This window comes from Acidovorax sp. 22279 (genome assembly GCF_052045435.1).
Classification (GTDB): domain Bacteria; phylum Pseudomonadota; class Gammaproteobacteria; order Burkholderiales; family Burkholderiaceae_C; genus Acidovorax; species Acidovorax delafieldii.
Window position 1 is genome coordinate 166,904 of sequence record NZ_JBQEOV010000006.1, and the last position, 55,058, is coordinate 221,961.

Here is a 55,058-nt window from a genome sequence, read left to right on the forward strand (position 1 = left end):
GCTGTTTGTGAAGCGCGGGCGTGGCATCGTGCCCACCGCCCGGGCCGAGGCCCTGGCCCAGCCCGCGCGTGACATGCTGCACCAGATGCAGCGGTTTGCCCAAGGGGCCGAGTTTGACCCGAGCGCCTGGCAGACCGAGCTGACCATCGCCGCCAACGACTTTCAGCGCGACCTGCTTTTGCCCGCGCTGGCTGCGCGCCTGCGCCGCGCCGCACCGGGCGTCACGCTGCGTATCGTGCCCAGCGGCGCGCCCAGCGCCGAGCTGCTGCGGTCTGACGCGTGCCAACTGGTCATCAGCCCCCGCCCGCCCGAGGGCACCGACATCGTGCAGAAGCGTCTGTTTGAAGACCAATACCGCGTGTTCTATGACCCGGCCGTGCGCAACGCTCCGGCCTCAGAGGCGGAGTACCTGGCGGCGGACCACGCCACGGTGGCTTACGAGGCGCACCGGGGGCTGGAACTGGACCGGCAACTGGAAGCACGTGGCGTGCGCCGCCGCCTGGTGGTGCGCGTGCCGGGCTTTGCCGCGCTGCCCGCGTTTGTGCGGGGTACCTCGCTGCTCACTACAGCGCCGTCGCTGATGGGGCGCACCGCGTTGGCCGCGCTGGCGGGTGTGCCGGTGCCCGTGGCCTGCCCCAGTCTGCCCATGTACCTGATCTGGCATGTGCGCTACCAGCAAGACGCGGCACACCGCTGGCTGCGGGCGCAGCTGCAAGATGTCTTGGCCGCTGTGTTGCCTGTGGAAGGAGCCTGACCCGCAGGGTCAGTCGCGCTGCCGTGACAGCGCCTTTCGCAGCCGCCGCGCCGCCCGTTCCCGCAACGAAGGCGCGGGGCGCAGCACCGGCCGTGGGTGGGCCTTGGCCTGTTCGCACGCCGCCAGAAAGTCATTCAGGATGGCCGTGTCGTCCAGCGTGTCTGAACCCTGCTTGTGGAACTCCGGGTGCCATTGCGTGGCGGCGATGTAGCCGCGCCCTGGCGCGGGCTTGAGGCGAATCGCCTCGGGCACGCCGTCGGGCTCGCTCAGGGCCTCGACCACAAACTCGGGCGCCACGCGTTTGATGCCCTGGTGGTGGATGCTGTTGACCCGCGCGCGCGGCATGTTGGGGTACAGCTTGGCCAGGTGCGAGTCAGGCAGGATGTGGATGTCGTGAAAGTGCTGGTCGTAGGTGCTGGCGTTGCGGTGCTGCTGCGCACCGGGGTGCTGGGTCTCGATGTCCTGGTACAGCGCGCCGCCAAAGGCCACGTTGATGAGCTGCAGGCCCCTGCACACGCCAAAGATGGGCTTGCCGACCTGGGCAAAGGCTTTGACCACGGCCAGGTCGTACAGGTCGCGCACGCGGTCGCCCACCCACTCTTCGCGCAGGGGCTCCTCGCCATAGTTGCCCGGCCACACATCGGCGCCGCCGTGCATCACGATGCCGTCCAGCCATTCGGCGTAGTGGTCCAGCGTCACGTCACCACGCGCGGTCTCGCCCGTGGGGCAGGGCACCATCACCACCATGGCACCGGCCGACATCAGCCAGTGGGCGATGGACTGCTCGACGTACTGCAGCGTCTTGCCCGTGAACAGCGGGCGTGCAGGGTCGGCGTGTTGAAAGCAGGCGGACAGGCCAATCTTGAGGCGGGGGGCAGCAGGCATGGGGGGAAAGCTCCGGGCAGCGCTTGTGCGCGTGATTCCTGCAGTTGTAGCACCGCACCCCCTGTGGCGTCTGTAGGAAAGGGCCGTGCGGAGCGGCGCGTCGCCTCCATGGGTTGGTGGGGCGCGCAAAGCGCCACAACCTGCAACGAAATGTGGCTTTCTTCATGAAATGTGTCCGCATGTCGACGGGACGCGGGCGAAATCTGGGGGGCTGATCGCCATAATTTCGGCTCACCCGGTGCCAGGGAGGGGCGCCCGGTGGCGCGATGCACGCCTTCCCCGAAAGCAGAAAAAATGTCCCATCCAAAATTCCGTTTGTCCGCCCTGGCTGCGCTGGTGGCCGCGACTGCTGCCGCCTGTCCGCTGGTGGCACAGGCCACTGTGCCCGCCGGTGCGGCGGCAGAGATCATCAGCCTGCAAGGCGCAGGTGACCAGCGTGCCGCCTCCGCAGCCGACTGGGGCCCTGCCCGACTGGCCCAGGCGCTGGCCCAGGGCGACTTTGTGCGCACACGCCAGGCCGCCAAGATGGCACTGCTGTTTGCAGACGATACCCAGCTGCGCCTGCACCAGAACACGGTGCTGCAGGTCAAGGGCGTGGCCACCCCGGCACAGCCCGTGACCACCTTGCTGCTCAACGCCGGCCGTGCGTGGACGCAGACCAAACGCGCCGACGGCAGCCGCCTGAACCTGGAGACACCGGCCGCGACCGCTGCGATCCGTGGCACCGACTGGGACATCAGTGTGGAGGACGATGGCCGCACGCTGATCACCGTGCTCTCGGGCACGGTGGAGTTTTCCAACGCGCAGGGCTCGGTGTCGGTGGGCGCCAACGAAGCGGCGCTGGCCGAAGTGGGCAAGGCCCCGGTCAAGCTGGTGCTGAGCCAGCCGCGAGACCGCATCCAGTGGGTCAACGCGCTGCGGGCCGACCCGGTGCCCCACCTGTCGGCAGAGCCCGTGCCTGCAGCGCTGGCGCCCGTGCGGGATGCCCTGGCGGCGCGCGACCTCGCGGCGGCCCGTGCCGCGCTGGCGCAGGCGCGCACTACTGCAGCGCCTGTATGGGTGGATGTGCTTGATGCGGCCGTGGCCCTGCAGGCGGGCGACCTGCTGGCCGCAAGCGGGTCGCTGGCGCGGCAGGTGGCTGCGGTGGACGCCGCGCCGCTGCCCGCGTGGCTCATGCAGTCCGACGTGCAGCTGATGGAGGGCGAAGGGGCTGCAGCGGCCGGGACGCTGCGCACGGCGCTCCAGCGCTGGCCCGCCCACCCGGCGCTGGTGGCGCAGCTGGCGCGGGTGCAGATATTGAGCGACCGGGTGGACGAAGCGGCTGCCACCCTGGCCCCCGCGCAAGGCACGGCCCATGCTGACCTGGCGCTGGTGCGCGCCGAACTGGCCCGGCGCCGGGGCGATGCGCCCGGCACGCTGGCGGCCTATGCCGAGGCGCAGACGCTGGCACCGGGCGATGCACGCGCCTGGCAAGGCCTGGGCAGTGCACACGCCGAGCGCGAGGACCCGCGCCCCGCCCGCGAGAACCTACGGCGCGCGCTGCAGCTGTCCCCACAATCGCCCGGTGGCTGGGGCGAGCTGGGCACCCTGGAAACTTTTGTGAATCAGTTCACCGAGGCGGGCCAGGCCTTTGCCACCGCGCTGGGTGACAACCCGGCGGACTACGTTGCGCTCACCGGCCAGGGCTTGCTGCACCTCAAACAAGGGCAGCCGGACGCCGCGCTGGATGCGTTCTTGCGAGCGGGCGTGATGGAGCCGCGCTATGCCCGCGCCAAGACCTGGACCGCTGTGGCCTACTACCAGCTGGGCCGCCACCAGGATGCGCTGACCACCTTGCAACAGGCGACCGTGCTGGACGACAAGGACCCTGTGCCCTACATGCTGCTGGCACAGATCCACACCGATCTGTTCCAGCCCGGCGAAGCGGTGGAGGCTGCGCGCGCGGCCGTAGCGCGCATGCCATATCTCAAGTCGCTCAACCAAGTGGCCAACGACCAGAAGGGCAGTGCGAACCTGGGGTCATCGCTGGCGTTCTTTGGCATGGAAGACTGGGCGCTGGAGATGGCGCAGCAGAGCTTCTACCCCTACTGGGGCGGCAGCCACCTGTTCATGGCAGACCGCTATGCGGGCGAATTCAACAAGAACTCGGCGCTGTTCCAGGGCTTTCTGACCGACCCCATGGCGTTTGGGGGCAGCCAGCGTTATTCGCCGCTGCTGCAGCAGCCCGGCAGCCACGGATCGGTGGGTGTGACGCTGGACCGCGAGTTCTACCGGATGCGTGCGCCAGCGGTCACGCTCAATGGCCTGGACAACAGCCATGTGCCGGTGTCCTGGTTCTTCAAGGCGCAGACGGCGGATGTGAGTGCCTATCCGTTCGACCTGCAGGTCAACCGACTTCCTGCCATGCGTGCGGGCGAGGGAGACCTGCGTGCCCATGCCATCACCGCTGGGGTGGGCATGCAGCCCACCGAGCGCATCAACCTGTTTGCCTACGCCAACCAGTTCAGCATGCGCCTGCGCGGCCAGAACGCGCAGGAGACTTCGCTGGACGACACCGTCACCCAGGGCGCCCTGGGCATGGCCTACCGGTGGGGGCCGACGGAGCAGACCTGGATCAAGCTGGGCCGCAGCGTGGACAACCTGCAATTGCTGCGCTACCCCACGGCCTACATCGAGCCACCGTTCCTGACCGTCATGGGCGTGAGCAGTGCCCCGCGCAAGGACTTCAGCGACATTCAGCTGCGCCACACCGTGGACACCACCCCCGGCAGCCGCTGGAGCGTGACGCTGGAGCATGTGCGCGAGCGCCAGAACAACCTGCTGGCGGGCGAGGCCGCCGTGGTGGCTGACATCCCAGGCGTGGGCCTGTACCGCGACTACCTCGTCCTGGCAGGCTACAACCGCATTGACCGTCGTTACACCGGCCTCACCCTGGCCACCACGCAACGCCTGGACCCGGCGCTGAGCCTGGACGCAGCCCTGGGGCTGCAGCAAATCCGCCACCGCGTGGACGGCCTCACGCAGAGCTACCTGGTGGGGCTGGATGCCCTGAGCGAAGACCAGGCCCGCCGCGCGGACACCGAGCGCGTGGTCACGCCGCGCCTGGGCGCGGTGTGGCAGCCTGCTGCGGGCACCACGCTGCGCGTGGCCTATCAGGACTGGCTGCGGCCTCTCAGCGTCTCCACCCTCGCCAGCGTGGAGACCGCAGGCATTCCTGTCGAGGACCGACTGGTGGAGGCCGGAGGGCGCCACAAACGCACAGTGGCACAGCTGGGCATGGAGGTGGGTGCCAACACCTTTGTGGGCCTGCGGGCCGACCATCTGCGGGTGAACAACCCCGGCACCGTCGGCGTGGACCTGCGCACGCCCAGCCTGCCGTTCCTCGAAGAGATGCGCAACGCGCAACTGGTCAACCTGTCCACCAGTGATCTGCTGGAGGACACGCCGAGTTTTGAGCGCGGCACGCTGCAGACTTTGGGTGGCACGGTCAACCACATGTTCAGCCGCCGCTGGTCGGGCTACGCCAAGTACTTGTACCAGCACAGCGAAAGCCGCATGCTTGACGGTGGTGCTGAGGTGGTGGGGCGCATTCCCTACATTCCGCGCCACACCGTCGCGCTGGGCGCCACCTGGGCCAGCGCGCAGCGCCTGTACCTGAGCGCGCGCGCGGTGTACCGCTCGGAGCGGTTTGAGGACAAGGAGAACCTCACGCGCCGAGCGCCGGGCTGGGGCGTGGACCTGATGGGCTTCTGGGAAACGCAGGACAAACGCTGGGTGGTGGGCGTTGCGGCCATGAACCTGTGGGCGCCCAAGTCCGACCGGCAAAAGACCCGCTATGTCCTGGATGCGCGCTATCGCTTCTGATCGGGCGGCGGTGCCGCAGGCTCGGCAGCGCCAGCGGTGGCTCTCGCTCGCGGCGGGGGTGCTGGCGTTGCTGCTGGTAGGGGCCGCCACGCTCAGCCGCACATGGCATGCGCTGGAGTTCAAGACCTTTGACGTGCTGACGGCGCTGGCGGCCCCCCACCGCACGACCGTGCCGGTGGTGATTCTTGCGATCGACGAGCCGACGTTTCAGGAGCTGCAGCAGACCTGGCCATTTCCGCGCAGCGTGCATGCGGCGCTGCTGGAGCGGCTGCGCGCAGACGGCGCCCTGGCCGTGGGGCTGGACATTGTTTTTGCCGACCCCACCACCGAGGCCGAAGACGCCGCTCTGGACCGCACGATGGCCCAGGTGGGGCAGGGCGTGCCCGTGGTGCTGGCCTCCACCCGCGAGAAGATCGACAGCGCCAATGCCGCGCTGTGGATGGACATCCAGCCGCTGCAGCGGTTTCTGGACGCTGGCGCTGATGCGGGCGATGCCGGGGTCGAGCCGGACGACGACTTCGTGGTGCGCCGCGCCCCCGTCGCGCGCGAAGGCTTTGCGCTGCGGCTGGCCCAGCGCGTGACCGAGGCGCGCGGCCAGACCCCGGCGCTGCACCATTTCGACTGGATCGGCTACCGGGGCCCGCGTGGCACGTTTGACACGCGCTCGTACTACCAGGCGCTGGAGCCGGGGCTGCTGCCTGCAGGTTTCTTCAAGGGCAAGATCGTGCTAGTGGGGCGCTCGGCGCGCACCGCCACCGAGCTGGCGCACTCGCAGGCCGACCTGTTCAACTCGCCGTTTGGCACGGCGGGCGGTGAGCGGCTTTTCCCGGGGGTGGAGCTGCAGGCCACGCTGCTGGACAACTACCTCACCGGCGGCGGGCTGCGCAGCGTGTCGGACGCGTGGACCCTGGTGATCACCGTGCTGCTGCTGCCTGTGCTGTTGGGGGCGAGCCGGCGGCTGCACCCGGCGGGCGCGGCGGCGCTGACGGCGGCGCTGGTGGTGGCCATGGGCGCCGTGTCGTGGGGGCTGTTTGCCGGCCCGCGCCTGTGGTGGCCGCCGCTGTTGCCTGCGGCGGCGGCAGTCGCCATTTATGGGGCGGCTGCGCTGGTGGGCTATGCCGTGGTGCGCCAGCGCGCGCGCCAGACGCGGGCGATGTTTGCGCAGTACGTGCCGCCCGCCGTGGTCTCGCGCCTCATTGCGCAGCCCGAGCTGATGCGCCTGGGTGGCGAGGCACGCGAGGTCACGCTCATGTTCACCGACCTGGCCAACTTCACCACGCTGTCCGAGCAGCTCAGTGCCGAACAGACGGTGGAGGTGCTCACCGGCTACTTCAACGCCATGACGCCGATCGTGCACGCCACGGGCGGCACCGTGGACAAGTTCATTGGCGACGCGGTGATGGCCTTCTGGGGTGCGCCGCTGGACGACCCGCGGCATGCCGAACACGCCGTGGCCGCCGCCATCGCCATGCAGCAGGCCATGCAGGCGCTGGTGGCCGACCTGCGCGCGCGCGGACTGCCGCCCATCCACATGCGGATCGGGCTGCACACGGGGCGTGTGGTGGTGGGCAATGTGGGCTCGGACCAGCGCTTTTCGTACACGGCCATTGGCGACGCGGTGAACCTGGCCGCGCGGCTGGAGGGCGCCAACAAGGCGTTTGGCACCGGCATCCTGCTGTCGGCCGCCACCGCAGCGCAGCTGCCGCCGACAGCGGCGTTGCGCGCGCTGGACGATGTGATCGTCAAGGGCAAGACCGAGCCCGTGCGCGTATTCACGCCATGCGAGGATGCGGCGGTGCGCGATGCCAGCCTGGCCGCGTTGAACGCCTTCCATGCGCGTGACTGGGCCGGCGCCGAGGTGCAGCTGGCAACGGTCCTGGAGCGGCTGCCCGGAGACCCGGCCGCTACCCGCCTGCTGGCGCGTGTGAATGAAGCGCGGGGGTTGCCTGCCGATGCGCCCTGGCAGGCCGCCGTGGCGCTCGACAAACTTTAAGAGCCTGTGGACCATCCCCCGCGACATCGTCACCAGGCTCTCTACATCCTTTGACATGTATTCACCGGGGATATGGATGCAGGTGCCATGATGGGGACTTCGCAACTTCATCAGGAAGGACCCTCTCCATGCAAGTACAAGTCAACACCGACGACCACATCCACGGCGGCGATTCGCTGGCGCGCTGGATCACGGACGAGTGCAAGAGCCGGCTGTCCCGCTTTCAGGACCATGTGACGCGGCTGGAGGTGTTCCTCACCGACCTGGATGCGGGCAAGTCCGGTGCCAATGACAAGCGCTGCCGCATCGAAGCGCGCGTCACGGGCCGCCAGCCCATCACCGTGACTGATGAGGCCGACAAGATGGCCAACGCCTTCATCGGCGCGGCCGACAAACTGGCCCGCGCCCTCGACACTGACCTGGGCCGTGTGAAGGACCGCAATGGCCGTGACACCATCCGTGTGGCCGCCGACGAACGGGATTGAAGTGAATTCGAAGTGAAATGGGCTTCTAGCGCATGATTTTCATGTGCTGGTAGCTATCAATTCAGGAGTAATGAAAAAGGCGCTGCAGCCCGAAGGTTGCAGCGCCTTTTTGTTGGGGTCGCCTACAGGTCGAGCACCAGCAGCTTGCTGCGCGCGCGGGAGCAGCAGGGCATGAACTGCTCGTTGGCCGCCTTTTCTTCGTCGGTCAGGTACATGTCGCGGTGGTCCACCTCGCCCTCCAGCACGCGCGTGAGGCAGGTGCCACACACGCCTTGTTCGCACGAGGTCAGGATGTCGATGCCCTCCTTGCGCAGCGCTTCCACCACCGACACATCGGGCGCAATCGGGTAGACCTTGCCCGTGCTGGCAATGCGCACCTCAAACCCCTGGTCGCCCGAGGTGTCCTGTGCCGGTGCGCCAAAGTATTCCAGGTGGATGTGGTCCTGCGCCCAGCCCAGGGCCTTGGCGGTGGTCACCACATGGTCGATGAAGCCTGCCGGGCCACACACGTACAGACGCTTGTCGGAGCCGGGGGCCGCCAGCACGGCGGCGGTGTCCAGCTTCTGCTCGGGGGCGCCTGCATCGAAGTGAAAGTGGGCGTGGGGCGCAATGGCCGATGCGGCAATTTCGGCAGCAAACGCCGTGCGTTCGGCAGAGCGGGTGCAGTAGTGCAGCGCAAAGTCAGCGCCCGTGCGCGCCAGCCGGTCGGCCATGCACAGCAGTGGCGTCACACCAATGCCGCCCGCCAGCAGCAGCGTGCGCTGCGCAGGGTGCAGCGCAAAGTGGTTGCGCGGCGTGCTGATGGTGATCACGTCGCCTTCGTGCACGCTGTCGTGCATGGCGACCGAGCCGCCGCGCGATGCCGGGTCACGCAACACGGCGATGCGGTAGCGGTGCGACTCGTGGGAGGCATTGCACAGCGAGTATTGGCGCACCAATCCGTTGGGAAGGTGCACATCGATGTGCGAGCCCGCGCTGAACGGCGGCAGTGCGGCGCCGTCCAGCCGCGCCAGTTCATAGCTGGCGATGCCCTCGGCTTCGGCCTGCTTCTTGACGACGCGGACCTGCAGGGTCTCCTGCGCGGTCATGCGGCCACCGCCTGTGCTGTCGCAGGCGCGTGTTCTGCCGCCAGCAGGCGGTCTAGAATCTTGCGCGACTGCACGCCACCCGCATCGATGTTGAGCATGAGCAGCTTGCGGTCGGGGTAACGCAGCAGGTTCTCCTGCTGCAGCTCCAGCATCTGCTGGTCCTCCGCAAAGATCTTGCCCTGGCCGTCGCGGATCTGGGTGGTGAGCGACGGGTCTTGCGGCTTGAAGTTGCGGGCCATGCCCCAGAAGTAGTGGATCGAGGTTTCGGTCTCGGGCGTGATGAAGTCCACCACGATGCTCGATGCCTTCTTGTCGGCCGGGGCGTTGTAGCCGCCGTTGCCGGCCAGGGCCACGCCCACCTCGATCAGCACATGGCTGGGGGGCGTGAAGTGGCAGATCTGCCAGCGGTCCACCAGCTGGTCATCGGGCAGGCCGTTCATGCGCAGCGCCATCTTCCAGAATGGGGGGGCTTCAATGCCTTCCATGAAGCGGCTGGTGATCACCTCGTCGCCCTCCACGCGGGTCTTGCAGGGCACCTCGTCGATTTCCTTCTGGCCGATGCTGGTGGAGTGCACATAGGTCTCGTGCGTCAGGTCCATCAGGTTGTCGATCATCAGGCGGTAGTCGCAGGCGATGTGGTACAGCCCGCCGCCGTAAGCCCATTCGGGGTTGTTGGCCCAGGGCAGGTGGTGAATGGTGGCGGGGTCGGCCTTGTCGGCGTCGCCGGGCCACACCCAGATGAAGCCATAGCGCTCCACCACCGGAAAGCTGCGCGCCTTGGGGAACCCCTGCACGCGCTGGCCGGGCATGGACACCGACTTGCCCGTGCATTCCACCCGCAGGCCGTGGTAGCCGCACTGCAGGTGGCCTTCGCACACCGTGCCCAGCGACAGCGGGGCACCCCGGTGGGGGCAGAAGTCGTCCAGCGCGGCGACCTGGTCGGGCGCGGGGCGGTAGAACACGATCTTCTCGCCGCAGATGGTGCGGCCCAGGGGCTTGTCCGCGATCTCGTCGGGCGTGCAGGCTACGTACCAGGCGTTCTTGGGATACATGGTTGTCTCTCTCCGTGGGTGGATGGTGTCGTTGCGGGCTTGGTATACAGCCCGCTCGCAGATCGCAGGCTAGGTGGGGCAATTGTGCGAAAAAGGGGAGTTTATGTATACATAGTAAAGGCGTAAAGCAGCTATTGCACTCTGGCATATCTTCTAACTTGTTGTTTTGTAATGTGTTGAAGTGTTTTTGAGTGGATGTTGTTTTGGTTTGTGTATACATTGCGCTGACTGACTCCCTCCCCCTCGCTGGTCGCATCGCTCCCTATCGCCATGAACCCTCCCGAACCCCTGACCATTGCCCTGCCGGCCGAGGCCGCCGAGGCAGGTACCTCGCAGGCCGTCAAGGCGCAATTGCGCCTGCGCGAGATGATCCTGGCGGGCGAGCTGCCCGGCGGCGCCCGCATTGCCGAGCTGACCCTCGTCGAGAAGCTGGGGGTGTCGCGCACGCCCATTCGCGCCGCGCTGATGCGGCTGGAGCAGGAGGGCCTGCTGCACCGCCTGCCCGGTGGCGGCTACGCCGTGCGCACGTTCTCTGAAACCGATGTGGCCGACGCCATTGAACTGCGCGGCACCATGGAAGGGCTGGCCGCGCGCCTGGCGGCCGAGCGGGGCGTGGCCCCCGCCCTGCTGGCCGAGGCCCATGCCTGCCTGGACGCCATCGACAGTGCCCTGGCACCGCCCACGCTGGATGACGAAGGTTTTTCGCGCTATGTGGAGCTGAATGCAAGGTTTCACCTGCTGCTCAGCCGCATGGTGGGCAGCGATGTGGTGGCGCGGGAGCTGGACCGCGTCAAGGGCCTGCCGTTTGCGTCGCCCTCTGCGTTTGTGGTGGTGCAGACGCATTCGGCCCAGGCGCGCGACATGCTGGTGGTGGCGCAAGACCAGCACCGCCAGGCGCTCGATGCCATCGAGCGGCGCGAGGGGGCACGGGCCGAGGCCATCCTGCGAGAGCACTCGCGCATCACCCGGCGCAACCTGCTGGCGGCGGTGCAGGCGTCGCAGGTGCAGGGCTTGCCCGGTGTACAGCTGATCCGCGAGCGGGCATAACGGCCGGTGCAGGCGTCCGGGGCTCCTTGGGTTATTGCATTTGGCGATACCTGAATGCTTGAATTTGCGCTTGTGAAATAACCCAGCCCACGCCAAACTCCCGCCAGCATTTTCTGTATACAACGACTTTCCACAGGAGACAACGATGCAAAAACGCCACCTTCTTCGTGCCTCGGCTGCCGCCGCCATCGCGCTGTCCACCGGCCTGACCGTGTTGCCCGCCGTGGCGCAGGACAACGTGTTCAAGATCGGCCTGGTTCTGCCCATGACCGGCCAGCAAGCCACCACCGGCCGCCAGATCGAAGCCGCAGCGCGCCTGTACATGGCCCAGAACGGCGACATGGTGGGTGGCAAGAAGGTGCAGCTCATCATCAAAGACGACACCAGTCTTCCTGATGTGACCCGCCGCCTGGCCCAGGAGCTGGTCGTCAACGAAAAGGTCAACGTGCTCGCCGGCATGGGCATCACGCCCTCGGCCATGGCCACCGCCCCGCTGGCCACGCAGTCCAAGACCCCCCTGGTGGTGATGGCTGCCGCCACGTCGAGCATCACCGAGGCCTCGCCCTATGTGGTGCGCACCAGCTTCACGCTGCCGCAAGTGTCGGTGGCCCTGGCCGACTGGGCACCCAAGAACGGCATCAAGAAGGTCGTGACCCTGGTGAGCGACTACGGCCCCGGCATCGACGCCGAAAAGTTCTTCAACCAGCGCCTCACGTTCAACGGCGGCCAGGTGACCGAAGCCCTGCGCGTGCCGCTGCGCAACCCCGACTTCGCTCCCTTCCTGCAGAAGGTGCGCGACGCCAAACCCGACGCGCTGTTTGTCTTTGTGCCCTCGGGCGCGGGCGCTGCGGTGATGAAGCAGTTCCTGGAGCGCGGCATGGACAAGGCCGGCATCAAGCTCATCGGCACCGGCGACGTGACGGACGACGATCAACTCAACGACATGGGCGACGGCGCGCTGGGCGTGGTCACCTCGCACCACTACTCGGCGGCGCACCCCTCGCCCATGAACAAGAAGTTCGTGGAAGCCTTCGAGAAGGCCAACAAGGGCCTGCGTCCCAACTTCATGGCCGTGGGTGGCTATGACGGCATGCGCGTGATCTATGAAGCGCTCAAGACCACCAAGGGTGCCGGCGGCGGTGACGCCCTGCTGGCCGCCATGAAGGGCCAGATCTTCGAAAGCCCGCGCGGCAAGGTGTTCATCGATGCGCAGACCCGCGACATCGTGCAGGACGTGTACCTGCGCAAGGTGGAGCGCGTGAACGGCCAGCTGTATAACGTGGAGTTCGACGTGATCAAGGACGTCAAGGACCCCGGCAAGACTAAATAAGCCCCCCTGAGCCGCGACCCGCTCGGTGTGTCCGCCAGATGCGGCCACTCTTCGTTGCCGTCCAAGCCTGCGCAGGCAGGCTCGGAGCCGCGGCACTCAGCCCCCAAGGGGGGCGCCGCCAGCGCGGCGGGGCGACCCTTGCGCGGCGGCCGCTGGTCTGGGCCGCGCCAGTATTTACGGGCAGGCTCCCTCTCGATCCGTTCGGGCTGAGCCTGTCGAAACCGGGGGCCGCAGGTTGAACGTCCGGCTTTGGTGATTCGTCGCACTTCCACAGCCCTGAGCAGGGTGGTGCACTTTTGTCTTCAATGAAGTGATTTCATGCTGACCATTCTTTTCGACGGCGTTGCCTACGGCATGCTGCTGTTCATCCTGGCAGTCGGCCTGGCCGTGACCATGGGGCTGATGAACTTCATCAACCTCGCGCACGGGGCCTTTGCCATGGCGGGGGGCTACATCACCGTGCTGCTCATGCAGCGGCTGGATGTGCCCTTCCTCGTCTGCCTGCCCATCGCCTTTGTCGGTACGGCCGTGCTGGGCGGCGTGCTGGAGCGCACGCTGTACCGCCCGCTGTACCACAAGGCCCACCTGGACCAGGTGCTGTTCTCCATTGGCCTGGTGTTCATGGCCGTGGCCAGCGTGGACTACTTTGTGGGCTCCACGCAGCAGATCATGCAGCTGCCTGAATGGCTCAAGGGCCGTACCGAGATCGGCACCGGTGCCCTCATGCTGGGCATGGGGCACTACCGCCTGTTCATCATCGCGGTGTGCGCTGCGCTCACCGTGGGCCTGCAGTATGTGCTCACCAAAACCCGCTTCGGCAGCCGCCTGCGCGCCAGTGTGGACGACCAGCGCGTGGCAGCTGGCATGGGCATCAACGTGAACATCGTGTTTTTGTCCACCTTCGCTTTCGGGTCCGGCCTCGCTGGCCTGGGCGGTGCGCTGGGCGCGGAGGTGCTGGGTCTCGACCCGAGCTTCCCGCTCAAGTTCATGATCTACTTTTTGATCGTGGTGGCGGTCGGCGGCACCTCGTCCATCACCGGCCCGCTGCTGGCCGCGCTGCTGCTCGGCATTGCCGACGTGGCAGGCAAGTACTACATCCCCAAGCTGGGCGCCTTCATTGTGTACAGCCTCATGATCCTGATTCTCATCTGGCGCCCCCAGGGCCTCTTTGTGCGCAAGGGGGGCAAGTGATGTCGAACCTGCAAAACACCTTGCTGCAGGCCCGGCGCTTTCGCTGGTGGGAGCCCGTGCTGTGGCTGCTGGCCTTTGCCGCGCCGCTGGCGCTGCCGAGCCATGCGCTCATCATCAACGAGATCGCCATCGTGGCGCTGTTCGCGATTTCGCTGGACCTCATCCTGGGCTACACCGGCATCGTCTCGCTGGGCCACGCGGCTTTCTTCGGGCTGGGCGGCTACGCGGCCGCGCTGTTTGCCAAGCATGTGATGCCCGACCCGCTGGTGGGCCTGGCCGTGGGCATTGGCGCGGCCACCGTGCTGGGCGCCGTGGCGTCGCTCACCATCATGCGCGGCACCGATCTCACCCGCCTCATGGTCACGCTGGGCGTGGGACTGGTGATGCTGGAGCTGGCCAACAAGCTCGACTGGCTGACCGGTGGCGCCGACGGCCTGCAGGGCGTGATGATGGGGCCGGTGCTTGGCCAGTTCGAGTTTGACCTGTACGGCCGCACGGCCGCGTGGTATTCGCTCACCGTGCTGCTGGTGTTCTTCCTCATCGCGCGCCGCATCGTGCAGTCGCCTTTTGGTGCCACGCTCAAGGCCATCCGCGACAACCGGCTGCGCGCCATGGCCATCGGTATCCCCGTGACGGCCAAGCTGGCGCAGGTGTACACGCTGGCCGCTGCGCTGGCCGGTGCTGCGGGCGCACTGCTCACGCAGACCACGGGCTTTGCCTCGCTCGACCTGTTCGAGTTCCACCGCTCGGCCGACGTGATGCTGATTCTGGTGATCGGCGGCGTGGGCTGGCTGTATGGCGGCATCCTGGGCGCCATTGGCTTCAAGCTGCTGCAGGACGTGATCTCGTCCATCACACCGCAGTACTGGACCTTCTGGGTGGGCTTGTTCCTGGTGGTGCTGGTACTGGTCGGGCGCGACCGTCTCTTCCGCCCCTGGACCTGGTTTGGCGCCGGTCGCAAGGCCGGGGTTGCCTCCAAAGCGGGAGGCCATTGATATGAACACGACAACCTCCACCACCGTGCTGTCGGCCAAGGGCTTGGTCAAGCGTTTTGGCGGCATCACGGCCACCAACAACGTCACGCTGAACCTGCAAAAGGGTGCGCGCCATGCGCTCATTGGCCCCAATGGCGCGGGCAAGACCACGCTCATCAACCTGCTGACTGGCGTGCTGGAGCCCACCGAAGGCTTCATCACCCTCGAAGGCCAGGACATCACGCGCCTGGCGCCGCACCAGCGTGTGCAGCGCGGCATGGTGCGCACCTTCCAGATCAACCAGTTGTTCGACACGCTCACGCCGCTGGAGACACTGGCGCTCACCGTGTCGCAGCACCAGGGCCTGGGCGGCAAGTGGTGGCAACCGCTGGGGGCGAGCAAGGCGGTCACCGAGCGCTGCGAGCAATTGCTGGAGCAGTTCCACCTGACCTCCGTCATGGCCGAGGAAACGCGCGTGCTGGCCTACGGCAAGCGCCGCCTGCTGGAGATTGCGATTGCGCTGGCCTGCCAGCCGCGCGTGTTGCTGCTCGACGAACCCGTGGCCGGTGTGCCCGCCGGCGAGCGCGAGGAGCTGCTGCAGACCGTGGCGGCCCTGCCCGCCGATGTCTCGGTGCTGTTGATCGAACACGATATGGACCTGGTTTTCAGCTTTGCCAACCGCATGACGGTGCTGGTCAACGGCACGGTGCTCACCGAGGGCGACCCGGACACGATTGCCAATGACCCGCAGGTGAAGGCGGTGTACCTCGGTCACGGGGAGGATGCGCATGTCTAAGACAGAACTCCTGCGCATCGAGGGCCTGAGCGCAGGCTACGGCGAGGCCGTGGTGCTGCAAGGCATTTCGCTGGCCCTGCCCGAAGGCGACACGCTGGCCCTGCTGGGGCGCAACGGCACGGGCAAGACCACGCTCATCAACACGTTGGCCGGGGCCACGCGCCAGCATGCGGGCACGGTGAGCCTGGGCGGTGTGGCGCTGCACAAGCTGCCCCCGCACGAACGCGCGGCGGCCGGCATCGGCTGGGTGCCGCAAGAGCGCAACATCTTCAAGTCGCTCACGGTGCACGAGAACCTCACGGCCGTGGCGCGCCCGGGCCGCAAAGGATCGACCGCACGGCCGTGGACGCCCGAGCGCGTGTACGAAATGTTCCCGCGCCTGGCCGAGCGCAAGACCAACCTGGGCACGCAGCTTTCCGGTGGCGAGCAGCAGATGCTGGCCGTGGGCCGCGCGCTGGTGCTCAACCCGCGCCTGCTGCTGCTGGATGAGCCGCTCGAAGGCCTCGCGCCCATCATCGTGGAAGAGCTGCTGCGCGCCATCCGCCGCATCACGCGCGAAGAGGGCCTGTCGGCCATCATCGTGGAGCAGCATCCGCAGGCCATCCTGGCCATCTCGGACCACGCCGCCGTGCTGGACCGGGGCACTGTGGTGCACACCGGCAGCGCTGCCGAGCTGAGCGCCCAACCCGAGCTGCTGGACCGCCTGCTGGGCGTGGCACGGTAGCGCGCGCCATGCAAGCCGTGCACCGCAGAACCCTTCTGGCCTGGCTGGCAGCGTCGTTCGGCGGTGCGGCCAGCGCGCAGGCCGCTTTCCCCTCACGCCCGCTGCGCATCGTCGTACCCAATGCGGCGGGCGGTGCGGCCGACATCACGGCGCGCACCGTGGGCCAGAAGATCGCCGGCCCGCTGGGGCAAAGCGTGGTCATCGAAAACAAACCCAGCGCTGGCGGCGTGGTAGCGGGAGACTTGGTAGCGCGGGCTGAGCCCGACGGCCACACGCTGCTGCTGGTGAGCAGTGGCACGGCGGTCAGCGCCGCGCTGTTCCAGTCGCTGCCGTTTGACACGCTCAAGGACTTTGCGCCTGTCTCGCTGCTGGCCACGTTTGATCTGGCCGTGGTGGTGAAAGAAGGCGGGCGTTTTGCCTCCCTGGCCGAGCTTCTGGCTTATGCGCGAGCCCACCCGGGCAAGCTCAATATCGGCACGCCACAGATCGGCACCACACAGAACCTGGCGGCCGAGCTGTTCAAGGTGACGGCGGGCATCGACGCGCAGGTGGTGCCTTTCAACGGCACGCCGCCGGTCATCACGGCGCTGCGGGGTGGCGAGATCGACGTGATGATCGACATCCTGGGGGGTCTCATGCCACAGATCGGCGCCAAGGCCCTGCGGCCGCTGGCTGTGATGGGCGCGCAGCGGGCGCCGCAGTTGCCCGACGTGCCCACGGTGCGCGAAAGCGGCGGGCCACTGGCGGGCTTCAACGTCACGTCGTGGAACGGCCTGGCCGTGCCCGCCAAGACACCTGCTGCCGTGGTGGAGCGTCTGTCGCGCGAAGTGCAGACCGCACTGGCCCAGCCCGATGTGAAAAAGCGCCTGCTGGAACTGAACCTCCATGCCCAGGGCAGCACCCCCGCGCAACTGGGCGAGCACCTGACGGCCGATGTGCGCCGCTGGAGCGACGTGATCGCCCGGGCCAAGATCGCGCGGCAGTGACGGTTGCTGCGCTTCGGCTTTTGTGACCGAAAGGCAAATCGGATGAACATCACACACATCGGCCTCGTGGGCTATGGCGAGGTGGGCAAGATCTTCAGTGCGGGCTTGCGTGTCCAGCCCGGCGTGGCCTCGGTCGCTGCCTGGGACCTGAAGCTGGCCGACCCCGCGCACCGCGACGCCCTGCAGAAGCACGCCGCGCAAGCGGGCGTGGTGGCCGTGGATGGGATGCAGGCACTGTGCACGCGTTGTGACTGCATCATCTCGGCCGTCACCGCATCGAACACGCTGGCCGTGGCGCAGGAGGCCGCGCAGCACATCCGCCCCGGCACCGTGTTCCTGGACCTCAACTCGGCATCGCCCGGCACCAAGCAGCGGGCCGCTGCGCTCATCGAGGCGCGGGGTGCGCACTATGTCGAGGCGGGTGTGATGACCTCGGTGCCCCCCTACGGCATCCGCGTGCCCATGTTGCTGGGCGGTGCCCAGGCCGCCGCACTGGCCGCTGTGCTGACCAGCTGGGGCATGGATGCCAAACCCGTGAGCGAGCAACTGGGCGTGGCCAGTGCCATCAAGATGTGCCGCAGCATCATGATCAAAGGCCTCGAAGCCCTGGTGATTGAGAGCTACTCCACCGCCCGCCACTACGGCGTGGAAGACCATGTGCTGCCCACCTTGGCCGAGACCTTTCCCTCCATCGACTGGCACGAACAGGGTCGCTACTTCTTCAGCCGCGTCGTGCAGCACGGCCCGCGCCGCGCCGAAGAGATGCGCGAATCGGCCCACACGGTGCACGAGGCCGGCATGGAGCCACTGATGGCCTCGGCCATTGCCGCCAAGCAGCAGTGGGTGGCCGACCTGGCCCGCGAAGGCGTCTTTCACGGCCTGCCCAAGGACGCGCGCTGGCAGGACTATGCGGACCGGGTGTTGGACAGTTTGTCCGTCGTGCCTGCAAAGGACTGAGCCTGCGAATCGCCACCCGCCGGTGAAACTGGCGCGGCGCAATGCCAGAGGCACCGAGCAAGGGCCGCCCCGCAGCAAGGGTGCCGTCCCCCTTTGGGCGGATGCCGCGCAGCGGCTCAGGGGGGAGACCTGTACAACGCCTGCAGCGTCGTCCGAATCAGCTCTGCCATTGCCTGCTGTGTGAGTGTGGCCGGGCGTTGCGAGCTGACGGCCATGAACAGCTTGCTGCGCAGGCGGGTGCTGCCGCCTTCCTCCTCGCCGTCCCCATCGCTGCCCGCGCCGTGGATGGGCCGGGTACTGAACACTTCCGATTTGCCCGACGTGGTGACCGCATTCATGGGCAGCACCGCGCAGCCCGCGCCATCGGCCACCAGGTCCAGGATGGCCGCCACGCCGTCGATTTCCAGGCTGATCTGTGGGCGCTTGCCGCGTGCTGCCAGTTCGGATTCCACCAGCATGCGGATGGAGTTGGGGCGCGTGGGGATGACCAGCGGAAAACGCGGCAGCTCGTCCAGCGGCAGGGGCGTGCGGGCCAGGGCATCGGCCTCCGCCTCGCTCTGCCCGGGGGCGCGGCGCTGCACCAGAAACAGGTCTTCCTCCAGCAGCGCCGTGGTCTCGATGCCCGGCGCGGGCGTGGTGTTGTAAAGCAGTGCGATGTCGAGCAGCCCGGTGGTCAGCGATTCGCGCATGGCCACCGACAGGCCCTCGCTGATGGCCAGCGCCGCGTCGGGCATCTTCACGCGGAAGGCGCGCGTCAGCGGCACGGTCAGCACCTTGGCAATGCTGGGCGGCAGGCCGATGGCCACGCGCCCGGCCAACGCACCGCGCACGCGGCCCAGTTCCTCTCGCGCGCGCTCCACCTGGTGCAGGATGCCGCGCCCGTGCTCCAGCAGCAGCTTGCCCGCCTCGGTGGGCGTGGCGCCCCGGCCGTTGCGCACCAGCAGGTTCTGGCGCAGCTCCACCTCCAGCAGGCGCACCTGGCGGCTCAGGGCTGGCTGGGCGATGTCCAGCACCACCGACGCGCGGGTAAAGCTGCCCAGCTCGGCCACACGCACAAAGTATTCGATCTGCTTGAGGTCCATGGCAAGGCTCTCTGCTATTTGCAATAGCTGTGGGTCAACGATCACGGAATGATATATCTGGTAGTGCCGGTGCCGCCTTCATGTTTGGGCTGCGGCTGCCCACAATCGGCGGCATGTATACAACTGCACGCACCGCCTGGGCCACCCGCAGCCCGGCAGGAGACAACGCATGACGCCAGCTGTGATCCGAGGCATTTCTTCCATGGCCACGCGCCAGGTGCTGGCCGACCTGGTGGCTGGTTTTGCGGAGCAGTCGGGCACGCAGGCCGCCATCGAATCGGTGGGCGGTGTGGACGCTGCCAAGCGTGTGGCGGCCGGTGAGGCGTTCGACGTGGTGATTCTCGCCTCCGACGCCATCGACAAGCTCATGGCCGCAGGCCACCTGGTGCCCGGCAGCAAGGTGGACTGGGTGCACTCCGGCGTGGCCGTGGCCGTGCCTGCGGGCGCGCCGCTGCCCGACCTGTCGAGCGAAGACGCCGTGCGCGCTGCCGTGCTGGCTGCGCCCAGCATCAGCCTGTCCACCGGCCCCAGCGGCGTGGCGCTGGCCAAGCTGTTCGAGCGCTGGGGCATTGCCGATCAGATCGCCCCGCGCATGGTGCAGGCGGCCCCCGGCGTGCCCGTGGGCTCGCTGGTGGCCAAGGGCGAGGTGGCGTTGGGCTTTCAGCAACTGAGTGAGCTGCTGCACGTGCAGGGCATCCAGATCGTGGGCCCGTTGCCACCGGCCATCCAGATCACCACCACGTTTTCCGCAGGCGTTGGCGTGCATTCGCAACAGGCGGATGCAGCACGTGCGTTGCTGGCTTACCTGGCTTCTCCCGCTGCGGCGGACGCCAAGCAAAAGCAGGGCATGACCCCCGCCTGACCGATCACAAGAACACCTTCCAGGAGCACACCAAAATGAGCCTCATCATCGACTGCCACGGCCACTACACCACGGCCCCCAAGGCGCTGGAGAACTGGCGCAATGCGCAGATCGCCGGCATCAAAGACCCAGCCGCCATGCCCAAAGTGGCAGACCTGCACATCAGCGACGACGAGCTGCGCGAGTCCATCGAGACCAACCAGCTCAAGCTGATGAAGGAGCGCGGCAGCGACATCACGCTGTTTAGCCCGCGCGCCAGCTTCATGGCCCACCACATCGGCGACTTCAATGTGTCCAGCACCTGGGCCGCCATCTGCAACGAGCTGTGCTATCGGGTCTCCACGCTGTTCCCCGACCACTTCGTGCCCGTGGCCATGCTGCCGCAAAGCCCCGGTGTCGATCCCGCGACCTGCATCCCTGAGCTGGAAAAGTGCGTGCACGAATACGGCGCCGTGGGCATCAACCTGAACCCTGACCCTTCCGGCGGCCACTGGACCAGCCCCCCGCTGACCGACAAGCACTGGTACCCCATCTACGAAAAGATGGTGGAGTACGACCTGCCCGCCATGATCCACGTGAGCACCAGCTGCAACGCGTGCTTTCACACCACCGGCGCGCACTACCTGAACGCCGACACCACGGCCTTCATGCAGCTGATCCAGGGCGATCTGTTCAAGGACTTCCCCACGCTCAAGTTCCTGATCCCGCACGGCGGTGGCGCAGTGCCCTACCACTGGGGCCGCTTCCGTGGGCTGGCGCAGGAGATGAAGAAGCCTCTGCTCGACGAGCACCTGATGAACAACGTGTACTTCGACACCTGCGTGTACCACCAGCCCGGTATCGACCTGCTGAACACCGTGATCCCGGTGAAGAACGTGCTGTTCGCCAGCGAAATGATCGGCGCGGTGCGGGGCATTGACCCCACCACCGGCAACTACTACGACGACACCAAGCGCTACATCGAGGCGTCCAAGATCTTGAGCGCGGAAGACAAGCACCAGATCTACGAAGCCAACACGCGCCGCGTGTTCTCCCGACTCGATTCACGCCTGAAGGCAAAGGGGCTCTGACATGTTTGAACTTGGCGTTGTCTATCGCAACATCACCCGCGCTGACCGCGCAGCTGCCGACGGCCTGGCCGCCCTCGGCTCGGCCACCGTGCACGAGGCCATGGGCCGCGTGGGCCTGCTCAAGCCCTACATGCGCCCCATCTACAGTGGCCAGCAGGTCAGCGGCACGGCCGTCACCGTGTTGCTGCAGCCCGGTGACAACTGGATGATGCATGTGGCGGCCGAGCAGATCCAGCCCGGCGACATCGTGGTGGCGGCCGTCACCTCGGAGTGCACCGACGGCTACTTTGGCGACCTGCTGGCCACCAGCTTCCAGGCCCGGGGCGCGCGCGCGCTCATCATCGACGCCGGTGTGCGCGACGTGAAGACGCTGCAGGAGATGAACTTCCCCGTGTGGAGCCGCGCCATCAGCAGCAAGGGCACCATCAAGGCCACGCTGGGCTCGGTCAACATCCCCGTGGTGTGCGCCGGTGCACTGGTCACGCCGGGCGACGTGATCGTGGCCGACGACGACGGTGTGGTGTGTGTGCCCGCCGACCGCGCGGCCGAGACCCTGGCCGCCGCGCAAAAGCGCGAGAGCTTTGAGGGCGAGAAGCGCGCCAAACTGGCCAGCGGCGTGCTGGGCCTGGACATGTACAACATGCGCCCCGGCCTGGAGAAGGCGGGCCTCAAGTACATCGATTGAGCCGTTTTTAAGTCTTTTGGGCTGCAAGCGCTAGTCAATCATGCGCTTGCAGCTATGTAATTAATAGCAAGCAGCTTCTTCTTTCCATGCGTTGTTCCGTGTCTCCCGTTTCTCTCTCCCGCCGTGTGGGCCTGGCCGTGGGCCTGGCCACAGCCCTGGGCTGTGTGCCCCAGTTCGCCTCGGCGCAGGCGTTTCCGTCCAAGCCCGTGCGCATCATCACGCCCTTCCCCGTTGGCGGTGGCCCGGACGGCGTGGCCCGCCTGGTGGCCGACAAGTTGTCCAAGAGCTGGGGCCAGCCTGTGGTCGTCGAGAACCGCCCCGGTGGCAATGGCTTCATCGCCATCGACGCGTTCAAGCGCGGCGCCAAGGACGGGCATGACCTGATCGTGCTCGACAACGTGCACCTGGCCGCCTACCCCAGCCTGTTCAAGAAGCTGCCGTACGACACGGCCAAGGACTTCGACACGCTGCTGCCGCTGTTCAAGACCTATTTCTTCTTCACGGTGGCCGCCAACAGCAAATACAAAACCGTGGGCGACATCGTGGCCGACGCCAAGGCCAACCCCGGCAAGCTCAACTACGGCTCCTGGTCCATCGGCAACCCGGTGCACCTGGGCTCCGAGCTGTTTGAAAGCGCCACCGGCACGCAGATGGAGCATGTGCTCTACAAAGAGACCACGCAGCTCTACACCTCGGTCTCCACCGGCGAGCTGTCGTTTGCGCTGGGCAGCGCCGCCACGGCCGGGCCGCTGCAACGTGCGGGCAAGCTGCGCTTTCTGGCCGTCACCGCGCCGCAGCGCCTGGCCAGCTTTCCGGATGTGCCCACCGTGGGCGAATCGGGTGGCCCCAAGGGCTTTGAGGTGACGGGCTGGAACGCCATCGCCGTGCCGCCCGGCCCGCCCGCTGCCGTGACCGACAAGATCCGTAAGGACATCGAGCAGGCCCTGTCCGGCGCCGATGTGCAGGAGAAGTTCAAGAGCTTTGGCTACGAGCCCTTCCCCACAACGCGCGCGCAGTTCGCCCAGTTCGTCAAGGACGAGAGCCAGCGTTTTGGCGACGTGATCAAGAAGGCCAACGTGTCCCTCGACTGACCTGCCCCACCCAGCAACCAAGGACCCACGCCCATGAGCGAATTCACCAAGACCCCCGGCTGGCTGGACTGGTACGCCGGCCCCAGCAAACCCCGCTTCCAGGTGCCCGCAGGCGCTGTGGACGCGCACTGCCACGTGTTCGGCCCCGGGGCCGAGTTCCCCTACGCGCCCGAGCGCAAGTACACGCCCTGCGACGCCAGCAAACACCAGCTGTACGCGCTGCGCGACCACCTGGGCTTTGCGCGCAACGTGGTGGTGCAGGCCACCTGCCACGGTGCGGACAACCGCGCGATGGTGGATGCGCTGGTCCACTCTGGCGGCAAGGCGCGGGGCGTGGCCACCGTCAAGCGCTCGGTCACCGACCAAGAGCTGCAGGCCATGCACGACGCTGGTGTGCGTGGCGTGCGCTTCAACTTCGTCAAGCGCCTGGTGGATTTCACGCCCAAGGACGAGCTGATGGAGATTGCCGCGCGCATCGCCAAGCTCGGCTGGCACGTGGTGATCTACTTCGAGGCCGTGGACCTTCCCGAGCTGTGGGACTTCTTCACTGCCCTGCCCACCACCGTGGTGGTGGACCACATGGGCCGCCCCGATGTGAACAAGCCAGTGGACGGACCGGAGTTTGAGCTGTTCCTGAAGTTCATGCGCCAGCATCCCAATGTGTGGAGCAAGGTGAGCTGCCCCGAGCGCCTCTCCGTGACTGGCCCCAAGGCCCTGAACGGCGAGCAAAATGCCTACACCGACGTGATCCCGTTCGCCCGCAAGGTGGTCGCAGAGTTCCCCGACCGCGTGCTCTGGGGCACCGACTGGCCGCACCCCAACCTCAAGGACCACATGCCCGACGACGGCCTGCTGGTGGACTTCATTCCGCACATCGCCCCCACGGCCGAGCTGCAGCAAAAGCTGCTGGTGGATAACCCCATGCGCCTCTACTGGCCTGAAGAAGTGACAAAGAAAGGCTGATGCCATGCCACTCGACAAACCCTACCTGGACGTGCCCGGCACGACCATCTTCGACGCCGAGCAAAGCCGCAAGGGCTACTGGCTCAACCAGTTCTGCATGAGCCTGATGAAGGCTGGCAACCGCGAGCGTTTCAAGGCCAACGAACGCGCCTACCTCGATGAATGGGCGATGACCGAAGAGCAGAAGCAGGCCGTGCTGGCACGCGACCTGAACTGGTGCATCCGCCTGGGCGGCAACATCTACTTTTTGGCCAAGATCGGCGCCACCGATGGCAAGAGCTTCCAGCAGATGGCGGGCAGCATGACCGGCATGACCGAAGAGGAATACCGCAACATGATGATCAGCGGCGGCCGCTCGGCCAATGGCAACCGCGTGATCGGCGAAGACGGCGACGCACAGGCTCACCGCCAGCCACAAGGCGCTGCCGGCAAGAAAGGAAACTGACCATGGCCAAGATCACCGCCTCCGTGTTCACGTCGCACGTGCCTGCCATTGGCGCTGCGCTGGACCTGGGCAAGACGCAGGAAGACTACTGGAAGCCGCTGTTCGCGGGCTACGACTTCTCCAAGCAATGGATGAAGGACAACAAGCCCGACGTGATCTTCCTGGTCTACAACGACCACGCCACGGCCTTCAGCCTGGAGATGATCCCCACGTTCGCCATCGGCACGGCCGCGCAGTTCCAGCCCGCCGACGAGGGCTGGGGCCCCCGCCCCGTGCCCGTGGTGCAGGGCCACCCCGACCTGGCCGCGCACATTGCCCAGTCGGTCATCCAGCAGGACTTTGACCTCACCATCGTCAACAAGATGGACGTGGACCACGGTCTCACCGTGCCGCTGTCGCTGATGTGCGGCCAGCAAGATCCTAAGACGGGCGCCTGGCCCTGCCCGGTGATCCCGTTCGCCGTCAACGTGGTGCAGTACCCCGTGCCCAGCGGCCGCCGCTGCTACAACCTGGGCCAGGCCATCCGCAAGGCCGTGGAGAGCTACGACGAAGATATCAACGTGCACATCTGGGGCACGGGCGGCATGAGCCACCAGCTGCAGGGCCCGCGCGCAGGTCTCATCAACAAGGAGTTTGACAACGTCTTCCTCGACAAGCTCATCAACGACCCCGAGGCCGCCGCCAGCATCCCGCACATCGACTATGTACGCGAAGCCGGCAGCGAAGGCATTGAACTCGTGATGTGGCTCATCGCCCGCGGCGCCATGGCCGATGTGGCCGGTGGCAAGCCGCCCAAGCTGGCGCACCGCTTCTACCATGTGCCCGCGTCTAACACCGCCGTGGGCCACCTGATTCTTGAGAACACCTAAAAAACACGCCAAAGGACACACACCATGACCATCAAAGTCGCACTCGCCGGCGCTGGCGCCTTCGGCATCAAGCACCTGGACGGCATCAAGAACATTGACGGCGTTGAAGTCGTCTCCCTCATCAGCCGCGACCTGGCCAAGACCCAGGAAGTGGCCGACAAGTACGGCATCAAGCATGTCACCACCGACCTGGCCGACAGCTTGGCGATCAAGGAGGTGGACGCCGTGATCCTGTGCACGCCCACGCAGATGCACGCCAGCCAGACCCTCGCCTGCCTGGAAGCGGGCAAGCATGTACAGGTCGAGATCCCGCTGTGCGACGTGCTGGCCGATGGCGAGAAGGTCATCGCCCTGCAAAAGCAGACCGGCCTGGTGGCCATGTGTGGCCACACCCGCCGCTTCAACCCCAGCCACCAGTACGTGCACAAGAAGATCACGGCAGGCGAGTTCAACATCCAGCAGATGGATGTGCAGACCTACTTCTTCCGCCGCACCAACATGAACGCGCTGGGCCAGGCCCGCAGCTGGACGGACCACCTGCTGTGGCACCACGCTGCCCACACGGTGGACCTGTTCGCCTACCAGGCCGGCAGCCCCATCGTGAAGGCCAACGCCATCCAGGGCCCTATCCACCCCACGCTGGGCATTGCGATGGACATGAGCATCCAGCTCAAGGCCGCCAACGGTGCCATCTGCACGCTGTCGCTCTCGTTCAACAACGACGGCCCGCTCGGCACCTTCTTCCGCTACATCGGCGACTCGGCCACGTACATCGCGCGCTACGACGACCTGGTGAATGGCAAGGAAGAGAAGATCGACGTGAGCAAGGTCGATGTGAGCATGAACGGCATCGAGCTGCAGGACCGCGAGTTCTTCGCCGCCATCCGCGAAGGCCGCGAGCCCAACGCCAGCGTGGCACAGGTGCTGCCGTGCTACCAGGTGCTGCACGACCTGGAGCTGCAGCTCAACGCAGGCTGATTGCAAGCCCAATTGGCTGCTGGCGCTTTTATATCAAGCGCCAGCAGCTATGCATTTGATAGTTAGGGGTGCCTGGCATCACTCCTTCAATGCCGCCTTGTGCTCGATGATGCGCGAGACCAGACCATAGTCCACGGCCTCTTCGGCCGACAGCCAGCGGTCGCGCTCGATGTCTGCCAGCACCACCTCCAGCGGCTTGCCGGTCTGCCGAGCGATGGTGGCTGCAATCCGCTCACGCGCTTTCACCATCTCGCGCGCCTGGATGGCGATGTCACTGGCCGGGCCGCCGGCGCCACCGCTGGGCTGATGGATCAGAAAGCGCGTGTTGGGCAGGCAGAACCGCCGCTCGCGTGGCGCCGCCAAGTACAGGTGCGTGGCCGCGCTGCCCACCCAGCCGGTGCCAATCATGTTCACCGGCGCTGTGATGAAGCGCACCAGGTCGTGGATCGTGTCGCCCGACTCCAGGTGCCCGCCGGGCGAGCTCACCAGCATGTCGATGGGCTCGGCACTCTCGGCATCCAGCGCAATCAGCCGCCGCGCCACATCGGCGGCCAGGGTGTCGGTGATGGTGCCAAAGACCAGCAGAGTGCGGGCCTTGAATGCTTTTTCTTCCAGGTAAGACGTGCGCGGTTCGGCGCCTTGGGTAGGGGCTGAAGCGGGTGTGGTTGTATCTGGCGTGTCCATGGGGCAAGTCCTTGCGAGTGATAGGACTGCCTTGACGAACGAGACACGCCGGGCGTGACATTTCTCTGCGCTTGCATATCCAGGCCAGCGCTGCATGGCGGACCCACTGGCCCGCACTGCACCCTTTGGACTGTTCAGCCTGCGGCCACGCGTTGCCCCGGCGCAATGGTGGGCGGCGCCGCATTCAGCGTCTCGATCGCAAAGCCCGCCGCCGCCTTGTAGCGGGCCATGAAGCCCTCGCGTTCCTCGCGCGGCAGCACGTCGTCGATGTGGTCGAACACCCCGCCGCAGCGCTCGTCCACCAGCCCCAGCAGACCAAACGGGCCGGAGCCCCGGTTGCGCAGCACCAGCGCAGAGATGTCCTTGCACAGCTTGTCGTCATAGGCACGCAGCGCCTGCGGGCCCACACCGTGCGCGATGAGCTGCGCCCCCAGCACGCGCGCATCCACGATGGCCTGGCTGGCACCGTTGGAGCCCACGGGGTACATCACATGCGCCGCGTCGCCCAGCAGCGCCACGCGGCCGTCTACCCAGGTGGGCACCGGGTCGCGGTCGATCATGGGGTACTCAAAAATGTCCTTGGCGCCGCGCAGCATGGCAGGCACGTCCAGCCAGCTGTAGTTCCAGCCCTCGAAGTGGTGGATGAACTCCTCCAGTGCCACGCGCCGGTTCCAGTCGCCCTGCTGCCAGCCGCCCTGGTTGTCGACCGTGATCTCGGCGATCCAGTTGATGGTGGCCAGGCCTGTGGCCGGGTCGGGCGGGGTGATGGGGTAGAACACCACACGGTGCCGCAGCGAGCCCACGCCCACAAACGACGCGCCCGTGCGCACCGGCACCCCCGGCGTGGTGCCGCGCCACATGATGGCACCGCCCCACTGGATGGGCGGCTGCGTGGGGTGCATCTGCGCCCGCACGGCCGAGTGCAGGCCGTCGGCGGCAATCAGCAGCGAGCCAGCTACCTCACGCTTCTCTCCGTCGCGTGTCTCGACAATGGCGGTGACGCCGTTTGCATCCTGCCGGTAGCCCACCACCCGCTGCCCCAGCTGCACTGCGTCGGTTCCCAGGCGCTCTCGCACCGCGTTGAACAGCATCATCTGCAGCTGCCCCCGGTGCACCGAATACTGGGGCCAGTGGTAGCCCGCCTCCAGCCCGCGTGGCTCGGCGTACACCTCGTTGCCGTTGCGACCCACCAGCGCCCATTCGCGCGCCTGCAGGCCAATCGTGTCCAGCACCTCGTTGCCAAACCCCAGGTCGTGCAGTTCTCGCACGGCGTTGGGCTGCAGGTTGATGCCCACGCCCAGCGGCTGCAGCTCGGGCACTGTTTCAAAGACGATGCAGGGCACGCCGATCTGGTGCAGGGTCAGGGCAGTGGCCATGCCACCGATGCCGCCGCCAGCTATCAGCACGGGGCGGGGCGAGGAGGGGGGTGAAGTAGGAGTAGGTGCGCCAGACATGCCGAGATTGTCCATGGAACGGCGGGTGGAGCTTGTCGCGGGGGGGAATAGCGGGTGGCTTTTTGCTGCGGGTTGTGCCCGTTCAGCCAGCCTTGTCAGGCGTAGCTACCTATGTTTCCCCCAGGCCAGAGGGTTAGGCTGCATTGCAACTGCTGGGTGACATTGGGGTGGGTGCTATCGGCCAGAACCGGAACTTGCGGCTCCAGGGTACGTGAAGAACGCCCCGGGGCCTTCAACCCATTTGGCTGCGTACTTGGTGCAAAAAATTCATGGCAACGTATTCGCCGTCTGTGTTCACTTTGACCGTCGACGCACGAAGGGTCCGATACGCCGCGATAGTGTTCTCCAGCGCTTCCAACAATGCGGGAGCATTCAGAGTAGCAACCGTGTTTGCCAGCAATGACGCCAACTCTGGCACTAGTTCTACCCGCCGAACACCGATGGGTGCCTTGCCCGCACGTTCAAGCCCAAGCGGACCAAGCACGCACCCGCGCAAAAAAGAGAAGAAGTCCAACGCCTCCTGCAGTTCTCCGCGGGCAATCTTCGAGGCGCCGTAGTGCACCCACACCCAGAATCGATCTTCGATCCACTGGTGGTCGGGCGGGGGAAATGCTCGCTTCCCGTGGGCTAGTGCCTCGGTCAGCCGCACATCGCGCTCCCACAACACGGTGGGTTGGTCGACCCGGTCTTTCAGATCCTCAATGCGAACAAACTTGAGGTCAACATGAAGGGCGGGTGGTCCGTAAAGGCAGATCAGTAAGCGTGGCTCGCCGACGTGCTCGCCTGTGAACGCTGCCACCAGCCGCCCGAGCTTGGAAGCGACTTGCTTGCGGCTCTGCATCACCTCGTCAAAGCTCGCGCCCTCGCACACGACGACCAAATCTAGATCGCTGTAGTCGTCCATCAGGTCTGCAGAATAGGAGCCGGCCGCTGCAACACCGACAACCCGGGAGTCTGCTGCCAAGATAGAGACGGCGCGATCGAGGAAATCGCGGTGGAGTTGGGGCGTGGAACGAGGGTGATGGATCAACATGTTGAGACTTTACAGAAGTCCGCCACACCGATCGATTGGTACGCTACGCGCAAGGTCTGCTTTGGGCCTGAGCCCTTCCTTCGACCCAACGCCGGATCCTTGCATTCGTCCATCAACTGCTGTCCTAGTCTGCTTTGGGTCTGCCTGTGGCACCATGCTCCGATGCGAAAAGACGAACACACCGTGGCGCTCGTAGGCGCCAGCCGCAGTGCCTTGGTGCGCGCCGCCACGCGCCTTCTAGGCCCGGTCGATGCTGAAGACGCGGTGCAGGACGCCTATGTGCGCGCGCTGGAGGCCAATGCCCCTGCGCTCAATGCTGCCCAGGCCTGGCTGCTGACTGTGGTGCGCAATCTGGCCATCGACCGTTTGCGGCGGCGCCAGTGGATGGCGCAATGGCTGGCTGAAGCCGTGCAGAGCGCGCACGCCGATGTCGCTGGCGCGGTCGCACCTTCTGCGGAGGCCGATGCGGCTCTTGCGCAGCAGGCCACGCTGGCGCTGCGGCGACTTGCCGAGTATGTGACGCCTGCGGAGGGCGCTGCGTTGCTGTTGCATGCTGTGTTCGACGCCAGCCATGCCGAGCTGGCGCAGGCCAGCGGTCGGTCTGAAGCAGCCAGCCGCCAGCAACTGCGCCGCGCCTTGCAGCGGCTGCGGCAGGCGCAGGAGGGCGACGAATCCAGCGATGAACCCAAGGGCGCCAACGCCGCAGTGCTGCGCCTGTATCTGCAGTCGCTGCAATCGCGAGACCCACAGACACTGTGGGCGCTGCTGCGCCAGCCGCCCGTCAGCGCGGGGGCGGTGCATGCCGCAGCCCAGGCGATGCAGCTTGTGCCACCGCGTGCCCAGCGCGCAAGCGCCACTGTGGGTGGGGTGGTGCAGGTAGGCGGGCAGTTGGGGCTGGTGCTCACGCTTGATGGTGTGACGCTGTGCGTGGTGCCGCTGGGACCACACGCCGAGCAAGTGCATGACGCCGTGGTGGCCTGACCCGCGCACCTGCAGCTGCAACTGGTAGGAAGAAGGCAAGACGGAAGGACGTTTGCAGCACCATGATCCAGCAGCCCGCGCCCACCTTCTTTGCCACCCCGCAGGCGTTCCACGATTGGCTGGAGCGCCACGCCGCCAGCGCGACGGAGCTGCTGGTGGGTTTTCACAAGGTGGGCTCGGGCCGCCCCAGCTTGGGCTGGCCGGAGTCGGTGGACGAAGCGCTGTGCTTTGGGTGGATCGATGGCATTCGGCGGCGTATTGACGAGCACACGTATTCGATCCGCTTCACTCCGCGCAAGCCGTCGTCGATCTGGAGTGCGGTCAACATCGCCAAAGTGGAGCAGTTGCAGGCGGCAGGCCGCATGACGCCTGCGGGGCTGGCCGCCTTCGCGCACCGCAAGGCAGACAAGTCGGCCATTTACTCGCACGAGCAGGCGGGGGTGGCCGAGCTGCCGGTGGCGCTGCAACGCATTTTCCAGCGCAACAAGGCCGCGTGGCGGTACTTTCAGGAGTCCACACCGCCCAGCTACCGCAAGGTGATGCTGCACTGGGTCACATCCGCCAAACGCGATGCGACCCGGGAGGCGCGGTTTGCGCAGCTGGTGGCCGCCTGTGCTGCGGGCGAGCGCATTGAGCTGTGGGCGAAGCGGCCACCCGTTGCAAAGGCTTAGCCCAGCCTCCAAGCCCGAGCCACCCGGTGGGTTGCCTCGCTTGCCGTAAGCTCGCGGCATGCAACAAAGAAACCTTGGACCTTTCTCCGTCTCGGCCATCGGCCTTGGCTGCATGAACCTGTCGCACGCCTATGGCGCCCCGGTGTCTGCCGAGCAGGGCGAACGCGTGCTGCTGGCCGCGCTGGATGCGGGCGTGACGCTGTTTGACACCGCCACGCTGTACGGCTTTGGCGCCAACGAAACCCTGGTGGGCCGTGTGCTGAAGCAGCACCGCAGCCGTTTCACCCTGGCCAGCAAATGCGGCATGCAGGGCGTGGATGTGAATGGCGACGGCAAGCTGGTACGCGTGATCGACGGCCGCCCCGCCACGCTGCGCCAGACCTGCGAAGACAGCCTGCGCCGTCTGCAGACCGACGTGATCGACCTGTACTACCTGCACCGCTGGGACAAGAAGGTGCCCATTGAAGACAGCATGGGCGCACTGGCCGACCTGGTGCGTGCGGGCAAGATCCGCAGCATCGGCCTGTCGGAGGTGTCGGCCGCCACGCTGCGCAAGGCGCACGCGGTGCACCCCATTGCTGCGGTGCAGACCGAGTATTCGCTCTGGACGCGCAACCCCGAGATTGCTGTGCTGGACGCCTGCCGAGAACTGGGCGCCGCCTTTGTGGCGTTCAGCCCCGTGGCGCGGGGCTTTCTGTGTGGCGATCTGCGCGATGTGAGCACGCTGGATGCCAAGGATATCCGCCGCGCCATGCCCCGTTTTGCGCCCGACGCCTATGCCGCCAATCTGAATCTGCTCGACGGCTATCAAGCCATTGCGCACGATATGGGTTGCACCCCCGCCCAGCTGGCGCTGGCGTGGCTGCTGCACAAGGCCGAGCACATCATTCCCATCCCAGGCACCACCAGTGTGGAGCATTTGCAGGACGACCTGGGTGCTGCCAACGTGCGGCTGGACGCCGCCACCATGGCGCGGCTGGATGCGCTGATCAACGAGCGCACGGTAGTGGGCCAGCGCTACAACGCACAATCCGCGAGCGAAGTCGATACCGAAACGTTTGAAGACCGCGCAGCGTAGGCGGCGCGGTCTTTGTGGGCTTCAGTGCAGGTTCACTGCAGCTTCAATACGGCTTCACGGTAGGACTTTTTGTGGGGCCTCAACGGCCTCGCAAATTGCCCTTGTCATCGGCAATCACGATCTCCACACGGCGGTTCATGGCGCGGCCTTCGGGCGACGCGTTGTCAGCCACCGGGTGGGCCTTGCCGTAGCCGCGTGCGGCGATGCGGCTGCTGTCCACGCCGCGCTGCACCAACGCATCGCGCACGGCCTGCGCGCGGCGGTCTGACAGGTCCTGGTTGTAGCTGTCGCCACCCACGCTGTCGGTGTAGCCCTCGATCAACAGCTTGCGGTCCGGGAACTGTTTGAGAAAGTTCGCCAGCTTGTCCAGGCGCGGGCCGGCCTGGGCCGAGAGTTCGGCCTTGTTGAAGGCAAACAGCACATCGCCCAAGGTCACCAGCAGGCCGCGTTCGGTCTGCTGGGCTTCGAGTTCGCGCAATTGCGCTTCGAGTGCGCGCACGCGGTCTTGTGCCGCATTGGCCTGGGCCATGGCAGCGGTGGCTTGCGCCTGCTGTTGTGCGGCGCGTTGCTCGGCGCTCATCGCCTGCTGCTGGGCTTGCTGGGCGCGCAGGCGGGCCGCGTCAGCCTCTTGGGTGCGGGCCTGCAGACGGATGCGGTCGGCTTCGCTGCCTGCCTGTTTGATGTTGGCATCGAGCTGGCGTGCGCGGGCTGCATTGGTGGCGATCTCGGCGCGTTGGCGAGCGATGTACGCCAGGTGGTTGGTCTCGGACGTGTCGCGGTCATCGGCCCACACGCGGTCGGCCTTGGCCAGTGCGTCGGTGGCTTGCTTCAGTTCGAGCTGCGCGTACTGGTTGACGGCCGGGTCTCCTGCAGCGGTGCTCACTGCGGTACGGGCCTCTTCCAGCGCGGGCGATGGGGTGGTGCTGGCGCAGGCGGCCAGCAGGCCAACGGCAATCAGGCTGGTGCACAGGGCGGTGGTTCGGTGAAAAAAGCGGTGCATGGTCAGGTGTTCCTTGAAATGGGGTGGGGCAATCGCGGGGGCCTCAACGGTGTGTGCCTGAGGCGAAGCCAGGGGGCGCGGTGGCCCCATGGTTGGCGCTGGCTCAGCGGGGCGATCGGCGGTTGATTTCTTCTTGCAGTGCGCGGATACCGTCTTGCACTTGGGCGAGGTTGGCGGCATTGCTGGCCGCGTCTGCGCGTGTTTCAGCGACACGGGCATCTACCTCGGCCTCAGCGGCCAGGCGGCGTGCCGCCACATAGTCCTTCTCTGCCATCGCTTTTTCGGCCTGCATCAGCTTCTCGCGTGCTTGCTGCAGCTGCACGGGGGAGCTGGTGGCCACAGCCGGGGCAGCCGCCACGCGGTTGACAGTGGTGCGGGTGACCGCCATCTGTTCGGTGGGCGCCGGGGTGGAAGAACAGGCGGCCAGTGCGCCCAGTGCGAGTGCCGCTGTGGCGGTACGGATCAATGCGGATGAATGCATGGTGTGGTGGACTCCTCTGGAGGTGGTTGGGTAGGCCGTACCGACGTATCGGGCGGGCCACCAGGGGGTTCTGGTGTTGATGCATTGTTGGGGCTCGCCCGGCAAGCAGGCGTAGGCCCTGCCTCTGTATTGCTGTGGGGCATGTCTTACGAACACTTGCAAACAAGGCGCCCACCATTTGCGTGAAGGAGAGTGGCTTGTTGCGTTCGGGAACTCTCATCTCCCCCAGGTCTCGATCAATGACAGCACGCGCACGCAGCGTGTTGTTGCGGGTGCCCTTCACCCGTACGCCACGTCCCATGGCCGTGGCCTCTGCGCGGGCGCTGCGCACGCCTGCTCCATCACCGCAACACAACGAAGAGGAGAGTTACTGCATGCCGCCATCCACCTTTTTTAACTGGGTCCAGGAGACCACCTTTGCGGGCGTGCCGCTATGGAGCCTGTGTGTGGCCCTGGCGGCGGCTGTGGCCACCTACGCAGCCACCCTTGTGGTGCTGCACCTACTGACCCGCCGCGCCAAAGTGTGGGCCACGCAGTCACACAGCGGCATGGCACTGACTTTGGTGGATGTGCTGGAAGGCACGAGCCGCACGCTGATGCTGGTGGTGGCACTGCTGGTGGGCGCAAGCCTGCTCGACCTGCCGGGCCGCTGGGAGAGCCGTCTGAGCCAGCTGTGGTTTGTCGCCGTGGCGCTGCAGATGGGGCTGTGGGGCATGCGCGCGATTGGCATTGGCGTACGCCGCTATGTGGAGCGGCACTCGTCCAGCGGCATGACGCAGGTCAGCGCCTCGGCCACGCTGATGTCGTGGGGGCTGCGCACGCTGCTGTGGAGCGTGGTGCTGCTGGCCATCTTGTCCAACGTGGGGGTGAACATCACGGCCTTCATCGCCAGCCTGGGGGTGGGCGGTATTGCCGTGGCGTTGGCGGTACAGAACATTTTGGGCGACCTGTTCGCATCGCTAGCGATTGCGGTGGACAAGCCTTTCGAGGTGGGCGACTTCATCGTGGTGGGCAATGTGTCGGGCACCGTGCAGGTGATTGGTCTCAAGACCACGCGCATCCGCAGTCTGCAGGGCGAGCAGATCGTGATGTCCAACACCGACCTGCTCAAGCAGACCATCAGCAACTTCCGCATGCTGGAGCGGCGGCGCATCGTGTTCACCTTTGGCGTAGCCTATGGCACCACCCCCGAGCAGGCCGAGGCCATTCCAGGCGTTGTGCGCAACCTCATCGAGGCACACCCGGAGCTGCGCTTTGACCGTGCACATTTCAAGGCGCTGGGCACCAACTCGCTGGACTATGAGGTGGTCTACATCGTCGAAGACCCGGCCTACAACCTCTACATGGACCTGCAGCAGTCCATCAACCTGGGGCTGCTGCGCGAGTTCAAAGCCATGGGCGTGGAATTTGCGTTTCCTACCCGCACGGTGCACATTGCCAGCGCGCCGCCGCGGGCACCTACCGCTGCCATGCTCTGAGGCGGGGCAAGCCACCACAAACGCGCAGACGAAAAAAAGCCGGCGGCCTTTGCAGGCGGCCGGCTTGAACAGGGTAGTTGCTACTAGCGCTTTTTCAACTTCTCAAAAAAGCTTACTTGGCGACCACGCGCACCATTTCCAGGCACTTGTTCGAGTAGCCCCATTCGTTGTCGTACCAGCTCACGACCTTGACGAAGGTGCCGTCCAGCGCGATGCCGGCGTCAGCGTCAAAGATGGACGTGCGGGTGTCGCCACGGAAGTCGGTGGCTACCACCTTGTCTTCGGTGTAACCCAGCACGCCCTTCAGGGCGCCTTCGGACTGGGCCTTCATTTCGGCCTTGATTTCTTCGTAGGTGGCAGCCTTGTCCAGCTCCACCGTCAGGTCCACCACCGACACGTCGGAGGTGGGCACGCGGAAGGACATGCCGGTCAGCTTCTTGTTCAGCGCAGGGATCACCACGCCCACGGCCTTGGCAGCGCCAGTGCTGGAGGGGATGATGTTTTCCAGAATGCCACGGCCGCCGCGCCAGTCCTTGTTCGAAGGGCCGTCCACGGTCTTTTGCGTGGCGGTGGCAGCGTGCACGGTGGTCATCAGGCCGCGCTTGATGCCCCACTTGTCGTTCAGCACCTTGGCCACGGGAGCCAGGCAGTTGGTGGTGCACGATGCGTTGGAGATGATGGCCTGGCCAGCGTAGGTGTCGTGGTTCACGCCGAACACGAACATCGGGGTGTCGTCTTTTGACGGAGCCGACAGGATGACCTTCTTAGCGCCAGCGTCCAGGTGCTTCTGCGCCGTGACCTTGTCCAGGAACAGGCCGGTGGATTCGATCACCACATCGGCGCCGACTTCGTTCCACTTCAGGTTGGCAGGGTCGCGCTCTTGCGTGAGGCGGATCTTCTTGCCGTTGACGATCAGGGTGTTGCCCTCGACCGCCACGGTGCCCTTGAAGCGGCCGTGCACCGAGTCGTACTGCAGCATGTACGCCAAGTACTCAGGCTCCAGCAGGTCGTTGATGCCCACGACTTCGATGTCGCTGAAGTTCTGGATGGCCGAGCGCAGTACGTTGCGGCCGATGCGGCCGAAGCCGTTGATACCAATCTTGATCGTCATAGGGAGTCTCTTCAAAGTTGCAAAGTCGAAATCATGAATTGGCCGCCGCGCGCCCGCTGGCAGCGGTGCGCAGCGGGCAAAGGGCGTTTTAACGCGCCTTCTTGGCAGGCTTCAGGCGGGCCGCGCCGATGGCCACCAGCACTGCGTCGGCCACGTTCTCTTCGGTGAAGCCGAAGTGCTTGAACAGCACAGGCGCGGGGGCCGATTCACCGTAGCTGTCGATGCCCACCACGGCGGCGCAGCCGTACTTCCACCAGCCGTCGGTCACGCCCATTTCCACGGCCACGCGCGGCACGCCCGCAGGCAGCACACTGCTCTTGTACTTGGCCTCTTCGCGGTCGAAGGTGGTCGTGCTGGGCATGGAGACCACGCGAACGCCGATCTTCTTGTCTGCCAGCAGGCGCTGGGCCTTCAGGGCCAGCTGCACTTCAGAGCCGGTGGCAATGATCACGGCCACGGGCTTCTTCTTGAGGCCCACGTCGGCAGGCTCGCTCAGCACGTAGGCGCCGCGCGAGATGTCGCCCAAGTCGCGCTTGGGCGCATAGGGCAGGTTCTGGCGCGACAGGGCCAGCACGGTGGGCTTGTTGCGGTTGGACAGGGCCACGCTCCAGGCCACGGCGGTTTCTGCCGTGTCGGCGGGGCGCCAGACATCGAGGTTGGGAATCAGGCGCAGGCTGGCCACGTGCTCGATGGACTGGTGTGTGGGGCCGTCTTCGCCCAGGCCGATGGAGTCGTGCGTGAACACGTGGATCACGCGCTGCTTCATCAGCGCAGCCATGCGGATGGCGTTGCGGCTGTAGTCGCTGAACGTGAGGAAGGTGCCGCCGTAGGGGATGAAGCCACCGTGCAGCGCCACGCCGTTCATGATGGCGGCCATGCCGAATTCGCGCACGCCGTAGTTGATGTGGCGGCCACCGATTTTTTGGCCGTTTTCGAGCGCGGTCTGCACCACGTTGCCCTGCATGTCAAAGCGCAGATTGGGTGTGCTCTTGGTGTTGGTGAGGTTGGAGCCTGTCAAGTCGGCGCTGCCGCCCAGCAGTTCGGGCAACGCAGCGGTGAAGGCTTCCAGCGCCAGCTGGCTGGCCTTGCGGCTGGCCACAGTCTCGCCCTTGGTGTGCGCTGCCACCACGGTGTCCACGGCCACTTGCGCAAAGTTGGCGGGCAGGTCGCCCTGCATGCGGCGGGTGTATTCGGCAGCCAGCTCGGGGAAAGCCTTGCTGTAGGCGGCGAACCGTTCGTTCCAGGTGGCTTCAGCGGCAGCGCCAGCGGCCTTGGCGTCCCAGCCGGCGTACACGTCTTCGGGGATCACGAAGGGCTCGCTGGTCCAGCCCAGGGCTTCCCGCGTGAGCTTGATTTCTTCGGCGCCCAGGGGCTCGCCGTGGGCCTTGGCGGTGTTCACGCGGTTGGGGCTGCCCTTGCCGATGTGTGTCTTGCACACGATGAGCGTGGGGCGCTCGGTCTGCTTCTTGGCTTCGACGATGGCTGCGGCCACCTTGTCGGCGTCGTGGCCATCAATGGGCCCGATCACGTTCCAGCCGCTGGCCACGAAGCGCAGGGGGGTGTTGTCGGCAAACCAGGGAGCAACCTGTCCGTCGATGCTGATGCCGTTGTCGTCGTACAGGGCGATCAGCTTATTGAGCTTCCAGGCGCCCGCCAGCGACACGGCTTCGTGGCTGATGCCTTCCATCAGACAGCCATCGCCCAGGAAGGCGTAGGTGTGGTGGTCCACCACGGCATGGCCTTCGCGGTTGAACTCCGCAGCCAGCAGCTTTTCGGCCAGCGCAAAGCCCACGGCATTGGTGATGCCCTGGCCCAGCGGGCCTGTGGTGGTTTCCACGCCGGGGGTGATGCCCACTTCGGGGTGGCCGGCGGTCTTGCTGTGCAACTGGCGGAAGTTCTTCAGCTCGCCGATGGGCAGGTCGTAGCCGGTGAGGTGCAGCAATGCGTACAGCAGCATCGAGCCGTGGCCGTTGGACAGCACAAATCGGTCGCGGTCAAACCACTGGGGGTTGGTGGGGTTGTGCTTGAGGTGGCGGCTCCACAGTGCCACGGCCATGTCGGCCATACCCATGGGGGCGCCGGGGTGGCCGGAGTTGGCTTGTTGAACGGCGTCCATGGCCAATGCGCGGATCGCATTTGCCATCTGTTGGGATTGCTGGGTGTTGGCCATGGGGGGAGAGTTCAGGGTGGGTGAGTCGGGGGAAACCCGGCATTTTACCGAGGTGGCTTGCGCTCACCTGAATTCGCAGGCTGCCAGCAGGAAGCCCGGTGGCAATGCACTACAGTGCGGCCCATGCAAGGACTGCATCTCACCGCCGATCTCCATGGCTGCCGTTGCGCCTCCGCATGGCTGCTGGACGCCACCGCCCTGGGCCGCGCCTGTACCGAAGCGGTGCGCGCCGCTGGGCTCCAGCCTGTGGGGCATTTGTTCCATGAATTTCCTGCCACCGAGCATGGCCCCGGCGGGGTGACTGCCACGGTGTTGCTGGCCGAGTCGCACCTGTGCGTGCACACGTGGCCCGAGCAGCGCGGCGTGACGCTGGATGTGTATGTGTGCAATTTCGGTGCCGACCATTCGGCCAAGGCGCGTGCGCTGATGGAAGCCCTGCTGGCCTTGTTCGACCCCACCACCGTGGAGCGCCATGCGCTCCAGCGGGGCTCTGTGAGCGGGGTGGCGGCATGAGTGCCGCCCGCCATCAGGTGCCTGCCCTGCTTCTGGCCGCAGGCCGTGGCGAGCGCATGCGCCCGCTGACCGACAGCATGCCCAAGCCGCTGCTGCAGGTGCAGGGCCAGCCACTGCTGCAGTGGCACCTGCAGGCTTTGCTGGACGCAGGTGTGGAGCGGGCGGTGATCAACACCGCATGGCTGGGCGAACAGATCAGCGCGTTTTTTTCCAGCGTTTTTGCCTCCAAGCGCAGGAAAAATATGCCTGAGCAGCTATCAATTTCATACTCCCACGAAGGGGTGGACTTTGGCGGCGCGCTGGAAACCGCTGGCGGTATCGCCCGTGCATTGCCGCAGCTCGGCCCGGTGTTCTGGCTGGCCGCAGGCGATGTGTGTGCGCCCGATTTCGTGTTCGACAGCGCAGCGGTAGCGGCCTTCGAGGCCAGCGATCATTTGGCCCACCTGTGGCTGGTGCCCAATCCGGCGCACAACCCGCGTGGCGACTTTGGCTTGTCGGCAGACGGGCTGGCGCTCAACCTGCCCGCCGACGACCCCGCGCCACGCTACACCTATAGCACCATCGCCCTGTTGCGCGCCGAGCTGTTTGCAGCGCCGTGGTGCGACATTCCGCCCGGAAACCCCAGCGGCATCAAAGCCCCGCTGGCGCCGCTGCTTCGCCGTGCAATGGACAATGGCCGCGTCAGTGCGCAGCTCTACACCGGCCGCTGGACCGATGTGGGCACGCCAGAGCGGCTGGCCGAACTCAATTCCTATTCTCACGACGCGCCATGAACACCACCGTGCCTGCCTCTGTCTATGCCCAGCGCCGCGCGCACCTCGCTGCCCAGTTGGGCCCCGGGGGCATTGCCATCATTCCTACGGCGCTGGAGCGCCCGCGCAACAGGGACAGCGACTTTCTGTTCCGCCACGACAGCTACTTCTATTACCTGACAGGCTTTACCGAGCCTGGCGCCTGCATGGTGCTGGCGAACGATGGCCGCAGCACGCTGTTCTGCCAGCCCAAGGACCTGGAGCGTGAGATCTGGGACGGCTACCGCCTGGGCCCGGCTGCTGCGCCTGCGGCCTTGGGGGTGGACGCCGCGCATTCGATGGCCGAACTGGACAGCAAGCTGCCGCGCCTGCTCGAAAACACGGGCTGCGTCTGGTACCCGTTCGCCACGCACAGCGGTCTCGCCGCCCGCGTGGAGGGCTGGCTCAATGTGGTGCGGGGGCGCGTGCGCTATGGCGCCATCTGCCCCGCCGAGCAGAACGACCTGTGCACCTTGCTCGACGAGATGCGCCTGTTCAAGGACGCGCACGAGCAGGACATCATGCGCCGCGCCAGCGCCATCAGTGCGCACGCCCACATCCGCGCCATGCAGCGCTCGGCCCGCATGCTGCGCGCAGGGGAGGATGTGCGCGAATACCACCTGGATGCCGAGCTGCTGCACGCGTTCCGCGAAGCGGGCTCGCAGTACCCGGCCTACAGCTCCATCGTGGCCGCTGGGGCCAACGCCTGCGTGCTGCACTACCGCGCCGATGCAGCGCCTGTGCGCGACGGCGAGTTGGTGCTGATCGACGCAGGCTGCGAGCTGGACAGCTACGCCAGCGACATCACCCGCACTTTCCCGGCCAATGGCAAGTTCACCGGCCCGCAGCGCGCGCTGTATGACCTGGTGTTGGCCAGCCAGGATGCGGCCGTGGCGGCCACCAAGGCAGGCGCACGCTTCAACGACCCGCACGACGCCACGGTGGCCGTGCTGGCCCAGGGCATGCTGGACCTGGGCTTGCTCGACAAGAACAAGGTGGGCACCGCACAGGACGTGATCGACAAACGTGCCTACTTCCAGTTCTACATGCACCGCACCAGCCACTGGCTGGGCATGGACGTGCACGACTGCGGCAGCTATGTGGAGCCCGGCGAGGTGGGTCAGACCAGCGAACGCAAAGACCCGCTCTCGGGCGAAACGATCACCAATCGCCCCAGCCGCATCCTGCGGCCCAGCATGGTGCTGACCATCGAGCCCGGCATCTATGTGCGCCCCGCCGAAGGGGTGCCCGAGCAATTCCACAACATCGGCATCCGCATCGAAGACGATGCCATCGTCACCGAGACGGGTTGTGAGCTGATCACGCGCGGCGTGCCGGTGAAGGCCGACGAGATCGAAGCGCTGATGCGCGCCTGAGCGTGGGCAAAACCATGGCCGTGGACACCGCTGCCGGGGCCGATGCGGCGCATGCTCCGGCTCAGCCCGGCAAGTGGCGGCTGGGCGGCGCGCTGTGGCTGCTGGGCATGCCCGGCGAGGTGGCGGTGGTCTGGACGCTGCTGCCCACCTTGAAGGCCAACGCAGCCCTGCTGCCGCTGCCGCCAGAGGTTGTGCTTTTGCTCAGCGGGTTGCAGACGTCGGTGCTCTTGGCGCTGGCCGTGGCGCTGGGGGTGTGGCTGTCGCCCCGCGTGGGTCTGCAGGCGCCCGCCGTGTCTGCCTGGTTGACCGGCCGACCCGCAGGGCCTGCACTGGGGGCCCAACTGCTGCCCGGCATCGTGGGCGGTGTGGCGGGCGCAGCGTGGCTGTGGGCGCTGTCCCTGCTGGCGCCCACGGCGCTCCAGCCCTCCGATCCTGCCAGTGCGATGCCGCTGGTGGTCAAGCTACTGTACGGCGGCATTACTGAAGAGCTGCTGGTGCGCTGGGGTGTGATGACCCTGCTGCTGTGGCTGGGCTGGCGCCTGTTGCAGCGTGGTCAGGGCAGACCTGGCAAGGGGCTGGTGGCTGTGGCGGTGGTATTGAGCGCTGTGTTGTTTGCCGTGGGGCATCTGCCTGCTGCGCAGGCGCTGGCCGGAGTGTTGACCGTGTCCGTGGTGGTGTTCGTGCTGGTGGGCAACACGGCCTTTGGTCTGGTGGCGGGCTGGCTCTATGCGCGCCACGGCCTGGAGGCCGCGGTCATTGCGCATGTGCTGGCGCATCTGCTGTCATCTCCGCTGCTCTGAGAGGCCGAGTCACGGTGCCGCTGCACGGGGTAACTCGCATGTAACCGCTTCGTGTGAGAATTGAAACTCGATTACATCCCCAACGACCGAGAGAAAAGAGACATGTCCATGCCTACCCGCCGCGCCACCAAGATTGTTGCCACCCTGGGTCCTGCATCGAGCGACCCGGCACTTCTGGAGGCGATGATCCGAGCGGGTGTGAACGTGGTGCGGCTGAACTTCAGCCACGGCAAGGCGCAGGACCACATCGACCGCGCCGCCACCGTGCGTGCCGCCGCCCAGCGCGCAGGCCGCGAGGTGGCCATCATGGCCGACCTGCAGGGGCCCAAGATCCGCGTGGGCAAGTTTGCCGAAGGCAAAGTGCAGCTGGAATCGGGTGCCAAATTCGTGCTCGACGCCTCGCGCACCGAGCTGGGCGACATCGAAGGCGTGGGGCTGGACTACAAGGAGCTGCCGCGTGACGTGAAAGCGGGTGACCTGCTGCTGCTCAACGATGGCCTGATCGTGCTCACCGTGGATGCGGTGCGCGGTGAAGAAGTACACACCACCGTCAAGGTGGGCGGCGAGCTGTCGAACAACAAGGGCATCAACAAGAAGGGCGGCGGCCTCACGGCACCGGCCTTGACGGCCAAGGACATGGAAGACATCCGCACGGCCATGAGCTTCCAGGCCGACTATGTAGCGGTGAGCTTTCCCAAGAACGCGACCGACATGGAAATGGCGCGCCAGCTGTGCAATGTGGCCGCGTCCGAGTACCGCCACAAGCCGGGCCTCATCGCCAAGATCGAGCGGGCCGAGGCCATCCCGCACCTGGAGGCCATCCTGCGCGTCTCCGACGGCATCATGGTGGCGCGTGGCGACCTGGCGGTAGAAGTCGGCAACGCGGCCGTGCCCGCGCTGCAAAAGAAGATGATCCGTATGGCGCGCGAGCTGGACAAGGTCGTGATCACCGCCACGCAGATGATGGAGAGCATGATCACCAACCCCGTGCCCACGCGCGCCGAGGTGAGTGACGTGGCCAACGCCGTGCTGGATGGCACGGACGCCGTGATGCTGAGTGCCGAGACGGCCGCAGGCCGCTACCCGCTCGAGACCGTGGAAGAGATGGCCACCATCTGCGCCGCGGCCGAAGCGGCGGAAGACCACCAGCTCGATGCCGACTTCACCGGCCAGACCTTTGGCCGCATCGACCAGTCCATTGCCATGGGCGCGTTGTTCACCGCCCACCACCTGGGCGCCAAGGCCATCGTCGCCATGACCGACAGTGGCGCGACGGCACTGTGGATGAGCCGGCACAGCATCCGCATCCCCATCTATGCGCTCACCCCCAAGGTGGCCACGCAACGCAAGATGGCCATGTACCGCAACGTGCGCCCTTTGCTGATGGACACCAGTGCCGACCGCGATACCGCGCTGGATCAGGCAGAGCGCCACCTCAAGAGCCGCAACATCGTGCAAAAGGGCGACGTGTACGCCATCACCTGCGGTGAGCCCATGGGCGCACCCGGCGGCACGAACATGCTGAAGATCTGCGTGGCCAGCTGACCGATCGAGGGGTTGCTCCCTCACCGCTGCGGGGCAGCGTCCCGGGCAAGAGTCCGGCGGCGCTGGGCGGCGGTCAGTGCGCGTTGCCTTGTGGCGACTTGTGCTCCAGGGCTGCTTGCCAGCGCGGTGCGCGCGCGGCCAGTGCGTGGATGGCCGCCGCTGCCAGCCCCCCGGTGACCAGGCCCGCCAGCACATCAGACGGGAAGTGCACTCCCAGGCAGACGCGGCTCCAGGCCATGGCGGCTGTGACCGCCGCGGCCAGCCAGGTCAGCCCGCGAACCGGCCGCAGGGCGAGACTGGCCGCCAGTGCGGCGGCGCCTGCCACATGCATGCTGGGAAAGCCTGCGCGCGCTGCGTGCTCGATCCACTGGACGCCAATGCCCAGCTGCGCAGGCCGCGGCGCCGGCACCGCCAGTCGCAACAGCTGTACTCCTACCCACGCCAGGGCCATGGACGCGAGCGCCAGCACCAGGGCGCGCCGCTGCGCTGCGTTGCCCAGCACAAAGCTGCCGAGCAGCAGGCCGCCCATGGCGGTGGGTAGTTGCTGTGACACCCACCGTGCCACCGCCACCACGGCAGGCAAGGTCGCGGCGTCGGCATTGAGGGCCTGAAACAGGGCCAGATCGAGTTCAAGCATGGGAGCTGTCCGGTGGCGTGGTGGTGCTGGCGAAATGCGGGAAGCGTGGACGCAGAGCCGTGGCCGCCAGGTCGCAAAGCCAGCCGGTGACCCAGCACAGCCAGCCCGTCCACAGTGTGTGGCTCATGAAATGGGCGCCCCGTACCTGCTGGGCCGCACCCAAGACGAACCCCGCCAGCAACGCACCCGCCAACCACCAGCGTGCGGCCGACGGTAGCTTGTGGCGCAATGCGAAGTAGCCTCCCAAAAAGGCGAATCCCGCCGACGCATGGCCCGCCGGAAAACAGCGGCCGCTGCCGCCATCGAGCACTCCCAGCGCCCAGTGCGACACATGGCGCGCCACGCCGCCAAATTGTGCGAGGTCCCACGGGCAACTGGTGGCGCTGAGGTTCTTGGTGATGCTGACCACGGCCAGCGAGAGCAGGGCGCTCACGGCCATCTGCAGGCGCTCGCTGGCGTCCAGCTTGCGCAGAAAGCCGCGCGGCCACCACACGCTCAGCGCCAGCAGGAGCACCAGCAGCCAGCCCAGACGGCGGGCGCCTTCATGCAGCACCTGCACAAAAAACCACTGGTCCCGCATCGGAAACCCGTTGGACGATCCAAACACCTGCGCAAACGCCAGGTCCTGCCCTGCGGCATCCCAGGCCACCACACAGGCCAGAGCGCCCAGGGTCCAGAAAAGCAGCGTGTGGCGGTGAGAGGGGGCGTGGGGTGTGATGGACGGCGTGACGGGCGAAGGCTGCATGTGCCGGAAGATAGGCGGGCGTACTTAACGCCGTCTTAAAGCCGGTGCCGCCCTTGTCCCGCCCCTGTCCGATGGGCTGCGACAATGCCTGCATGCGAATACTCGTGGTCGAAGACGATGCGGGCATAGCCAGTGGCCTGCGCAGCAATCTGCAGCAACGCGGCTATGCGGTGGATGTCAGTGACGGCGTCGCCAGTGCCTGGAGTGCCCTGCGCGCCGAGCGTTTTGACGCTGTGCTGCTGGACCTGGGGTTGGTGGACGGTGACGGTAGCGAACTGCTACGGCGTCTGCGCCTGAGCCCGCCCGCCACCGGGGCTGCATCGGCAGCTCTGCCGGACCCCGCTACGCCGGTCCTCATCGTCACGGCGCGTGACCAGGTGCACCAGCGCATCGCGGGGCTGGACCAGGGCGCCGATGACTACCTGACCAAGCCCTTTGATGTGGATGAATTGGACGCGCGTTTGCGGGCGCTGCTGCGGCGCGCGGCGGGACGGACGTCGCCCACCATCCGTCTGGGCGATATCGAGCTGGATCCAGCGACCCGCACGGTGCGCCAGCAAGGCAAACCCGTGGAAATGTCTCCGCGCGAGTTTTCCGTGTTGTTGGTGCTGCTGGAGGCGCGGGGTCGGGTGCTGTCGCGCCAGCAGATCGAGGAACGCCTGTACAGCTGGGATGCCGCTGTGGAGAGCAATGCGGTCGAGGTCCACATCCACCACCTGCGCCGCAAGCTGGGCAGTGCCTGTATCCAGACCATGCGCGGGGTGGGTTACTTCATGCCGCAGGAGAAACCGGCGTGAACGCACCCACCGCTCCTCGCCCGGCGCCAGCGCGTCGCCCATCGCTGACCCGGCAACTGTTGCTATGGTCGCTGGGGGCACTGGCCATTGTCTGGGGCAGCTTCGTCTTCATTGGCTACCAGACCGGTGTGCATGAGGCCGACGAGCTGACCGACGGGCACCTGGCCAGCGTGGCCGCGCTGCTGCTCAACCTGCGTGCCACCGAGGCGATGCAAGGCCCACAGCGGACCGAGCGCACCCCCACGCCATGGCTCAAATCGCACGATTACCAGCAGACCATCAGCGTGGTGCAGTGGGATGCGCAGGGGCGGGTGCTCTCCCTCACGGGTTCGGTGTCCGAGCCGCCTTTCAGCGATGCCGAGGGGTTTGCCGACCTCACGCTGGGCCCGGACAAGGTGGCCTGGCGCAGCTTCTCGCAATGGGATGCGGAGCGCACCCGCAAGATCATGGTGATGCTGGAGCTGCGCGAGCGGGACGAGCTGGCGGATGACATTGCCGGACAGCTCATCGAGCCTGGTCTGTGGTTGCTGCCTGTGGTGTCTCTGGCTCTGGGGCTCGCGCTGTGGCGCGGCTTGCGGCCTTTGTACGCGCTGTCGGCCGACGTGGCAGCGCTGGATCCGACCAGTACCCAGCGGCTGGCATCGCGCCATGCCTGGAGCGAGTTCGAGTCGGTCGTGGCATCGATCAATACCTTGCTGGACCGCCAGCAGGTCGCCATGGTGCGCGAGCGCCGCCTGGCCAATGAGGTGGCCCATGAATTGCGCACCCCGCTGTCCTCCATCGCGCTGCAGGCCAGCGCCCTGGCGGGGGAGCTGACGGAAGAGGCTCGTGCTCAGTCGCTGGCGCGCATCGGCCAGGATGCTCTGCGTGCGGGTCACGTTCTCAACCAGCTGCTGGCCCTGGCCCGCGCCAGCCGGGCCGAGCTGCACGAAGCCAAGGCGCCCGTGGACCTGAGCGCACTGGCGCGGTCGGTGTGCGCCGACTATGCCCAGGCGGCGTGGAAACGCGGCGACGACCTGGCCCTGTCGGCCCCGCCCGCGCTCACCGTGCCCGGCCATGCCGTGTTGCTGGACATCGCGGTGCGCAATCTGGTGGAAAACGCGCTCAAGCACACGCCCGAAGGCACCCGGATCGCCGTCCAGCTGCGCATGGCGGACGCTGGTGGCGTGTGGCTGCAGGTGTGTGATGACGGGGCGCGCCCGCAGGCCGGCGGCGCACCGGGCCGTGCGGCGGCGGTGCCGGTGGACAGCCTGCATCTGGGGCACGAAATCCTGCGCCGCGTGGCGGACATCCATGGGGGGCACTTTGGCGCAGCCCCTGCACCGGCGCCCTTTACCACCTGCTACCGGTTGGATTTGCCATCGCCCTCCGTGTCGGCCCCCGGTTAAAATTGCGAGTTACCAAGCGGTTACCACCGCATTGCCGGGCGCTATAGCGCCTCGCCCCCTCCTTCATCAACCCACCACGGACCCCACGACCATGCCCCTCGTTTCGATGCGCGAACTGCTCGACCATGCCGCTGCCAACAGCTATGGCATCCCTGCCTTCAACGTCAACAACCTGGAGCAGGTGCAGGCCGTGATGGCTGCTGCGGACGAAGTGGGCGCTCCCGTCATCCTGCAGGCCAGCGCTGGCGCACGCAAGTACGCGGGCGAGCCCTTCATCAAGCACCTGATCCAGGCGGCGGTCGAGGCCTTCCCCCACATCCCGCTGGTGATGCACCAGGACCACGGCACCTCGCCCAAGATTTGCCAGGGTGCCATCGACCTGGGCTTTGGCTCGGTGATGATGGACGGCTCGCTGATGGAAGACGGCAAGACCCCTTCGTCCTTCGACTACAACGTTGAAGTGACGCGCAAGGTGGTGGACATGGCGCACAAGGTGGGCGTTACGGTCGAAGGCGAACTGGGCTGCCTGGGCAACCTCGAAACCGGGGACGCGGGCGAAGAAGACGGCATTGGTGCCGTCGGCAAGCTCGACCACAGCCAGATGCTGACCGATCCCGAAGAAGCCGCCGTGTTTGTGAAGGCCACCCAGCTGGACGCCCTGGCCATCGCCATCGGCACCAGCCATGGCGCCTACAAGTTCAGCCGCAAGCCCACGGGCGACATCCTGGCCATCAGCCGCGTGAAGGAAATCCACCAGCGCATCCCCAACACCCACTTGGTGATGCATGGCTCCTCGTCGGTGCCTGCCGAGTTGCTGGCCATCATCAACCAGTACGGCGGCAAGATGAAGGAAACGTACGGCGTGCCCGTCGAGGAAATCCAGGAAGCCATCAAGCACGGCGTGCGCAAGATCAACATCGACACCGACATCCGTCTGGCGATGACGGGCGCGGTGCGCAAGTTCCTGTTTGAAAACCCCGACAAGTTCGACGCCCGCGAATGGCTCAAGCCCGCCCGCGAAGCGGCCAAGCAGGTGTGCAAGCAGCGTTACCTGGAGTTCGGCTGCGAAGGCCAGGGCAGCAAGATCAAGGGCCTGAGCCTGCAGGCCGTGGCCGCCCAGTACGCCTCGGGTGCGCTGGCCCAAGTGGTGAACTGATCGTTGGCACCAGGCCCTGCGGGGCCGCTGCCCAGCCTGGCTGCTTTGTGCTGCCAGGCTTTTTTTTACCTGTTTGCGGGGGGAGACTGGGGAGTTCCCTCTACTGCAGACAAAGGCGACAGCGACAAGATTTTCTTCATGTAAGCTCGTGGTCAGCTTGCCCACCGGCAGCGCCGCGAGAAGTGTCCGATACCAGGGCGCTTTCAACACATTTTCACCAGCTACACCGCGCTGGTTGTTGCATGGCAGAAGCCGTCGAGGGACGGACTTGGGTGCCGTGGGATGATTGAAGGCGAATTCGTATGAACCTTTCTCTATGACTCTGACCATTTCAAAGTTCCGGCGGCTGTTGCCTGTGTTGGCTGTGACGGTGTTCACGGTGGCGTGCGCGCCCCTGACCGTTCCTCCCAAGTCCGAATATCCAGTCGGGCGTGCCCGCCTTGTACTGCCGCCGGGGGCCTGGCAGGACCTGGGTACCTCCGAGGAAGCCATTGCAGGCTCCGGAGGACGTATTGCGCTCCAGACCCGCGATGTGGGCTTGCGGAATGCGCAGGGAGACTGGCTGGCCGTGTTGCGCGTGCAGACCAACCGCGCAGGAGACCTGAGTGGTTCTCCGCAGGGCATCGGTTATTGCCCCACCCAGCAGGACGTCACCGTGGAGGATGGCGCTGCAGGCAGCCCCGTGCGCGCAGACTGTCTGCGCCTCAAGCGGTGGGGAAGCAGTTCCCAGTGGCTGGACAAGAACCGGCCGGACCTTGTCGAGTGGCTCAGCACCCGCCAGATCACTCTGACCCAGCCCTATACCTATCTGAGCTATCGCTACGTGACGGAGGCGGGTGCCTGGGTGAAGGTCGATGCCTTGGTGGACCAGCGGCTGTTGCGTCCGGCTACGCGCAATAACGAGGAGTTCCTTGTGGCGGGAAGACCCGCGCTGCAATGGGGGCGTGACCTGGCCCAGGCCGTGCGCCTGAGCTCCGGCATGGTGGACGGCCATCTGGCCATTCCGCCCTTCCCGTTCCCTGCGCCCACATCCAAACCCTAGCGCGCCAGTCCTCCCCTGCCTGGCGGCCTTGCATAACGATTACGAAACTCGAGGAGACCTCTGATGCAGACAAGCCCCGTCCCGCAGCCGCAGCGTATCGGCGTGCCAAGGGAAACCTTTCCCGGTGAAAAGCGCGTGGCCACCGTGCCCGATGTGGTGGAGAAGCTGATCAAGCTGGGCTTCACTGTCACGGTGGAGTCTGGGGCTGGGGATGCCGCCAACTTCAGTGACGACGCCTACCGCGCTGCGGGCGCCGAGATCGTGGGCGACGCTGCCGCGCTGTGGGCTGCATCCGATATCGTTTTCAAGGTCCGCCCGCCCAGCAGCGATGAAGTGGCGCTGATGCGCGAGGGCACGACGCTCATCGACTTCATCTGGCCCGCCCAGAACCCCGAACTGATGCAGCAGTTGTCGGCCCGCAAGGCGACGGTGCTGGCCATCGACTGCCTGCCGCGCACGCTCTCGCGTGCCCAGAAGATGGACGCGCTCACTTCCACCGCAGGCGTCAGCGGCTACCGCGCCGTTATCGAGGCGGCCAATGCCTTCGGCCGCTTCTTCAACGGCCAGATCACGGCCGCAGGCAAAGTGCCGCCCGCCAAGGTGTTCATTGCTGGCGCTGGCGTGGCCGGTCTTGCCGCCATTGGCACCGCAGCCAACCTGGGCGCCATCGTGCGCGCCAATGACACCCGTGCCGAGGTGGCCGACCAGGTCAAGTCGCTGGGCGGCGAGTTCGTCAAGGTGGACTACGAGGAAGAAGGCTCGGGCGGCGGCGGCTATGCCAAGGTCATGAGCGAGGGCTTTCAGGCTGCGCAGCGCAAGATGTACGCCGAGCAGGCCAAGGACGCCGACATCATCATCACCACCGCGCTGATTCCGGGCAAGCCCGCGCCCAAGCTCATCACCGCCGAGATGGTGCAGAGCATGAAGCCCGGCAGCGTGATCGTGGACATGGCGGCCGAGCAGGGCGGCAACTGCGAGCTGACCGTGCCCGGCCAGGCCGTGGTGCGCCATGGTGTGACCATCGTCGGCTACACCGACCTGGCCTCGCGCCTGGCCAAGCAGTCGTCCACGCTGTATGCCACCAACCTGTTGCGCCTGACGGAAGAGCTGTGCAAGGCCAAGGACGGCGTGGCCGTGGTCAATATGGAGGACGACGCGATCCGCGGCCTCACTGTGGTCAAGGAAGGCTCGATCACCTGGCCTGCGCCGCCGCTCAAGCAGGCGCCGGCACCCGCGCCCAAGGCGGCAGCCCCGGTGGCCGAGAAGAAATCGAGCCACGGCACAGGCGCACCCATGTCCGCCAAGACGCTGACCATCGTTTTTGCCGTGCTGGCTGTGCTGTTCTGGGCCATCGGTGCCTACGCTCCCGTGGCCTTCCTGGGGCACTTCACGGTGTTCGTGCTGGCCTGCTTCATCGGCTACATGGTGGTGTGGAACGTTACACCCGCGCTGCACACGCCGCTGATGAGCGTGACCAACGCCATCTCCAGCATCATCGCCATCGGCGCGCTGGTGCAGATTGCGCCGCCCGATGCGGGCGTCAACGGGCGCCCGGACGGGCTGATCCTGTGGCTGGCCTTTGCGGCCCTGGTGCTCACGGCCATCAACATGTTCGGCGGCTTTGCGGTCACGCGCCGCATGCTCGCCATGTTCCGCAAGTAATCCGATAACGACAAGAACAACGAGGAGCACAGAACATGTCCCAAAGTCTCGCTACCGTGGCCTACCTGGGCGCGGCCATTTTGTTCATCCTGAGCCTGGGTGGGCTCTCCAACCCTGAAACCTCGCGCCGGGGCAACCTGTTCGGCATGGTCGGCATGGCGCTGGCCGTGCTGGCCACGGTGTTCGGCCCGCGCGTGAGCCCCGCAGGTGTGGCCTGGATCGTCGGCGCTCTGGTCATTGGCGGCGGTATCGGCCTGTATGCGGCCAAGGTCGTCAAGATGACCCAGATGCCCGAACTGGTCGCGCTCATGCACAGCCTGGTGGGCCTTGCGGCCTGCCTGGTGGGGTTTGCCAGCTATGTCGATACCTCGATTCAGCTGCAGGGTGCCGAGAAGATCATCCACGAGGTGGAGATTTATGTGGGCATCCTGATTGGTGCCGTCACGTTCAGCGGCTCGCTGGTTGCCTTTGGCAAGCTCAACGGAAAGATCGGCGGCAAGCCGCTGCTGCTGCCCGGCCGCCACTGGCTCAACCTGGCCGCGCTGCTGATCGTGATCTGGTTTGGCCGTGAGTTCCTGCGCGCCGAGACCGTCGAGCAAGGCATGGTGCCGCTCATGGTGATGACGGTGATTGCGCTGCTGTTCGGTATCCACATGGTCATGGCCATTGGTGGTGCCGACATGCCGGTGGTGGTGTCCATGCTCAACAGCTACTCGGGCTGGGCGGCGGCGGCCACGGGCTTCATGCTGTCCAACGACCTGCTCATCGTGACCGGCGCGCTCGTGGGTTCTTCGGGCGCCATCCTGTCCTACATCATGTGCAATGCGATGAACCGCAATTTCATCAGCGTGATTGCGGGGGGCTTTGGTTCGGGCGCGGGCAAGCCCGCCAAAAAGGGCGAAGCTGCCGAGCCTCAGGGCGAGGCCGTACCCGTCAGCTCCGCTGAGACGGCCGAGCTGCTGCGCGACGCCAAGAGCGTCATCATCGTGCCCGGTTACGGCATGGCCGTAGCCCAGGCGCAGCACACGGTGTACGAGATCACCAAGACCCTGCGCGAGAAGGGTGTGGATGTGCGCTTTGCCATCCACCCCGTGGCAGGCCGCATGCCCGGCCACATGAACGTGTTGCTGGCCGAGGCCAAGGTGCCCTACGACATCGTGATGGAGATGGACGAGATCAACGAGGATTTCCCCGATGCCGACGTGGCCATGGTCATTGGCGCCAACGACATCGTGAACCCCAGCGCGCTGGACGATCCGTCCAGCCCCATCGCTGGCATGCCGGTGCTCGAAGTGTGGAAGGCCAAGACCTCCATCGTGATGAAGCGCTCGATGGCCTCGGGCTATGCGGGGGTGGACAACCCCTTGTTCTACAAGGACAACAACCGCATGCTGTTTGGCGATGCCAAGAAAATGCTGGATGAGGTACTGACCGCGCTCAAGAGCTGACGGGCATAATTCCTCCACAATAAAAGCACGATCGTGCTGAAAAACATCGGCGTGCTTGCAGGACCCCCATAAAACCTACCAGGAGACAATCCCAATGACCGACCGCCCGTGGCTGGCCGCCTATCCACAAGGTGTTCCCGCAGACATCGACACCACGCAGTACAGCTCCCTTGTGGCGCTGATGGACGAGGCGTTCAAGAAGTACGCCAACCGCGTGGCCTACAGCTTCATGGGCAAGGACGTGACCTACGCCCAGACCGATTCGCTCTCCAGCGCTTTTGCTGCCTATCTGCAGGGCCTGGGGCTGGTCAAGGGCGACCGCGTGGCCATCATGATGCCCAACGTGCCCCAGTACCCGGTGACCGTGGCGGCCGTGCTGCGCGCGGGCTTTGTGGTCGTCAACGTGAACCCGCTGTACACGCCGCGCGAGCTGGAGCACCAGCTCAAGGACTCGGGCGCCAAGGCCATCGTCATCATCGAGAACTTTGCCACCACGCTGGAGCAGTGCATCGCGCACACGCCCGTCAAGCACGTGGTGCTGTGCGCCATGGGTGACCAGCTCGGTCTGCTCAAAGGGACCCTGGTCAACTACGTGGTGCGCAACGTCAAGAAGATGGTGCCCGCCTACAACCTGCCGGGTGCGGTGCGCTTCAATGACGCCGTGGCCCAGGGCACGCGCGGCACCCTCAAGAAGCCCGACATCAAGCCCGACGACATCGCGCTGCTGCAGTACACCGGCGGCACCACGGGCGTCAGCAAGGGCGCGGTGCTGCTGCACCGCAACGTGATCGCCAACGTGCTGCAGTCCGAGGCCTGGAACGAGCCCGTGATGAAGAAGGTGCCCGCAGGTGAGCAGCCCACCAGCATCTGCGCGCTGCCGCTGTACCACATCTTCGCGTTCACGGTGAACATGATGCTGAGCATGCGCACGGGCGGCAAGACCATCCTGATCCCCAACCCGCGCGACCTGCCTGCGGTGCTCAAGGAGCTGTCCAAGCACACCTTCCACAGCTTCCCGGCCGTCAACACGCTGTTCAACGGCCTGGCCAACCACCCGGACTTCAACACCGTCAACTGGAAGAACCTCAAGGTCTCGGTGGGTGGTGGCATGGCGGTGCAGGGTGCTGTGGCCAAGCTCTGGCTCGAAAAGACGGGTTGCCCCATCTGCGAAGGGTATGGCCTGTCGGAGACCAGCCCTTCGGCCAGCTGCAACCCCACCACCAGCACCGAATACACCGGCACCATCGGCGTGCCGCTGCCCAGCACCTCCATGAAGCTGCTGGACGATGAAGGCCGTGAGGTCACCACGCTGGGCGAGCCGGGCGAAATCGCCATCAAGGGCCCTCAGGTGATGGCCGGCTACTGGCAACGTCCCGATGAAACCGCCAAGGTCATGACCGAAGACGGCTACTTCAAGTCGGGCGACATCGGCGTGATGGATGCGCGCGGCTTCTTCAAGATCGTGGACCGCAAGAAGGACATGGTGCTGGTCAGCGGCTTCAACGTGTACCCCAACGAGGTCGAAGAAGTGGTGGCCAACTGCCCTGGCGTGCTCGAATGCGCCGTGGTGGGCGTGCCCGACGAAAAGACCGGCGAGGCCGTGAAGCTCGTGATCGTGAAGAAGGACCCGGCGCTCACCGAAGCGCAGGTCAAGGAGTTCTGCCGCCACGAGCTCACGGGTTACAAGCAGCCCAAGGTGATCGAGTTCCGCACCGAGCTGCCCAAGACCCCCGTGGGCAAAATCCTGCGCCGCGAACTGCGCGACAAGAAGTGACGCGGCCTGCTGGCACGTCACAATCCCCAGGCGGCTTCGGCCGCCTTTTTTGCGACCGCGCTGCCCAGGATGGCGCGGGTGTTTTGTGGCCCCATGACATGACCCCAAGGACCTTTGCATGAGCACTGCCATTCTGAGTGCGCTGCCCGAAGAACAGAGCTCGCTGGTGCAACAGCTGGCGCACCCGCAGCGGCTGATGCACGCCGGCCGCGCGTTCTGGCGCGGAGAGCTGCACGACCGCCCGGTGGTGCTGGCGCTGTCGGGCATCGGCAAGGTGGCTGCTGCCACCACGGCCACGGCCTTGATCGAACATTTTGGGGTGGCGCGCATTGTCTTCACGGGCGTCGCGGGCGGGGTCGGCGACGGGGTTCACCGGGGCGATGTGGTGGTGGCGCAAGACTATGTGCAGCACGACATGGATGCCTCGCCGCTGTTCCCTCGGTGGGAGCTGCCGGGCTACGCACGCACCCGCTTGGCGTGCGATCCGGTACTGACGGCTATGCTTTTGGAAGCTGCCAACCTATGCGTCACTAGCGCAAGCGGTCTCTGGGGCTTGAAAAATATCGATGGGGGTGCCCATCGGGCGCACCAGGGCCTGGTGGCCAGCGGCGATCGTTTTGTGGCCACCGCACAAGAGTCCGAGCGCCTGTGCACCTCCCTGCGCGCGGCCGGGCACGATGTGCTGGCCGTGGAGATGGAGGGTGCCGCCGTCGCCCAGGTGTGCCATGACTACAGCCTGCCCTTTGCCGCGGTGCGCACCATCTCCGACCGCGCCGACGACGACGCACACGGCGACTTCGCCCAATTCGTGCAGACCGTGGCCAGCCGGTACGCCGAGCACATGGTGCTGTCGTTTTTAAAAAAACTATGAAATTGATAGCGGCTAAGGCATGTTGCACTAGCGCTTGCGGCAGATTTTCCCTCTAAAGAGGACTCCACCGCATCCCATTTGCCGTTCGATACGATGCGCTGCAACCGGCGCTATGTATCTATATCTACCAGCGCCACCGCGGAACCGGCTTTGCCGGGCCGCTGGAGGCGTCCCCCCTCGGGGGGAAGGCGCGCAGCGCCA

The 55,058-nt window shown here is 66.1% G+C and carries 50 protein-coding genes (1 of these 50 cut by a window edge); 37 read left to right on the forward strand and 13 right to left on the reverse strand.

Features of this window, described 5'->3' with window-relative positions:
• Positions 1–754, forward strand: partial view of a LysR family transcriptional regulator gene (locus ACTJKQ_RS10155; RefSeq protein ID WP_440596804.1) — the 3' portion only. It extends 170 nt beyond the left edge of the window; the window shows 754 of its 924 coding nt (coding positions 171–924); its start codon lies beyond the left edge, outside the window; it ends in the stop codon at positions 752–754.
• 9 nt (positions 755–763) lie between these two features.
• Here ACTJKQ_RS10155 and ACTJKQ_RS10160 read toward each other — a convergent pair whose 3' ends face one another.
• A complete protein-coding gene (locus tag ACTJKQ_RS10160; protein WP_121421524.1) occupies positions 764–1,639 on the reverse strand; it encodes a gamma-glutamyl-gamma-aminobutyrate hydrolase family protein in 876 nt (291 codons plus the stop codon).
• A gap of 294 nt (positions 1,640–1,933) precedes the next feature.
• On the opposite strand from ACTJKQ_RS10160, the gene ACTJKQ_RS10165 reads away from it, so the two are divergent.
• The 3 genes from ACTJKQ_RS10165 to ACTJKQ_RS10175 all read left to right on the forward strand — a co-directional run bounded on the left by ACTJKQ_RS10165 (position 1,934) and on the right by ACTJKQ_RS10175 (position 7,981).
• Positions 1,934–5,503: a TonB-dependent receptor domain-containing protein gene (locus ACTJKQ_RS10165; RefSeq protein ID WP_440596755.1), complete on the forward strand. Its 3,570-nt coding sequence runs from the start codon at positions 1,934–1,936 to the stop codon at positions 5,501–5,503.
• Positions 5,475–7,496 (forward strand): CHASE2 domain-containing protein, encoded by a 2,022-nt coding sequence (locus tag ACTJKQ_RS10170; RefSeq protein ID WP_440596756.1) that lies wholly within the window; start codon positions 5,475–5,477, stop codon positions 7,494–7,496. Before ACTJKQ_RS10165 ends, ACTJKQ_RS10170 begins: the two co-directional genes overlap by 29 nt.
• A gap of 128 nt (positions 7,497–7,624) precedes the next feature.
• Positions 7,625–7,981 (forward strand): HPF/RaiA family ribosome-associated protein, encoded by a 357-nt coding sequence (locus tag ACTJKQ_RS10175; RefSeq protein WP_056742968.1) that lies wholly within the window; start codon positions 7,625–7,627, stop codon positions 7,979–7,981.
• A gap of 122 nt (positions 7,982–8,103) precedes the next feature.
• Here the strand turns inward: ACTJKQ_RS10175 and ACTJKQ_RS10180 are convergent, their stop codons facing one another.
• Complete coding sequence (locus ACTJKQ_RS10180) at positions 8,104–9,069, reverse strand: PDR/VanB family oxidoreductase (protein ID WP_440596757.1); 966 nt, start codon at positions 9,067–9,069, stop codon at positions 8,104–8,106.
• Positions 9,066–10,121: an aromatic ring-hydroxylating dioxygenase subunit alpha gene (locus ACTJKQ_RS10185; protein ID WP_056742972.1), complete on the reverse strand. Its 1,056-nt coding sequence runs from the start codon at positions 10,119–10,121 to the stop codon at positions 9,066–9,068. The genes ACTJKQ_RS10180 and ACTJKQ_RS10185 overlap by 4 nt, the downstream gene beginning before the upstream one ends.
• Positions 10,122–10,391: 270 nt before the next feature.
• Between ACTJKQ_RS10185 and ACTJKQ_RS10190 the strand changes: the two genes are divergently transcribed.
• From ACTJKQ_RS10190 to ACTJKQ_RS10225, 8 genes are all read left to right on the forward strand, one after another.
• Positions 10,392–11,168 (forward strand): GntR family transcriptional regulator, encoded by a 777-nt coding sequence (locus tag ACTJKQ_RS10190; RefSeq protein WP_056742974.1) that lies wholly within the window; start codon positions 10,392–10,394, stop codon positions 11,166–11,168.
• A 145-nt stretch (positions 11,169–11,313) separates the two neighbouring features.
• Positions 11,314–12,498, forward strand: coding sequence for an ABC transporter substrate-binding protein (locus ACTJKQ_RS10195; protein ID WP_056067970.1), 1,185 nt, complete (start codon positions 11,314–11,316; stop codon positions 12,496–12,498).
• A 318-nt stretch (positions 12,499–12,816) separates the two neighbouring features.
• On the forward strand, positions 12,817–13,689 hold the full coding sequence (locus ACTJKQ_RS10200; protein WP_110960851.1) for a branched-chain amino acid ABC transporter permease: 873 nt from the start codon (positions 12,817–12,819) through the stop codon (positions 13,687–13,689).
• A complete protein-coding gene (locus ACTJKQ_RS10205) occupies positions 13,689–14,684 on the forward strand; it encodes a branched-chain amino acid ABC transporter permease (protein WP_056742977.1) in 996 nt (331 codons plus the stop codon). The genes ACTJKQ_RS10200 and ACTJKQ_RS10205 overlap by 1 nt, the downstream gene beginning before the upstream one ends.
• Before the next feature lies 1 nt (position 14,685).
• The gene (locus tag ACTJKQ_RS10210) at positions 14,686–15,459 is read left to right on the forward strand and encodes an ABC transporter ATP-binding protein (RefSeq protein ID WP_440596758.1); all 774 of its coding nucleotides are present in this window, start codon (positions 14,686–14,688) and stop codon (positions 15,457–15,459) included.
• Entirely contained in the window at positions 15,452–16,183 is a 732-nt protein-coding gene (locus tag ACTJKQ_RS10215) for an ABC transporter ATP-binding protein (RefSeq protein WP_056743247.1), read from the forward strand. Before ACTJKQ_RS10210 ends, ACTJKQ_RS10215 begins: the two co-directional genes overlap by 8 nt.
• 8 nt (positions 16,184–16,191) lie before the next feature.
• The gene (locus ACTJKQ_RS10220; RefSeq protein WP_440596759.1) at positions 16,192–17,169 is read left to right on the forward strand and encodes a tripartite tricarboxylate transporter substrate binding protein; all 978 of its coding nucleotides are present in this window, start codon (positions 16,192–16,194) and stop codon (positions 17,167–17,169) included.
• 42 nt (positions 17,170–17,211) lie between these two features.
• Positions 17,212–18,126, forward strand: coding sequence for a DUF1932 domain-containing protein (locus tag ACTJKQ_RS10225; RefSeq protein WP_440596760.1), 915 nt, complete (start codon positions 17,212–17,214; stop codon positions 18,124–18,126).
• Between the two features lie 116 nt (positions 18,127–18,242).
• Here the strand turns inward: ACTJKQ_RS10225 and ACTJKQ_RS10230 are convergent, their stop codons facing one another.
• Positions 18,243–19,208, reverse strand: a complete 966-nt coding sequence (locus ACTJKQ_RS10230) for a LysR substrate-binding domain-containing protein (protein ID WP_056067984.1) — start codon at positions 19,206–19,208, stop codon at positions 18,243–18,245.
• Positions 19,209–19,377: 169 nt separating this feature from the next.
• On the opposite strand from ACTJKQ_RS10230, the gene ACTJKQ_RS10235 reads away from it, so the two are divergent.
• The 8 genes from ACTJKQ_RS10235 (at position 19,378) to ACTJKQ_RS10270 (ending at position 26,171) form a co-directional block, all read left to right on the forward strand.
• Positions 19,378–20,070 (forward strand): substrate-binding domain-containing protein, encoded by a 693-nt coding sequence (locus tag ACTJKQ_RS10235; RefSeq protein ID WP_440596761.1) that lies wholly within the window; start codon positions 19,378–19,380, stop codon positions 20,068–20,070.
• A gap of 35 nt (positions 20,071–20,105) precedes the next feature.
• Entirely contained in the window at positions 20,106–21,140 is a 1,035-nt protein-coding gene (locus ACTJKQ_RS10240; protein ID WP_108498512.1) for an amidohydrolase family protein, read from the forward strand.
• Between the two features lies 1 nt (position 21,141).
• A complete protein-coding gene (ligK, locus tag ACTJKQ_RS10245) occupies positions 21,142–21,825 on the forward strand; it encodes a 4-carboxy-4-hydroxy-2-oxoadipate aldolase/oxaloacetate decarboxylase (RefSeq protein ID WP_440596762.1) in 684 nt (227 codons plus the stop codon).
• Between the two features lie 86 nt (positions 21,826–21,911).
• On the forward strand, positions 21,912–22,916 hold the full coding sequence (locus tag ACTJKQ_RS10250; protein WP_440596763.1) for a Bug family tripartite tricarboxylate transporter substrate binding protein: 1,005 nt from the start codon (positions 21,912–21,914) through the stop codon (positions 22,914–22,916).
• Positions 22,917–22,949: 33 nt separating this feature from the next.
• The gene (locus ACTJKQ_RS10255) at positions 22,950–23,879 is read left to right on the forward strand and encodes an amidohydrolase family protein (RefSeq protein ID WP_108498511.1); all 930 of its coding nucleotides are present in this window, start codon (positions 22,950–22,952) and stop codon (positions 23,877–23,879) included.
• 4 nt (positions 23,880–23,883) lie between these two features.
• On the forward strand, positions 23,884–24,324 hold the full coding sequence (gene ligA / locus ACTJKQ_RS10260; RefSeq protein WP_056067994.1) for a protocatechuate 4,5-dioxygenase subunit alpha: 441 nt from the start codon (positions 23,884–23,886) through the stop codon (positions 24,322–24,324).
• Positions 24,325–24,326: 2 nt separating this feature from the next.
• On the forward strand, positions 24,327–25,193 hold the full coding sequence (locus ACTJKQ_RS10265; protein WP_440596764.1) for a class III extradiol dioxygenase subunit beta: 867 nt from the start codon (positions 24,327–24,329) through the stop codon (positions 25,191–25,193).
• 24 nt (positions 25,194–25,217) lie between these two features.
• A complete protein-coding gene (locus ACTJKQ_RS10270) occupies positions 25,218–26,171 on the forward strand; it encodes a Gfo/Idh/MocA family oxidoreductase (protein WP_108498508.1) in 954 nt (317 codons plus the stop codon).
• Between the two features lie 78 nt (positions 26,172–26,249).
• Here the strand turns inward: ACTJKQ_RS10270 and ACTJKQ_RS10275 are convergent, their stop codons facing one another.
• The 3 genes from ACTJKQ_RS10275 to ACTJKQ_RS10285 all read right to left on the reverse strand — a co-directional run bounded on the left by ACTJKQ_RS10275 (position 26,250) and on the right by ACTJKQ_RS10285 (position 29,342).
• Positions 26,250–26,855, reverse strand: coding sequence for an ATP-dependent Clp protease proteolytic subunit (locus tag ACTJKQ_RS10275; protein WP_440596765.1), 606 nt, complete (start codon positions 26,853–26,855; stop codon positions 26,250–26,252).
• A gap of 134 nt (positions 26,856–26,989) precedes the next feature.
• The gene (locus tag ACTJKQ_RS10280) at positions 26,990–28,309 is read right to left on the reverse strand and encodes a flavin-dependent oxidoreductase (RefSeq protein WP_436076828.1); all 1,320 of its coding nucleotides are present in this window, start codon (positions 28,307–28,309) and stop codon (positions 26,990–26,992) included.
• Between the two features lie 232 nt (positions 28,310–28,541).
• A complete protein-coding gene (locus tag ACTJKQ_RS10285) occupies positions 28,542–29,342 on the reverse strand; it encodes a nucleotidyltransferase domain-containing protein (RefSeq protein ID WP_108499261.1) in 801 nt (266 codons plus the stop codon).
• A 162-nt stretch (positions 29,343–29,504) separates the two neighbouring features.
• Between ACTJKQ_RS10285 and ACTJKQ_RS10290 the strand changes: the two genes are divergently transcribed.
• From ACTJKQ_RS10290 to ACTJKQ_RS10300, 3 genes are all read left to right on the forward strand, one after another.
• The gene (locus ACTJKQ_RS10290) at positions 29,505–30,323 is read left to right on the forward strand and encodes a sigma-70 family RNA polymerase sigma factor (RefSeq protein WP_108499262.1); all 819 of its coding nucleotides are present in this window, start codon (positions 29,505–29,507) and stop codon (positions 30,321–30,323) included.
• 62 nt (positions 30,324–30,385) lie between these two features.
• Complete coding sequence (locus ACTJKQ_RS10295) at positions 30,386–30,994, forward strand: YdeI/OmpD-associated family protein (RefSeq protein ID WP_440596766.1); 609 nt, start codon at positions 30,386–30,388, stop codon at positions 30,992–30,994.
• Between the two features lie 58 nt (positions 30,995–31,052).
• Entirely contained in the window at positions 31,053–32,072 is a 1,020-nt protein-coding gene (locus tag ACTJKQ_RS10300) for an aldo/keto reductase (protein WP_108499264.1), read from the forward strand.
• 79 nt (positions 32,073–32,151) lie between these two features.
• Here ACTJKQ_RS10300 and ACTJKQ_RS10305 read toward each other — a convergent pair whose 3' ends face one another.
• Both ACTJKQ_RS10305 and ACTJKQ_RS10310 read right to left on the reverse strand, forming a co-directional pair.
• Positions 32,152–33,072, reverse strand: a complete 921-nt coding sequence (locus ACTJKQ_RS10305; protein ID WP_108499268.1) for an OmpA family protein — start codon at positions 33,070–33,072, stop codon at positions 32,152–32,154.
• Positions 33,073–33,175: 103 nt separating this feature from the next.
• Positions 33,176–33,553 (reverse strand): DUF4398 domain-containing protein, encoded by a 378-nt coding sequence (locus ACTJKQ_RS10310; RefSeq protein WP_108499265.1) that lies wholly within the window; start codon positions 33,551–33,553, stop codon positions 33,176–33,178.
• A gap of 374 nt (positions 33,554–33,927) precedes the next feature.
• On the opposite strand from ACTJKQ_RS10310, the gene ACTJKQ_RS10315 reads away from it, so the two are divergent.
• Positions 33,928–35,031, forward strand: a complete 1,104-nt coding sequence (locus ACTJKQ_RS10315) for a mechanosensitive ion channel family protein (RefSeq protein WP_440596805.1) — start codon at positions 33,928–33,930, stop codon at positions 35,029–35,031.
• Positions 35,032–35,143: 112 nt separating this feature from the next.
• On the opposite strand, the gene gap is transcribed toward ACTJKQ_RS10315, so the two are convergent.
• Together gap and tkt are read right to left on the reverse strand one after the other, a co-directional pair.
• The gene (gene gap / locus ACTJKQ_RS10320; RefSeq protein WP_099731861.1) at positions 35,144–36,142 is read right to left on the reverse strand and encodes a type I glyceraldehyde-3-phosphate dehydrogenase; all 999 of its coding nucleotides are present in this window, start codon (positions 36,140–36,142) and stop codon (positions 35,144–35,146) included.
• A gap of 88 nt (positions 36,143–36,230) precedes the next feature.
• Positions 36,231–38,312: a transketolase gene (gene tkt / locus ACTJKQ_RS10325; RefSeq protein WP_440596767.1), complete on the reverse strand. Its 2,082-nt coding sequence runs from the start codon at positions 38,310–38,312 to the stop codon at positions 36,231–36,233.
• A 123-nt stretch (positions 38,313–38,435) separates the two neighbouring features.
• Here tkt and ACTJKQ_RS10330 point away from each other — a divergent pair, with 123 nt between their 5' ends.
• From ACTJKQ_RS10330 to pyk, 5 genes are all read left to right on the forward strand, one after another.
• Complete coding sequence (locus tag ACTJKQ_RS10330; RefSeq protein WP_440596768.1) at positions 38,436–38,825, forward strand: S-adenosylmethionine decarboxylase family protein; 390 nt, start codon at positions 38,436–38,438, stop codon at positions 38,823–38,825.
• Positions 38,822–39,598 carry a nucleotidyltransferase family protein gene (locus ACTJKQ_RS10335; protein ID WP_440596769.1) on the forward strand — a complete coding sequence of 259 codons (777 nt, stop codon included), beginning with the start codon at positions 38,822–38,824 and terminating at the stop codon, positions 39,596–39,598. Before ACTJKQ_RS10330 ends, ACTJKQ_RS10335 begins: the two co-directional genes overlap by 4 nt.
• Positions 39,595–40,992: an aminopeptidase P N-terminal domain-containing protein gene (locus ACTJKQ_RS10340; protein WP_440596770.1), complete on the forward strand. Its 1,398-nt coding sequence runs from the start codon at positions 39,595–39,597 to the stop codon at positions 40,990–40,992. The genes ACTJKQ_RS10335 and ACTJKQ_RS10340 overlap by 4 nt, the downstream gene beginning before the upstream one ends.
• A 14-nt stretch (positions 40,993–41,006) precedes the next feature.
• Complete coding sequence (locus ACTJKQ_RS10345; RefSeq protein ID WP_440596771.1) at positions 41,007–41,792, forward strand: CPBP family glutamic-type intramembrane protease; 786 nt, start codon at positions 41,007–41,009, stop codon at positions 41,790–41,792.
• Positions 41,793–41,900: 108 nt separating this feature from the next.
• Complete coding sequence (pyk, locus tag ACTJKQ_RS10350) at positions 41,901–43,337, forward strand: pyruvate kinase (protein WP_056743254.1); 1,437 nt, start codon at positions 41,901–41,903, stop codon at positions 43,335–43,337.
• A gap of 73 nt (positions 43,338–43,410) precedes the next feature.
• Here pyk and ACTJKQ_RS10355 read toward each other — a convergent pair whose 3' ends face one another.
• Complete coding sequence (locus tag ACTJKQ_RS10355) at positions 43,411–43,974, reverse strand: phosphatase PAP2 family protein (RefSeq protein WP_440596772.1); 564 nt, start codon at positions 43,972–43,974, stop codon at positions 43,411–43,413.
• Complete coding sequence (locus ACTJKQ_RS10360; RefSeq protein WP_440596773.1) at positions 43,967–44,719, reverse strand: phosphatase PAP2 family protein; 753 nt, start codon at positions 44,717–44,719, stop codon at positions 43,967–43,969. Before ACTJKQ_RS10360 ends, ACTJKQ_RS10355 begins: the two co-directional genes overlap by 8 nt.
• A 92-nt stretch (positions 44,720–44,811) precedes the next feature.
• Between ACTJKQ_RS10360 and ACTJKQ_RS10365 the strand changes: the two genes are divergently transcribed.
• From ACTJKQ_RS10365 to ACTJKQ_RS10400, 8 genes are all read left to right on the forward strand, one after another.
• Complete coding sequence (locus ACTJKQ_RS10365; RefSeq protein ID WP_056743258.1) at positions 44,812–45,516, forward strand: response regulator; 705 nt, start codon at positions 44,812–44,814, stop codon at positions 45,514–45,516.
• Positions 45,513–46,904: a histidine kinase dimerization/phospho-acceptor domain-containing protein gene (locus ACTJKQ_RS10370; RefSeq protein ID WP_260668835.1), complete on the forward strand. Its 1,392-nt coding sequence runs from the start codon at positions 45,513–45,515 to the stop codon at positions 46,902–46,904. Before ACTJKQ_RS10365 ends, ACTJKQ_RS10370 begins: the two co-directional genes overlap by 4 nt.
• A gap of 91 nt (positions 46,905–46,995) precedes the next feature.
• Positions 46,996–48,060, forward strand: a complete 1,065-nt coding sequence (gene fba / locus ACTJKQ_RS10375; protein WP_099731867.1) for a class II fructose-bisphosphate aldolase — start codon at positions 46,996–46,998, stop codon at positions 48,058–48,060.
• Positions 48,061–48,376: 316 nt separating this feature from the next.
• Positions 48,377–49,102: a hypothetical protein gene (locus ACTJKQ_RS10380; RefSeq protein ID WP_260668834.1), complete on the forward strand. Its 726-nt coding sequence runs from the start codon at positions 48,377–48,379 to the stop codon at positions 49,100–49,102.
• A gap of 63 nt (positions 49,103–49,165) precedes the next feature.
• Positions 49,166–50,764, forward strand: a complete 1,599-nt coding sequence (locus ACTJKQ_RS10385; protein ID WP_440596774.1) for a Re/Si-specific NAD(P)(+) transhydrogenase subunit alpha — start codon at positions 49,166–49,168, stop codon at positions 50,762–50,764.
• A gap of 35 nt (positions 50,765–50,799) precedes the next feature.
• On the forward strand, positions 50,800–52,212 hold the full coding sequence (pntB, locus tag ACTJKQ_RS10390) for a Re/Si-specific NAD(P)(+) transhydrogenase subunit beta (protein WP_440596775.1): 1,413 nt from the start codon (positions 50,800–50,802) through the stop codon (positions 52,210–52,212).
• 94 nt (positions 52,213–52,306) lie between these two features.
• A complete protein-coding gene (locus tag ACTJKQ_RS10395) occupies positions 52,307–53,986 on the forward strand; it encodes a long-chain-fatty-acid--CoA ligase (RefSeq protein WP_056068036.1) in 1,680 nt (559 codons plus the stop codon).
• A 118-nt stretch (positions 53,987–54,104) separates the two neighbouring features.
• On the forward strand, positions 54,105–54,857 hold the full coding sequence (locus ACTJKQ_RS10400) for a 5'-methylthioadenosine/adenosylhomocysteine nucleosidase (RefSeq protein ID WP_440596776.1): 753 nt from the start codon (positions 54,105–54,107) through the stop codon (positions 54,855–54,857).
• The last annotated feature ends 201 nt before the right edge of the window (positions 54,858–55,058 follow it).

What these genes read in the sequence shown, in the direction of transcription:
- ACTJKQ_RS10165 (WP_440596755.1), top strand. Translation starts at nt 1,934, where the DNA reads ATGTCCCATCCAAAATTCCGTTTGTCCGCCCTGGCTGCGCTGGTGGCC.
- ACTJKQ_RS10330 (WP_440596768.1), top strand. Translation starts at nt 38,436, where the DNA reads ATGCAAGGACTGCATCTCACCGCCGATCTCCATGGCTGCCGTTGCGCC.
- ACTJKQ_RS10385 (WP_440596774.1), top strand. Translation starts at nt 49,166, where the DNA reads ATGCAGACAAGCCCCGTCCCGCAGCCGCAGCGTATCGGCGTGCCAAGG.
- ACTJKQ_RS10380 (WP_260668834.1), top strand. Translation starts at nt 48,377, where the DNA reads ATGACTCTGACCATTTCAAAGTTCCGGCGGCTGTTGCCTGTGTTGGCT.
- ACTJKQ_RS10300 (WP_108499264.1), top strand. Translation starts at nt 31,053, where the DNA reads ATGCAACAAAGAAACCTTGGACCTTTCTCCGTCTCGGCCATCGGCCTT.
- ACTJKQ_RS10355 (WP_440596772.1), bottom strand. Translation starts at nt 43,974, where the DNA reads ATGCTTGAACTCGATCTGGCCCTGTTTCAGGCCCTCAATGCCGACGCC.
- ACTJKQ_RS10395 (WP_056068036.1), top strand. Translation starts at nt 52,307, where the DNA reads ATGACCGACCGCCCGTGGCTGGCCGCCTATCCACAAGGTGTTCCCGCA.
- ACTJKQ_RS10195 (WP_056067970.1), top strand. Translation starts at nt 11,314, where the DNA reads ATGCAAAAACGCCACCTTCTTCGTGCCTCGGCTGCCGCCGCCATCGCG.
- ACTJKQ_RS10180 (WP_440596757.1), bottom strand. Translation starts at nt 9,069, where the DNA reads ATGACCGCGCAGGAGACCCTGCAGGTCCGCGTCGTCAAGAAGCAGGCC.
- ACTJKQ_RS10250 (WP_440596763.1), top strand. Translation starts at nt 21,912, where the DNA reads ATGCGTTGTTCCGTGTCTCCCGTTTCTCTCTCCCGCCGTGTGGGCCTG.
- ACTJKQ_RS10210 (WP_440596758.1), top strand. Translation starts at nt 14,686, where the DNA reads ATGAACACGACAACCTCCACCACCGTGCTGTCGGCCAAGGGCTTGGTC.
- ACTJKQ_RS10160 (WP_121421524.1), bottom strand. Translation starts at nt 1,639, where the DNA reads ATGCCTGCTGCCCCCCGCCTCAAGATTGGCCTGTCCGCCTGCTTTCAA.
- ACTJKQ_RS10220 (WP_440596759.1), top strand. Translation starts at nt 16,192, where the DNA reads ATGCAAGCCGTGCACCGCAGAACCCTTCTGGCCTGGCTGGCAGCGTCG.
- ACTJKQ_RS10170 (WP_440596756.1), top strand. Translation starts at nt 5,475, where the DNA reads ATGTCCTGGATGCGCGCTATCGCTTCTGATCGGGCGGCGGTGCCGCAG.
- pntB (WP_440596775.1), top strand. Translation starts at nt 50,800, where the DNA reads ATGTCCCAAAGTCTCGCTACCGTGGCCTACCTGGGCGCGGCCATTTTG.
- ACTJKQ_RS10305 (WP_108499268.1), bottom strand. Translation starts at nt 33,072, where the DNA reads ATGCACCGCTTTTTTCACCGAACCACCGCCCTGTGCACCAGCCTGATT.
- ACTJKQ_RS10280 (WP_436076828.1), bottom strand. Translation starts at nt 28,309, where the DNA reads ATGTCTGGCGCACCTACTCCTACTTCACCCCCCTCCTCGCCCCGCCCC.
- ACTJKQ_RS10285 (WP_108499261.1), bottom strand. Translation starts at nt 29,342, where the DNA reads ATGTTGATCCATCACCCTCGTTCCACGCCCCAACTCCACCGCGATTTC.
- ACTJKQ_RS10225 (WP_440596760.1), top strand. Translation starts at nt 17,212, where the DNA reads ATGAACATCACACACATCGGCCTCGTGGGCTATGGCGAGGTGGGCAAG.
- ACTJKQ_RS10290 (WP_108499262.1), top strand. Translation starts at nt 29,505, where the DNA reads ATGCGAAAAGACGAACACACCGTGGCGCTCGTAGGCGCCAGCCGCAGT.
- ACTJKQ_RS10230 (WP_056067984.1), bottom strand. Translation starts at nt 19,208, where the DNA reads ATGGACCTCAAGCAGATCGAATACTTTGTGCGTGTGGCCGAGCTGGGC.
- ACTJKQ_RS10205 (WP_056742977.1), top strand. Translation starts at nt 13,689, where the DNA reads ATGTCGAACCTGCAAAACACCTTGCTGCAGGCCCGGCGCTTTCGCTGG.
- ACTJKQ_RS10215 (WP_056743247.1), top strand. Translation starts at nt 15,452, where the DNA reads ATGTCTAAGACAGAACTCCTGCGCATCGAGGGCCTGAGCGCAGGCTAC.
- ACTJKQ_RS10235 (WP_440596761.1), top strand. Translation starts at nt 19,378, where the DNA reads ATGACGCCAGCTGTGATCCGAGGCATTTCTTCCATGGCCACGCGCCAG.
- ACTJKQ_RS10340 (WP_440596770.1), top strand. Translation starts at nt 39,595, where the DNA reads ATGAACACCACCGTGCCTGCCTCTGTCTATGCCCAGCGCCGCGCGCAC.
- ACTJKQ_RS10335 (WP_440596769.1), top strand. Translation starts at nt 38,822, where the DNA reads ATGAGTGCCGCCCGCCATCAGGTGCCTGCCCTGCTTCTGGCCGCAGGC.
- ACTJKQ_RS10185 (WP_056742972.1), bottom strand. Translation starts at nt 10,121, where the DNA reads ATGTATCCCAAGAACGCCTGGTACGTAGCCTGCACGCCCGACGAGATC.
- ACTJKQ_RS10345 (WP_440596771.1), top strand. Translation starts at nt 41,007, where the DNA reads ATGGCCGTGGACACCGCTGCCGGGGCCGATGCGGCGCATGCTCCGGCT.
- ligA (WP_056067994.1), top strand. Translation starts at nt 23,884, where the DNA reads ATGCCACTCGACAAACCCTACCTGGACGTGCCCGGCACGACCATCTTC.
- ACTJKQ_RS10275 (WP_440596765.1), bottom strand. Translation starts at nt 26,855, where the DNA reads ATGGACACGCCAGATACAACCACACCCGCTTCAGCCCCTACCCAAGGC.
- ACTJKQ_RS10240 (WP_108498512.1), top strand. Translation starts at nt 20,106, where the DNA reads ATGAGCCTCATCATCGACTGCCACGGCCACTACACCACGGCCCCCAAG.
- gap (WP_099731861.1), bottom strand. Translation starts at nt 36,142, where the DNA reads ATGACGATCAAGATTGGTATCAACGGCTTCGGCCGCATCGGCCGCAAC.
- ACTJKQ_RS10315 (WP_440596805.1), top strand. Translation starts at nt 33,928, where the DNA reads ATGCCGCCATCCACCTTTTTTAACTGGGTCCAGGAGACCACCTTTGCG.
- ACTJKQ_RS10175 (WP_056742968.1), top strand. Translation starts at nt 7,625, where the DNA reads ATGCAAGTACAAGTCAACACCGACGACCACATCCACGGCGGCGATTCG.
- ACTJKQ_RS10365 (WP_056743258.1), top strand. Translation starts at nt 44,812, where the DNA reads ATGCGAATACTCGTGGTCGAAGACGATGCGGGCATAGCCAGTGGCCTG.
- ACTJKQ_RS10270 (WP_108498508.1), top strand. Translation starts at nt 25,218, where the DNA reads ATGACCATCAAAGTCGCACTCGCCGGCGCTGGCGCCTTCGGCATCAAG.
- ligK (WP_440596762.1), top strand. Translation starts at nt 21,142, where the DNA reads ATGTTTGAACTTGGCGTTGTCTATCGCAACATCACCCGCGCTGACCGC.
- ACTJKQ_RS10265 (WP_440596764.1), top strand. Translation starts at nt 24,327, where the DNA reads ATGGCCAAGATCACCGCCTCCGTGTTCACGTCGCACGTGCCTGCCATT.
- ACTJKQ_RS10360 (WP_440596773.1), bottom strand. Translation starts at nt 44,719, where the DNA reads ATGCAGCCTTCGCCCGTCACGCCGTCCATCACACCCCACGCCCCCTCT.
- ACTJKQ_RS10255 (WP_108498511.1), top strand. Translation starts at nt 22,950, where the DNA reads ATGAGCGAATTCACCAAGACCCCCGGCTGGCTGGACTGGTACGCCGGC.
- ACTJKQ_RS10295 (WP_440596766.1), top strand. Translation starts at nt 30,386, where the DNA reads ATGATCCAGCAGCCCGCGCCCACCTTCTTTGCCACCCCGCAGGCGTTC.
- ACTJKQ_RS10190 (WP_056742974.1), top strand. Translation starts at nt 10,392, where the DNA reads ATGAACCCTCCCGAACCCCTGACCATTGCCCTGCCGGCCGAGGCCGCC.
- tkt (WP_440596767.1), bottom strand. Translation starts at nt 38,312, where the DNA reads ATGGCCAACACCCAGCAATCCCAACAGATGGCAAATGCGATCCGCGCA.
- ACTJKQ_RS10200 (WP_110960851.1), top strand. Translation starts at nt 12,817, where the DNA reads ATGCTGACCATTCTTTTCGACGGCGTTGCCTACGGCATGCTGCTGTTC.
- pyk (WP_056743254.1), top strand. Translation starts at nt 41,901, where the DNA reads ATGCCTACCCGCCGCGCCACCAAGATTGTTGCCACCCTGGGTCCTGCA.
- ACTJKQ_RS10400 (WP_440596776.1), top strand. Translation starts at nt 54,105, where the DNA reads ATGAGCACTGCCATTCTGAGTGCGCTGCCCGAAGAACAGAGCTCGCTG.
- fba (WP_099731867.1), top strand. Translation starts at nt 46,996, where the DNA reads ATGCCCCTCGTTTCGATGCGCGAACTGCTCGACCATGCCGCTGCCAAC.
- ACTJKQ_RS10310 (WP_108499265.1), bottom strand. Translation starts at nt 33,553, where the DNA reads ATGCATTCATCCGCATTGATCCGTACCGCCACAGCGGCACTCGCACTG.